This is a genomic window from Mixta sp. (assembly GCF_024610815.1).
GTDB lineage: Bacteria > Pseudomonadota > Gammaproteobacteria > Enterobacterales > Enterobacteriaceae > Mixta > Mixta calida.
Map to the genome: position 1 here is coordinate 1 of NZ_JANION010000226.1, position 41,442 is coordinate 41,442.

At 57.3% G+C, this 41,442-nt stretch carries 38 protein-coding genes; 28 read left to right on the forward strand and 10 right to left on the reverse strand.

Annotated elements, in window-relative coordinates:
* The first annotated feature begins 348 nt into the window (after nucleotides 1-348).
* The 22 genes from mraZ to mutT all read left to right on the forward strand — a co-directional run bounded on the left by mraZ (nucleotide 349) and on the right by mutT (nucleotide 24,421).
* A complete protein-coding gene (mraZ, locus tag MYY08_RS17340) occupies nucleotides 349-807 on the forward strand; it encodes a division/cell wall cluster transcriptional repressor MraZ (protein WP_038628276.1) in 459 nt (152 codons plus the stop codon).
* A 2-nt stretch (nucleotides 808-809) separates the two neighbouring features.
* A complete protein-coding gene (gene rsmH / locus MYY08_RS17345) occupies nucleotides 810-1,751 on the forward strand; it encodes a 16S rRNA (cytosine(1402)-N(4))-methyltransferase RsmH (protein ID WP_038628274.1) in 942 nt (313 codons plus the stop codon).
* The gene (gene ftsL / locus MYY08_RS17350) at nucleotides 1,748-2,068 is read left to right on the forward strand and encodes a cell division protein FtsL (RefSeq protein ID WP_038628271.1); all 321 of its coding nucleotides are present in this window, start codon (nucleotides 1,748-1,750) and stop codon (nucleotides 2,066-2,068) included. The genes rsmH and ftsL overlap by 4 nt, the downstream gene beginning before the upstream one ends.
* Before the next feature lie 15 nt (nucleotides 2,069-2,083).
* Nucleotides 2,084-3,850: a peptidoglycan DD-transpeptidase PBP3 gene (gene ftsI, locus MYY08_RS17355; protein WP_038628269.1), complete on the forward strand. Its 1,767-nt coding sequence runs from the start codon at nucleotides 2,084-2,086 to the stop codon at nucleotides 3,848-3,850.
* Nucleotides 3,837-5,324: a UDP-N-acetylmuramoyl-L-alanyl-D-glutamate--2,6-diaminopimelate ligase gene (murE, locus tag MYY08_RS17360; RefSeq protein WP_288015122.1), complete on the forward strand. Its 1,488-nt coding sequence runs from the start codon at nucleotides 3,837-3,839 to the stop codon at nucleotides 5,322-5,324. The genes ftsI and murE overlap by 14 nt, the downstream gene beginning before the upstream one ends.
* A complete protein-coding gene (murF, locus tag MYY08_RS17365; protein ID WP_084969995.1) occupies nucleotides 5,321-6,685 on the forward strand; it encodes a UDP-N-acetylmuramoyl-tripeptide--D-alanyl-D-alanine ligase in 1,365 nt (454 codons plus the stop codon). The genes murE and murF overlap by 4 nt, the downstream gene beginning before the upstream one ends.
* Entirely contained in the window at nucleotides 6,679-7,761 is a 1,083-nt protein-coding gene (gene mraY / locus MYY08_RS17370; protein WP_038628263.1) for a phospho-N-acetylmuramoyl-pentapeptide-transferase, read from the forward strand. The genes murF and mraY overlap by 7 nt, the downstream gene beginning before the upstream one ends.
* A gap of 2 nt (nucleotides 7,762-7,763) precedes the next feature.
* On the forward strand, nucleotides 7,764-9,080 hold the full coding sequence (gene murD, locus MYY08_RS17375) for a UDP-N-acetylmuramoyl-L-alanine--D-glutamate ligase (protein ID WP_038628261.1): 1,317 nt from the start codon (nucleotides 7,764-7,766) through the stop codon (nucleotides 9,078-9,080).
* Nucleotides 9,080-10,297 (forward strand): cell division protein FtsW, encoded by a 1,218-nt coding sequence (gene ftsW, locus MYY08_RS17380; protein WP_038628258.1) that lies wholly within the window; start codon nucleotides 9,080-9,082, stop codon nucleotides 10,295-10,297. The genes murD and ftsW overlap by 1 nt, the downstream gene beginning before the upstream one ends.
* Entirely contained in the window at nucleotides 10,294-11,352 is a 1,059-nt protein-coding gene (murG, locus tag MYY08_RS17385) for an undecaprenyldiphospho-muramoylpentapeptide beta-N-acetylglucosaminyltransferase (RefSeq protein ID WP_038628256.1), read from the forward strand. Before ftsW ends, murG begins: the two co-directional genes overlap by 4 nt.
* Before the next feature lie 46 nt (nucleotides 11,353-11,398).
* Nucleotides 11,399-12,874: a UDP-N-acetylmuramate--L-alanine ligase gene (murC, locus tag MYY08_RS17390; protein WP_038628254.1), complete on the forward strand. Its 1,476-nt coding sequence runs from the start codon at nucleotides 11,399-11,401 to the stop codon at nucleotides 12,872-12,874.
* Nucleotides 12,867-13,787 (forward strand): D-alanine--D-alanine ligase, encoded by a 921-nt coding sequence (locus tag MYY08_RS17395; RefSeq protein WP_038628252.1) that lies wholly within the window; start codon nucleotides 12,867-12,869, stop codon nucleotides 13,785-13,787. Before murC ends, MYY08_RS17395 begins: the two co-directional genes overlap by 8 nt.
* Before the next feature lies 1 nt (nucleotide 13,788).
* Nucleotides 13,789-14,625, forward strand: a complete 837-nt coding sequence (gene ftsQ, locus MYY08_RS17400) for a cell division protein FtsQ (RefSeq protein WP_038628249.1) — start codon at nucleotides 13,789-13,791, stop codon at nucleotides 14,623-14,625.
* Nucleotides 14,622-15,878 (forward strand): cell division protein FtsA, encoded by a 1,257-nt coding sequence (gene ftsA, locus MYY08_RS17405; protein ID WP_038628246.1) that lies wholly within the window; start codon nucleotides 14,622-14,624, stop codon nucleotides 15,876-15,878. The genes ftsQ and ftsA overlap by 4 nt, the downstream gene beginning before the upstream one ends.
* 72 nt (nucleotides 15,879-15,950) lie before the next feature.
* Nucleotides 15,951-17,111, forward strand: a complete 1,161-nt coding sequence (ftsZ, locus tag MYY08_RS17410) for a cell division protein FtsZ (RefSeq protein WP_038628243.1) — start codon at nucleotides 15,951-15,953, stop codon at nucleotides 17,109-17,111.
* A gap of 99 nt (nucleotides 17,112-17,210) precedes the next feature.
* Nucleotides 17,211-18,128, forward strand: a complete 918-nt coding sequence (gene lpxC, locus MYY08_RS17415; protein WP_038628240.1) for a UDP-3-O-acyl-N-acetylglucosamine deacetylase — start codon at nucleotides 17,211-17,213, stop codon at nucleotides 18,126-18,128.
* Nucleotides 18,129-18,412: 284 nt separating this feature from the next.
* A complete protein-coding gene (gene secM / locus MYY08_RS17420) occupies nucleotides 18,413-18,922 on the forward strand; it encodes a secA translation cis-regulator SecM (RefSeq protein ID WP_038628237.1) in 510 nt (169 codons plus the stop codon).
* A gap of 81 nt (nucleotides 18,923-19,003) precedes the next feature.
* Nucleotides 19,004-21,709 (forward strand): preprotein translocase subunit SecA, encoded by a 2,706-nt coding sequence (gene secA, locus MYY08_RS17425; RefSeq protein WP_038628235.1) that lies wholly within the window; start codon nucleotides 19,004-19,006, stop codon nucleotides 21,707-21,709.
* Between the two features lie 359 nt (nucleotides 21,710-22,068).
* The gene (locus MYY08_RS17430; protein WP_144380569.1) at nucleotides 22,069-22,260 is read left to right on the forward strand and encodes a hypothetical protein; all 192 of its coding nucleotides are present in this window, start codon (nucleotides 22,069-22,071) and stop codon (nucleotides 22,258-22,260) included.
* 242 nt (nucleotides 22,261-22,502) lie between these two features.
* On the forward strand, nucleotides 22,503-23,615 hold the full coding sequence (locus tag MYY08_RS17435) for a DUF8093 domain-containing protein (RefSeq protein ID WP_190296513.1): 1,113 nt from the start codon (nucleotides 22,503-22,505) through the stop codon (nucleotides 23,613-23,615).
* Nucleotides 23,612-23,812, forward strand: coding sequence for a DUF4926 domain-containing protein (locus MYY08_RS17440; protein WP_038628233.1), 201 nt, complete (start codon nucleotides 23,612-23,614; stop codon nucleotides 23,810-23,812). Before MYY08_RS17435 ends, MYY08_RS17440 begins: the two co-directional genes overlap by 4 nt.
* A gap of 210 nt (nucleotides 23,813-24,022) precedes the next feature.
* Nucleotides 24,023-24,421: an 8-oxo-dGTP diphosphatase MutT gene (gene mutT / locus MYY08_RS17445; protein WP_038628230.1), complete on the forward strand. Its 399-nt coding sequence runs from the start codon at nucleotides 24,023-24,025 to the stop codon at nucleotides 24,419-24,421.
* Between the two features lie 26 nt (nucleotides 24,422-24,447).
* On the opposite strand, the gene yacG is transcribed toward mutT, so the two are convergent.
* The 3 genes from yacG to coaE are packed head-to-tail and all read right to left on the reverse strand — an operon-like array spanning nucleotide 24,448 to nucleotide 26,023.
* Nucleotides 24,448-24,654, reverse strand: coding sequence for a DNA gyrase inhibitor YacG (yacG, locus tag MYY08_RS17450; RefSeq protein WP_038628227.1), 207 nt, complete (start codon nucleotides 24,652-24,654; stop codon nucleotides 24,448-24,450).
* A 9-nt stretch (nucleotides 24,655-24,663) separates the two neighbouring features.
* Complete coding sequence (zapD, locus tag MYY08_RS17455; protein ID WP_038628225.1) at nucleotides 24,664-25,407, reverse strand: cell division protein ZapD; 744 nt, start codon at nucleotides 25,405-25,407, stop codon at nucleotides 24,664-24,666.
* A gap of 4 nt (nucleotides 25,408-25,411) precedes the next feature.
* Complete coding sequence (gene coaE, locus MYY08_RS17460; RefSeq protein ID WP_190296515.1) at nucleotides 25,412-26,023, reverse strand: dephospho-CoA kinase; 612 nt, start codon at nucleotides 26,021-26,023, stop codon at nucleotides 25,412-25,414.
* Nucleotides 26,024-26,263: 240 nt separating this feature from the next.
* Here coaE and MYY08_RS17465 point away from each other — a divergent pair, with 240 nt between their 5' ends.
* On the forward strand, nucleotides 26,264-27,304 hold the full coding sequence (locus MYY08_RS17465) for a GMP reductase (protein ID WP_038628222.1): 1,041 nt from the start codon (nucleotides 26,264-26,266) through the stop codon (nucleotides 27,302-27,304).
* Here the strand turns inward: MYY08_RS17465 and hofC are convergent.
* From hofC to nadC, 4 genes are all read right to left on the reverse strand, one after another.
* Complete coding sequence (hofC, locus tag MYY08_RS17470) at nucleotides 27,301-28,500, reverse strand: protein transport protein HofC (protein WP_038628221.1); 1,200 nt, start codon at nucleotides 28,498-28,500, stop codon at nucleotides 27,301-27,303. The genes MYY08_RS17465 and hofC overlap by 4 nt on opposite strands.
* Nucleotides 28,493-29,875: a type II secretion system protein GspE gene (gene gspE, locus MYY08_RS17475; RefSeq protein WP_038628218.1), complete on the reverse strand. Its 1,383-nt coding sequence runs from the start codon at nucleotides 29,873-29,875 to the stop codon at nucleotides 28,493-28,495. The genes hofC and gspE overlap by 8 nt, the downstream gene beginning before the upstream one ends.
* Nucleotides 29,872-30,315, reverse strand: coding sequence for a prepilin peptidase-dependent pilin (gene ppdD / locus MYY08_RS17480; protein WP_038628216.1), 444 nt, complete (start codon nucleotides 30,313-30,315; stop codon nucleotides 29,872-29,874). The genes gspE and ppdD overlap by 4 nt, the downstream gene beginning before the upstream one ends.
* Nucleotides 30,316-30,564: 249 nt before the next feature.
* On the reverse strand, nucleotides 30,565-31,455 hold the full coding sequence (gene nadC, locus MYY08_RS17485) for a carboxylating nicotinate-nucleotide diphosphorylase (protein WP_288015133.1): 891 nt from the start codon (nucleotides 31,453-31,455) through the stop codon (nucleotides 30,565-30,567).
* 269 nt (nucleotides 31,456-31,724) lie between these two features.
* Between nadC and ampD the strand changes: the two genes are divergently transcribed.
* Complete coding sequence (gene ampD / locus MYY08_RS17490) at nucleotides 31,725-32,300, forward strand: 1,6-anhydro-N-acetylmuramyl-L-alanine amidase AmpD (RefSeq protein WP_038628211.1); 576 nt, start codon at nucleotides 31,725-31,727, stop codon at nucleotides 32,298-32,300.
* Nucleotides 32,297-33,151, forward strand: coding sequence for a beta-lactamase regulator AmpE (ampE, locus tag MYY08_RS17495; RefSeq protein ID WP_038628207.1), 855 nt, complete (start codon nucleotides 32,297-32,299; stop codon nucleotides 33,149-33,151). Before ampD ends, ampE begins: the two co-directional genes overlap by 4 nt.
* Here ampE and MYY08_RS17500 read toward each other — a convergent pair.
* The 3 genes from MYY08_RS17500 to aroP all read right to left on the reverse strand — a co-directional run bounded on the left by MYY08_RS17500 (nucleotide 33,122) and on the right by aroP (nucleotide 37,032).
* On the reverse strand, nucleotides 33,122-34,099 hold the full coding sequence (locus MYY08_RS17500) for a glycoside hydrolase family 43 protein (RefSeq protein WP_288015136.1): 978 nt from the start codon (nucleotides 34,097-34,099) through the stop codon (nucleotides 33,122-33,124). The two genes, ampE and MYY08_RS17500, sit on opposite strands and share 30 nt — an antisense overlap.
* Entirely contained in the window at nucleotides 34,096-35,511 is a 1,416-nt protein-coding gene (locus MYY08_RS17505; RefSeq protein WP_038628202.1) for a glycoside-pentoside-hexuronide (GPH):cation symporter, read from the reverse strand. Before MYY08_RS17505 ends, MYY08_RS17500 begins: the two co-directional genes overlap by 4 nt.
* A 165-nt stretch (nucleotides 35,512-35,676) precedes the next feature.
* Nucleotides 35,677-37,032, reverse strand: coding sequence for an aromatic amino acid transporter AroP (gene aroP / locus MYY08_RS17510; protein ID WP_038628200.1), 1,356 nt, complete (start codon nucleotides 37,030-37,032; stop codon nucleotides 35,677-35,679).
* 537 nt (nucleotides 37,033-37,569) lie between these two features.
* On the opposite strand from aroP, the gene pdhR reads away from it, so the two are divergent.
* The 3 genes from pdhR to MYY08_RS17525 form a co-directional block, all read left to right on the forward strand.
* A complete protein-coding gene (gene pdhR, locus MYY08_RS17515; RefSeq protein ID WP_038628197.1) occupies nucleotides 37,570-38,334 on the forward strand; it encodes a pyruvate dehydrogenase complex transcriptional repressor PdhR in 765 nt (254 codons plus the stop codon).
* 240 nt (nucleotides 38,335-38,574) lie between these two features.
* Nucleotides 38,575-41,238 (forward strand): pyruvate dehydrogenase (acetyl-transferring), homodimeric type, encoded by a 2,664-nt coding sequence (aceE, locus tag MYY08_RS17520; RefSeq protein WP_038628194.1) that lies wholly within the window; start codon nucleotides 38,575-38,577, stop codon nucleotides 41,236-41,238.
* 13 nt (nucleotides 41,239-41,251) lie between these two features.
* The coding region (locus MYY08_RS17525; protein WP_288015139.1) for a biotin/lipoyl-containing protein at nucleotides 41,252-41,442 on the forward strand (191 nt) is incomplete at its 3' end.

The window sequence follows — 41,442 nt, forward strand, 5'->3', positions numbered from 1 at the left end:
ACTGACGCCGCGCGGCGCCTGGCACACAGGCGGCCTTTTTATCGGAATGACCCTAAAATGTCGCCGTTGTCGCAAACTGCAAACCCTTCATCTTCGTGGTAAAAACTGTTTTCTTTTTGCGCAGATTTAATGGCGCCACGATTTTTTTACCACTATTCATCAGTTTATTTTTTCAGACCCGTCAGAATCATCCTCATTTTTAACTTTGCGCCTTTTTATTACGCTGAGAAATAATCCCGCCAGGCCTGTTGCGTAGCTTGACAATGATTTCCTCCGCTCCGTAAACTCCTTTCGTGGGAATTTGTGGGATAAAGTGGCAAAAAAGGGTAACTGAGGGCATTAGCTGAGATGTTTCGTGGCGCAACCTTAGTCAACCTCGATAGCAAAGGGCGGCTGGCCGTGCCAACGCGTTATCGCGAAACGCTGATTGAGGAATCTGAAGGCCAGATGGTTTGCACCATTGACCTCCATCAGCCCTGCCTGCTGCTTTATACCTTACCGCAATGGGAAATCATTGAACAAAAACTCTCTCGCTTATCCAGCATGAATCCCGCAGAGCGCCGCGTACAGCGCCTGCTGTTGGGACATGCGAGCGAATGTCAGATGGACAGCGCTGGCCGTTTACTGATCGCCAGTACGCTGCGTCAGCACGCAAGTCTGACAAAAGAAGTGATGCTGGTTGGACAGTTTAATAAGTTTGAACTGTGGGATGAACAGACCTGGTATCAACAAGTCAGGGAAGATATTGACGCTGAGCAAGCCGCTCAGGAGCCGCTTTCAGAGCGGTTGCAGGATTTGTCACTATAGCTATGCAGGATAACTTTATACATACCACGGTGCTGTTGGATGAAGCCGTCAACGCGCTCAACATTAAAGAAGACGGCGTTTATATCGACGGCACCTTTGGTCGGGGCGGACACTCGCGCCTGATCCTTTCCCAGCTGGGAGAGCAGGGCAGACTGTTCGCCATTGACCGCGACCCGCAGGCTATCGCTGCCGCCGCTGCCATTGACGATCCGCGCTTCACCATTATTCATGGGCCTTTTTCGGCGCTGGCGGATTATGTCGAGGCGCGCGGCCTGACCGGAAAAGTGGACGGCATACTGCTTGATCTGGGCGTATCTTCGCCGCAGCTGGATGACGCCGAGCGCGGCTTCTCCTTTATGCGCGACGGTCCGCTGGATATGCGTATGGACCCGACGCGCGGCCTTTCTGCTGCCGAATGGCTCCTGCAGGCGGAAGAGAACGATATCGCCTTCGTGCTGAAAACCTATGGCGAAGAGCGTTTCGCCAGGCGTATCGCGCGCGCCATTGTGGAGCGTAATCGTCTGCAACCCATGACGCGCACCAAAGAGCTGGCGGAAGTGATCGCCGCCGCCACGCCGATAAAGGATAAGTTCAAGCATCCGGCGACGCGCAGTTTCCAGGCGATCCGCATTTGGGTCAACAGCGAGCTGGAAGAGATTGAACAGGCTTTGAAGGGCGCGTTAACGGCACTGGCGCCCGGCGGACGGCTTTCCATTATCAGTTTCCATTCGCTGGAAGACAGGTTGGTAAAGCGCTTTATGCGTGAGCAGAGCCGCGGCCCGCAGGTGCCGGCCGGGCTGCCGATGACTGAAGCGCAGCTGCAGAAGCTCGGCGGCCGTCATTTGAAAGCGCTCGGCAAAATGATGCCGGGCGAAGCGGAAGTGGCGGAGAACCCACGCGCGCGCAGTTCGGTGCTGCGTATAGCGGAGAGAACGACATCATGATCGGAAATGAGCGGCACAGCCTGCCAGGCGTTATCGGCGGCGACCTGCTGCGTCATGGCAAAATTCCGCTGCTGCTGTTGATTGCCGTGTTGGTGTCGGCTGTGCTGGTCGTGACGACGGCGCACAAAACGCGCCTGCTGACGGCGCAGCGCGAGCAGCTGGTGCTGGAGCGCGACGCGCTCGATATTGAGTGGCGCAACCTGATTTTGGAAGAGAACGCGCTGGGCGACCACAGCCGCGTTGAGCGCACGGCGACGGAAAAACTGCAGATGCAGCATGTCGACCCGGCACAGGAAAATATTGTGGTACATCAATAAGGAATCCCGGACTCCATGAGATCCGCTACCAAAGCGCTTAAGTTGAAAAAACAGGAAGATCAGGCCAGCTTTGTCAGCTGGCGTTTTGCGTTGCTGTGCGGCGGCATCTTCCTGGCGCTGGTGGGATTGATGATGCGGGTCGCCTGGCTGCAGGTGATTAACCCCGAACGCCTGGTGCGGGAAGGGGATATGCGCTCGCTGCGCGTACAGGCGATACCCACCGCGCGCGGCATGATTACCGATCGCGCCGGTCGTCCGCTGGCGGTGAGTGTGCCGGTAAACGCTATCTGGGCCGATCCTAAAGAGCTGCATGACCACGGCGGCATTACGCTCGACAGCCGCTGGAAAGCGCTGGCCGACGCGCTTTCCGTGCCGCTCGATCAGCTGGCCAACCGCGTCAACGCCAACCCGAAAGGCCGCTTTGTCTATCTGGCGCGCCAGGTTAACCCGGCGATCGGTGATTACATCAAGAAACTGAAGCTGCCGGGCATCCATCTGCGCGAAGAGTCGCGCCGCTACTATCCCGCCGGGCAGGTCACTTCTCATCTTATCGGCTTTACCAATATCGACGGTCAGGGCATCGAAGGGGTGGAAAAAAGCTTCGATCGCTGGCTGACCGGTCAGCCGGGCGAGCGGACGGTGCGTAAAGACCGCTACGGCCGCGTGATTGAAGATATCTCCACCGTCGACAGCCAGGCGGCGCATAACCTGGCGCTCAGCATCGACGAGCGTTTGCAGGCGCTGGTTTACCGCGAGCTAAATAACGCCGTCGCCTTCAACAAGGCGGAATCCGGCACGGCGGTGCTGGTCGACGTCAATACCGGCGAAGTGCTGGCGATGGCCAACAGCCCGGCCTACAACCCGAACAACCTCAGCAACACGCCGAAAGATGTGATGCGCAACCGCGCCATCACCGACATCTTCGAGCCGGGTTCCACCGTCAAGCCGATGGTGGTGATGACCGCGCTGCAACGCGGCGTGGTGCGGGAAAACAGCGTGCTGAACACTATTCCTTACCGCGTCAACGGCCATGAAATCAAGGACGTCGCGCGCTATAACGAACTAACCCTCACCGGGGTTTTGCAGAAGTCGAGTAACGTCGGAGTATCAAAACTGGCGTTAGCGATGCCCTCCTCAGCGCTAGTGGAAACATATTCACGCTTTGGGCTGGGCAAACCAACCAATTTGGGGTTGGTCGGGGAAAGCAGTGGCCTGTATCCCCAAAAACAAAGGTGGTCCGATATTGAAAGGGCCACCTTCTCTTTCGGTTATGGGCTGATGGTGACGCCGCTCCAGCTGGCGCGCGTTTACGCCACCATCGGCAGCTATGGCGTCGCGCGTCCGCTCTCCATTACAAAAGTCGATCCGCCGGTTCCGGGCGAACGCGTCTTTCCTGAGCAGCTGGTGAAAACCGTGGTGCATATGATGGAAAGCGTGGCGCTGCCGGGCGGCGGCGGCGTGAAGGCCGCGATCAAAGGCTATCGCATCGCGATTAAAACCGGCACCGCGAAAAAAGTCGGTCCCGATGGTCGCTACGTCAATAAATATATCGCCTACACTGCCGGCGTGGCGCCCGCCAGCCATCCGCGCTTTGCGCTGGTGGTGGTGATTAACGATCCGCAGGCGGGCAAATATTACGGCGGCGCCGTGTCGGCGCCGGTATTCGGCGCCATCATGGGCGGCGTGTTGCGCACCATGAATATTGAACCGGATGCGCTGCCGGTTGGTGAAAAGAATGAGTTGGTTAACAACAAGAAAGAGGGTTCAAGTGACAGATCGTAACTTGCGCGACCTACTGGCTCCGTGGGTGCCTGGCGCGCCGGAGCGTCCGCTTCGTGAAATGACTCTGGACAGCCGCGTGGCGGCGTCCGGCGATCTGTTTGTGGCTGTCGCAGGCCATAACGTTGATGGGCGACGTTTTATTCCTCAGGCTATCGCGCAGGGCGTTTCGGCGGTCATCGCTGAAGCCGAAGGCGAAGCGGAGGATGGTGACATCCGTGAAATGCACGGCGTGCCGGTGATTTATCTGTCGCAGCTGCCGCAGCGGCTTTCCGCGCTGGCAGGACGCTTTTATCAACAGCCGGCGGAAAAGCTGCGTTTAATCGGCGTGACCGGCACCAACGGTAAAACCACCACCACCCAGCTGCTGGCGCAGTGGGCGAGCCTGCTGGGCGAAACCGGCGCGGTGATGGGGACCGTCGGCAACGGCCTTTATGGTCGTCTGGTGCCGACGGAAAACACCACCGGATCGGCGGTTGATGTGCAGCAGGTGCTCGATGCGCTGGTAGGGCAGGGCGCGACCGTGGCGGCGATGGAGGTTTCCTCTCATGGTCTGGTGCAGCATCGCGTTGCGGCGCTGCCTTTCGCCGCCGCCGTGTTTACCAATCTCAGCCGCGATCATCTTGACTACCACGGCGATATGACGCGCTACGAGTCGGCGAAATGGCTGCTGTTCTCTGAACATCAGATCGGCGAAGCGATTATTAACGCCGATGACGAAACAGGCCGCCGCTGGCTGGCGAAGCTGCCTGACGCCATCGCGGTCACGATGGAAAACAATCTGCTGCCCGACAGCCATAATCGCTGGCTGAAGGCGACGGCGGTGCGCTATCACGATAACGGCGCGACGGTGAGCTTCAGTTCAAGTTGGGGCGACGGCGAGCTGGAAAGCCGCCTGATGGGCGCCTTTAACGTTAGCAATCTGCTGCTGGCGCTGGCGACGCTGCTGGCGCTGGGCTATCCGCTGGCGCAGCTGATCGCCAGCGCGCGTCAGCTACAGCCGGTCTGCGGGCGCATGGAAGTCTTCAGCGCGCCGGACAAGCCGACCGTAGTAGTCGATTACGCTCATACGCCTGACGCACTGGAAAAAGCGTTGGAAGCCGCGCGTTTGCACTGCAAAGGGCAGCTGTGGTGCGTCTTTGGCTGCGGCGGCGATCGTGATAAGGGCAAACGTCCGCTGATGGGTGCGGTTGCTGAGCAGTGCGCAGACGTGGTGGTTATCACCGATGACAACCCGCGCAGCGAAGATCCCGCCGCGATTGTAAACGACATTCTGAGCGGCCTGCTCGATCCGGGCCGTGCCCGCGTAATGGCGGGACGCGCGCAGGCGGTAACCAACGCCATTATGCAGGCGAAGCCGCAGGACATCGTGGTGGTGGCGGGCAAAGGCCATGAGGACTATCAAATTATCGGCAACCGCCGTCTCGACTATTCCGACCGGGTAACCGTCGCGCGTCTGCTGGGGGTGATGGCATGATTACGCTTTCTCTTGAAACGCTGGCGCAGATTACTCACGGCACGTTAGTCGGCCAGGGGGATATCGCGATAAGCGAAGTGACCACCGACACCCGTAAAGTGACGCCGGGCTGTTTGTTCATTGCGTTGCAGGGCGAACGCTTTGACGCACATGATTTTGCCGACCAGGCGATGGCCAGCGGCGCGGCGGCATTATTAGTGAGTAAGCGCTTGCAAATCAACGCGCCGCAGGTGGTGGTCAGCGATACGCGCATCGCCTTAGGAGAGCTGGCGGCCTGGGTGCGTCAGCAGGTGAAAACCCGCGTAGTGGCGCTGACCGGCTCCTCCGGCAAAACTTCGGTAAAAGAGATGACCGCCGCTATTCTGCGTCAGTGTGGCGAAACGCTTTATACCGCCGGCAACCTGAACAACGATATCGGCGTGCCGTTGACGCTGCTGCGCCTGACCGAAGCGCACCAGTATGCGGTCATTGAACTGGGCGCCAACCATCAAGGTGAAATCGCCTGGACCACCCGCTTAACGCGCCCGGAAAGCGCGCTGGTGAATAACCTGGCAGCTGCGCATCTGGAGGGCTTCGGCTCGCTGGCAGGCGTGGCGAAAGCCAAAGGCGAAATTTTCCTCGGCCTGCCGGAAAACGGCACGGCGATTATTAACCTCGACAGCAATGACTGGCCGCGCTGGCAGACGCAGTTGACCCAGCAGCGCATCTGGCGCTTCTCCGGCACCGCGGACGCGCAGGCTGATTTTTACGCGACCGATGTTGCGGTAAATCCGCAGGGCACCACCTTTACGCTGCATACGCCGCAGGGGGCGCTGGCGGTCTCGCTGCCGCTGCCGGGTCGTCATAACATCGCCAACGCGCTGGCCGCCAGCGCTCTGGCGCTCTCTGTCGGCGCGCCGCCGGAAGCGATAGTTCAGGGCCTGGCGACGCTGAAAGCGGTGCCGGGACGTCTGTTCCCGATAACCTTAGCGCCGCAGAAGCTGCTGCTGGACGACAGCTACAACGCGAACGTTGGCTCAATGACCGCCGCCGCGCAGGTGCTGGGCGAGATGCCAGGCTACCGCGTAATGGTTACCGGCGATATGGCGGAGCTGGGTGCGGAAGCGGTCGAATGCCATCGCGAAGTGGGCGAGGCCGCGCGTAAGGCGGGCATAGATAAAGTGCTGAGCGTGGGCGCGCTGAGTCAGCATATCAGCGACGCCAGCGGCGCGGGCGAACACTTCAGCGATAAGGCCGCCTTGATCGCGCGCCTCCAGTCGCTGCTTGCAGAGCATCAGATTATTACCGTTTTAGTTAAAGGGTCTCGTAGTGCCGCCATGGAGCAGGTAGTACAAAACTTACAGGAGAAAGGAACATGCTAGTCTGGCTGGCCGAACATCTGGTCGCTTTTTATTCCGGCTTTAACGTCTTTTCCTATTTGACGTTTCGCGCCATCGTCAGCCTGCTGACCGCGCTGTTTATCTCACTGTGGATGGGGCCGCGCCTGATCGCCTGGCTGCAAAAGCTGCAGATCGGTCAGGTGGTGCGCAGCGAAGGGCCGGAGTCGCACTTCAGCAAGCGCGGCACGCCGACCATGGGCGGCATCATGATCTTGACCTCTATCACCATTTCGGTGCTGATGTGGGCCTATCCCTCCAACCCTTATGTCTGGTGCGTGCTAACGGTGCTGGTCGGTTATGGCATCGTCGGTTTCATCGATGACTACCGCAAAGTGGTGCGCAAAGACACCAAAGGCCTGATCGCCCGCTGGAAATATTTCTGGCAGTCGCTGATTGCGCTGGCGGTAGCTTTTGCGATGTACGCCGTGGGCAAGGACACGCCGGCGACGCAGCTGGTCGTGCCGTTTTTCAAAGATATTATGCCGCAGCTGGGGCTGCTCTATATCCTGCTCGCCTATTTCGTGATCGTCGGCACCAGCAACGCGGTCAACCTGACCGACGGTCTGGACGGCCTGGCGATTATGCCGACGGTATTTGTCGCGGCGGGCTTCGCGCTGGTCGCCTGGGCCACCGGCAACATGAATTTCGCAGGCTACCTGCATATTCCCTATCTGCGCCATGCCGGTGAGCTGGTAATTGTCTGCACCGCCATCGTCGGCGCCGGGCTGGGTTTCTTGTGGTTCAACACCTATCCGGCCCAGGTCTTTATGGGCGACGTCGGCTCGCTGGCGCTGGGCGGCGCGCTGGGCACCATCGCGGTGCTGCTGCGTCAGGAATTTTTGCTGGTGATTATGGGCGGCGTGTTTGTTGTTGAAACGCTCTCCGTCATCCTGCAGGTGGGATCGTTCAAGCTGCGCGGCCAGCGCATTTTCCGTATGGCGCCGATCCATCACCACTATGAACTGAAAGGCTGGCCGGAGCCGCGCGTGATCGTGCGCTTCTGGATCATTTCGCTGATGCTGGTGCTGATTGGCCTGGCAACCCTTAAGGTGCGTTAATTATGGCTGACTATCAGGGTAGAAAAGTGGTCATTATCGGGCTGGGGCTGACCGGCCTCTCCTGTGTTGATTTCTTTTTAGCGCAGGGCGTAACGCCGCGCGTAATGGATACCCGAGTCTCGCCGCCCGGCCTGGATAAACTGCCCGCAAGCGTGGAGCGCCATTTAGGATCGCTCAACGGCGACTGGCTGCTGGCGTCGGATTTGATTATCGCCAGCCCCGGCGTCGCGCTGGCCCATCCGTTGCTGACGGAAGCCGCCGAAGCGGGCATTGAAATCATCGGCGATATTGAGCTTTTCTGCCGTGAAGCGCAGGCGCCTATCGTCGCCATTACCGGTTCCAATGGCAAAAGCACCGTGACCACGCTGGTGGGCGAAATGGCGCGTGCGGCCGGCTGGACGGTGGGCGTGGGCGGCAATATCGGCCTGCCGGCCCTTAGTCTGCTGAAGCAGCCCGCTCAGCTTTACGTGCTGGAGCTCTCCAGTTTTCAGCTGGAGACCACCCACAGCCTGAAGGCGGCGGCAGCGACCATTCTCAACCTCAGCGAAGACCATATGGATCGCTACCCGCTGGGATTGCAGCAGTATCGCGCCGCCAAGCTGCGCATCTATGAAAACGCGGCGATCTGCGTGGTGAATGCCGATGACGCGCTGACAATGCCGGTGCGCGGCGCGGACAAGCGCTGTGTTAGCTTCGGCGTCGACGTCGGCGACTACCACCTCAACCGCCAGCAGGGCAGCATCTGGCTGCGCGCGCACGGCGAAAAAGTATTAAACACCGACGAAATGAAGCTCGTCGGGCTGCACAACTATACCAATGCGCTGGCGGCGCTGGCGCTGGCGGACGCCGCTGGCATCCCGCGCGCCAGCAGTCTGAAAGCGTTAACAACGTTTCAGGGGCTGGCGCACCGTTTCCAGCTGGTGCATGAGCGCAACGGCGTACGCTGGATCAATGATTCGAAAGCGACCAACGTCGGCAGTACCGAAGCGGCGCTGAGCGGCCTGCAGGCGCAGGGCACGCTGTGGCTGCTGCTGGGCGGCGACGGCAAGTCGGCGGATTTCACGCCGCTGGCGCGTTACTTACAGGGCGACGCGATTCGCGTCTGGTGCTATGGCCGCGATGGCGCATCGCTGGCGGCGCTGCGCCCGGAAATCTCCACCCTAACGGATACCCTGGCCGAAGCCGTGGCCGCCATTGCGCCGCAGGTAAGGCCTGGCGATATCGTCCTGCTGTCGCCCGCCTGCGCCAGTCTCGATCAGTTCCGTAATTTTGAGCAGCGCGGCGACTGTTTCGCGCAACTGGCGCGGGAGCTGGGCTGATGCGTATTCCAGGCTTAGGGATGGCGGGCGGCGTGGTGATGCGCCTGCGCGAATGGGTAATGGGCAGCCGGGAAAACAGCGATGCGGCGCCGATGGTGCTCTACGATCGCACGCTGTTGTGGCTGACGTTCGGCCTGGCGATCATCGGCTTTGTGATGGTCACCTCCGCCTCGATGCCGGTTGGGCAGCGTCTGTCGGACGATCCCTTTTTCTTCGCCAAGCGCGACGCATTTTATCTGCTGCTGGCTTTTGGCATGGCGATGGTCACGCTGCGCGTGCCGATGGAAGTATGGCAGCGCTACAGCAATGTGATGCTTCTGGCATCAGTTGTGATGCTGCTGATCGTACTGGTGGTGGGCAGCTCGGTTAACGGCGCATCGCGCTGGATCGCGCTGGGCCCGCTGCGTATTCAGCCGGCCGAGCTTTCCAAGCTGTCGCTGTTTTGCTACCTCGCCAGCTATCTGGTGCGCAAGGTAGAAGAGGTGCGCAACAATTTCTGGGGCTTCTGTAAGCCGATGGGCGTGATGGTAGTGCTGGCGGTACTGCTGCTGGCGCAGCCGGACTTAGGCACCGTGGTGGTGCTGTTCGTCACCACCCTGGCGATGCTGTTCCTCGCGGGCGCCAAGCTGTGGCAGTTCCTGGCGATTATTGGATCCGGCATTTTCGCTGTGATCCTGTTGATCATTGCCGAGCCGTATCGTATGCGCCGCGTGACCTCCTTCTGGGATCCCTGGGAAGATCCGTTCGGCAGCGGCTACCAGTTAACCCAGTCGTTAATGGCATTCGGCCGCGGCGAATTCTGGGGGCAGGGATTAGGCAACTCAGTGCAAAAACTGGAGTATTTGCCGGAGGCGCATACTGACTTCATTTTCTCCATTATCGGAGAAGAACTCGGTTATATCGGTGTGGTTTTAGCGCTGTTAATGGTATTCTTCGTCGCTTTTCGGGCGATGTCGATTGGCCGTCGTGCGCTGGAGCTTGACCAGCGTTTTTCCGGTTTTCTCGCCTGTTCCATTGGCGTCTGGTTTAGCTTCCAGGCGCTGGTTAACGTCGGCGCGGCCGCGGGCATGTTGCCCACCAAAGGCCTGACGTTGCCCTTAATCAGTTACGGTGGCTCCAGTCTGATTATTATGTCGACGGCCATCGTGTTGTTGTTACGCATAGATTATGAAACGCGCCTGAGTAAAGCGCAGGCGTTTACCCGAGGTGCGCGATGAGTGGAAAGCGGTTGATGGTGATGGCTGGCGGTACCGGCGGGCATGTATTCCCCGGTCTGGCTGTCGCGCATCATCTGATGGCGCAGGGCTGGCAGGTGCGCTGGCTGGGCACAGCCGATCGAATGGAAGCCGATCTGGTGCCGAAACACGGCATCGAAATCGATTTTATCCGCATCAGCGGCTTGCGCGGCAAGGGCCTGAAGGCACTGCTGGCGTCGCCGATTCGAATTTTCAACGCCTGGCGTCAGGCGCGCAGCATTATGAAAGCGTGGAAGCCGGACGTGGTGCTGGGTATGGGCGGCTATGTTTCCGGTCCGGGCGGCCTGGCCGCATGGAGCTGCGGCATCCCGGTGGTGCTGCATGAGCAAAACGGCATCGCTGGCCTGACGAACAAATGGCTGGCGAAGCTGGCGACGAAAGTGATGCAGGCGTTTCCCGGCGCCTTTCCCCATGCGGACGTCGTCGGCAATCCGGTGCGCACCGACGTGCTGGCGCTCAGCAGCCCTGAGCAGCGTCTGTCGGGGCGTGAGGGTCCGATTCGCGTGCTGGTGGTGGGCGGCAGCCAGGGCGCGCGCGTACTTAACCAGACGCTGCCGCAGGTGGCGGCGCTGATGGGCGACCGTATTACGCTCTGGCATCAGACCGGCAAAGGCAATCTGCCGCAGGTCATGGCCGATTATGAAAAGGCCGGGCAGACGCAGCATAAAATCAGCGAATTTATTGACGATATGGCGACGGCCTACGCATGGGCCGACGTGGTGGTTTGTCGTTCCGGCGCGCTGACGGTCAGCGAAGTGGCGGCGGCCGGTCTGCCGGCCATTTTCGTACCGTTTCAGCATAAAGATCGTCAGCAGTACTGGAATGCGCTGCCGCTGGAGAAAGCGGGCGCAGCGCGTATTTTCGAACAGCCGCAGTTTACAGCGGATGCGGTAGCGGAAACGTTAACGCAGTGGGATCGACCTACGCTACTGCGCATGGCGCAAAATGCGCGTCAGGTCGCGATTCCGGACGCTACCGAACGTGTAGCGGCAGAAGTCAGCGCCGTCGCGCGTTAACAGAACAGAGATAAGGTACCTGAGGTACCGACAGGCAAAAGAAACGATGAATACTCAACAACTGGCGAAACTGCGTTCTATCGTGCCCGAGATGCGTCGCGTCCGGCACATTCACTTTGTCGGCATCGGTGGCGCCGGCATGGGCGGTATCGCCGAAGTGTTGGCCAATGAAGGTTATCAGATCAGCGGTTCCGATCTCGCACCCAATGCGGTAACGCAGCACCTGACCGCGCTGGGCGCCACAATTTATTTTCATCATCGCCCGGAAAACGTCAGCGACGCCAGCGTGGTAGTGGTCTCCAGCGCGATAACTCAGGATAACCCGGAGATTATCGCTGCGCGCGAAGCGCGTATTCCGGTGATCCGCCGCGCTGAAATGCTGGCGGAGCTGATGCGTTTCCGCCACGGCATCGCCGTGGCCGGCACGCACGGCAAAACCACAACCACGGCGATGGTGACCAGCATCTACGCCGAAGGCGGGCTCGATCCGACTTTCGTCAACGGCGGGCTGGTCAAAGCGGCCGGCACGCACGCACGCCTGGGCAGCAGCCGTTATCTGATCGCCGAAGCAGATGAGAGCGACGCGTCGTTCCTGCATCTGCAACCGATGGTGGCGATCGTGACCAATATTGAAGCCGACCATATGGATACCTACCAGGGCGACTTCGAAAATCTGAAGCAGACATTTATTAACTTTTTGCACAACCTGCCGTTTTACGGCCGCGCAGTGTTGTGCGTCGACGATGCGGTGATTCGCGATCTCATCCCGCGCGTCGGTCGCCAGATCACCACCTACGGCTTCAGCGATGATGCCGACGTGCGTATTGAAGATTATGAGCAGCACGGCGCGCAGGGCCACTTTACGCTGGTGCGTCACGATAAGCCGCTGATGCGCGTCACGCTGAACGCGCCGGGCCGCCATAACGCGCTGAACGCGGCGGCGGCGGTAGCCGTCGCGACGGAGGAGGGGATCGATGATGAAGATATCCTCAGCGCGCTGGAAAGTTTCCAGGGCACCGGCCGTCGCTTCGACTTTTTGGGCGAATTCCCGCTGGATAACGTCAACGGCACTTCCGGCAGCGCCATGCTGGTCGACGATTACGGCCACCATCCGACTGAAGTCGACGCCACTATCAAAGCGGCGCGCGCAGGCTGGCCGGATAAAAAGCTGGTGATGATTTTTCAGCCGCATCGCTATACGCGTACGCGCGATTTGTATGACGACTTCGCCAATGTGCTGTCGCAGGTAGACGTTCTGCTAATGCTGGATGTCTATTCCGCGGGCGAAACGCCGATTCCAGGCGCGGACAGCCGATCGCTCTGCCGCACGATCCGCGGACGCGGCAAGGTGGATCCGATTCTCGTGCCGGATCACGATACGATCCTGGAGATGCTGGCGCCGACGCTGAGCGGCAACGATTTGATTCTGGTACAGGGCGCTGGCAACGTAGGTAAGATTGCCCGCCGTCTGGCTGAACAGAAACTTAAACCGCAGACCAATGAAGAGGAACATCATGGCTGAAAAAGTAGCGGTACTGCTGGGCGGTACCTCCGCTGAGCGCGACGTCTCGCTGATGTCAGGCGCGGCGGTACTTGCCGGGCTGAAAGAAGCTGGCATTGACGCGCACGGCGTCGATACGCGCGATTTTCCGGTGATGCGGTTGAAAGAAGAAGGCTTTGAAAAGGCGTTTATCGCGCTGCACGGGCGCGGCGGCGAGGACGGCACGTTGCAGGGCGTGCTGGATTTCCTGCAGATCCCCTATACCGGCAGCGGCGTGATGGCCTCGGCCATCACCATGGATAAATGGCGTTCCAAGCTGCTGTGGCAGGGCGCGAATTTGCCGGTGGCGCCGTACGTCTGGATTAATCGTCAGCAGATGGATGCCGGACTGGACGACACGCTGGCGCAGCGCATCGCGCAGCTGGGCATGCCGCTGTTCGTTAAGCCAAGCAGTGAAGGCTCCAGCGTCGGCATCTCTCGCGTTAACCAGCCTTCCGAGCTGCCTGCGGCGCTGGAAGAGGCGTTCCGTCACGACGACGATGTGCTGGTAGAAAAATTTCTGAGCGGGCCGGAATACACCGTCGCCATTCTGGGCGAGCAGATTCTGCCTTCGATCCGCATCCAGCCGGCCAGCGACTTCTATGACTATGAAGCGAAATATATTTCTGACGATACTCAATACTTCTGCCCAAGCGGCTTAAGCGCGGAGAAAGAGGCGGAACTGCGCGAGCTGGTGTTGAACGCATGGCGCACGCTGGGCTGCAGCGGCTGGGGACGCGTGGATGTGATGATGGACGGCGACGGCAGCTTTTATCTGCTCGAGGTGAATACCTCGCCGGGCATGACCAGCCACAGCCTGGTACCGATGGCGGCGAAACAGGCGGGGATGAGCTTCTCCCAGCTGGTGGCGCGTATTCTGGAGCTGGCCGACTAAGATGTCGCAGGCGGCTTTGAACGTACGTCGGGAAGCGCAGGAAAAAGCGCGCACCGGACGCAGCAATGGCTCCCGGCTAGCAGGAATTATCTTCCTGCTGCTGGTGATCGGCACCATGCTGGCGGGCGGCGCCGCGGTGCTGAAATGGATGAACGACGCCTCGCGTCTGCCGCTGTCGAGGCTGGTGGTGACGGGAAAAACCCACTACACCACCAATGACGATATCCGTCAGGCCATTTTATCGCTGGGCGCGCCAGGCACTTTTATGTCACAAGATGTAAATGTGATTCAGCAGCAGATTGAACGTCTGCCGTGGATCAAGCAGGTCAGTGTACGCAAGCAGTGGCCGGACGAATTAAAGATTCATCTGGTTGAGTATGTGCCGGTCGCGCGGTGGAATGATTTACATATGGTTGATGCGGAAGGTAAATCTTTTAGCGTCCCGGCTAACCATATCGGCAAAGAGACGCTACCGTTGCTGTATGGCCCCGAAGGTAACGAGCAGGATGTGCTGGATGGCTACCGTCAGATGAGCGCGGTGCTGGCCGCCAGCAAGTTTAGCGTTAAAGCAGCATCCATGACCGCTCGTCATTCCTGGCAGCTGGTCACTGGCGATGATGTACGTATTGAGCTGGGCCGTAGCGATAACATGAAGCGTCTTAAGCGGTTTATTGAACTCTGGCCGGTGATCCAACAGCAGGCCACCGCTGACAATAAGCGCGTCAGTTATGTCGATTTGCGCTATGACTCCGGCGCTGCCGTTGGCTGGGCTCCGGCATTTATTGAGCCTCAGGACAGTAATCAGCAACAGAATCAGGCACAGGCTAAACAACAATGATCAAGGCGACGGACAGAAAACTGGTAGTAGGACTTGAGATAGGCACCGCTAAGGTCGCCGCTTTAGTAGGGGAAATTCTGCCCGATGGCATGGTCAACATTATTGGGGTGGGCAGTTGCCCGTCCCGCGGTATGGATAAAGGCGGCGTAAACGATCTTGAATCGGTGGTGAAATGCGTTCAGCGCGCCATCGATCAGGCGGAACTGATGGCGGATTGTCAGATTTCCTCGGTTTATCTGGCGTTATCCGGCAAACATATCAGCTGTCAGAACGAAATCGGGATGGTTCCGATTTCTGAAGAAGAAGTCACGCAGGAAGATGTGGAAAACGTTGTACATACCGCAAAATCGGTGCGTGTGCGCGATGAACACCGCATTCTCCACGTAATCCCGCAGGAATACGCCATCGACTACCAGGAAGGAATCAAAAACCCGGTCGGGCTGTCGGGCGTGCGCATGCAGGCGAAAGTACATTTAATCACCTGTCACAACGACATGGCGAAAAACATCGTGAAAGCGGTTGAACGTTGCGGCCTGAAAGTTGACCAACTGATTTTCGCCGGTCTGGCTTCGAGCTTCGCAGTGTTGACGGAAGATGAGCGTGAGCTGGGCGTCTGCGTTGTCGATATCGGCGGCGGTACAATGGATATCGCCGTTTATACCGGCGGCGCGCTGCGCCACACCAAAGTGATCCCCTATGCGGGGAACGTGGTGACCAGCGATATCGCCTATGCCTTCGGCACGCCGCCGACCGATGCGGAAGCGATCAAGGTTCGTCATGGTTGCGCGCTGGGATCGATCGTCGGTAAAGATGAGAACGTTGAGGTGCCGAGCGTAGGCGGTCGTCCGCCGCGCAGCCTACAGCGTCAGACGTTGGCTGAAGTCATTGAACCGCGTTACACCGAGCTGCTTAACCTGGTGAACGATGAAATCCTGCAGTTGCAGGAGCAGCTTCGTCAGCAGGGCGTGAAGCATCATCTGGCGGCGGGTATTGTATTGACCGGCGGCGCGGCGCAAATTGAAGGTTTGGCCGCCTGCGCGCAGCGGGTATTCCATACCCAGGTGCGCATCGGGCAGCCGCTGAATATTACCGGATTGACGGATTATGCGCAGGAGCCTTACTACTCAACGGCGGTAGGTCTTCTGCACTATGGAAAAGAGTCTCACCTGAGCGGTGAGGCGGATGTTGAAAAACGTGCGTCAGTTGGCAACTGGTTTAAACGTATCAACAGCTGGCTGAAAAAAGAGTTTTAATTTTTCTAAAAGGGGATCATGCTAGCACTATTTTATGATCTCCAGGCGACAGGCACATAACGGAGAGAAATTATGTTTGAACCAATGGAATTAACCAACGACGCGGTGATTAAAGTCATCGGCGTCGGCGGGGGCGGCGGCAACGCCGTAGAGCATATGGTCCGCGAGCGCATCGAAGGCGTAGAGTTCTTCGCTGTGAACACGGACGCCCAGGCATTGCGCAAAACTGCAGTCGGCCAGACCATCCAAATCGGCACCAACATTACTAAAGGTCTGGGTGCAGGCGCGAACCCTGAAGTGGGTCGTACTTCTGCAGAAGAAGATCGAGAAGCGCTGCGCGCCGCGTTAGACGGCGCGGATATGGTGTTTATCGCAGCCGGTATGGGCGGCGGCACCGGCACCGGCGCGGCGCCGGTCGTTGCGGAAGTGGCGAAGGATTTAGGCATCCTGACCGTTGCGGTCGTCACCAAGCCGTTCAATTTCGAAGGCAAAAAGCGTATGGCGTTTGCCGAGCAGGGCATCGCTGAGCTGTCCAAGCATGTCGACTCGCTGATCACCATCCCGAACGACAAACTGCTGAAAGTGCTGGGCCGCGGCATTTCGCTGCTGGACGCTTTCGGCGCGGCGAACGACGTGCTGAAAGGCGCGGTGCAGGGCATCGCCGAATTGATCACCCGTCCGGGTCTGATGAACGTCGACTTCGCTGACGTGCGCACCGTCATGTCCGAAATGGGTTACGCCATGATGGGATCCGGCGTGGCCTGCGGCGAAGACCGTGCGGAAGAAGCGGCAGAGATGGCGATCTCCAGCCCGCTGCTGGAAGATATCGATCTTTCCGGCGCGCGCGGCGTGCTGGTCAACATCACCGCTGGCTTCGACCTGCGTCTGGATGAGTTCGAGACCGTCGGTAACACTATCCGCGCCTTCGCGTCGGATAACGCCACCGTGGTTATCGGCACCTCTCTGGACCCGGAAATGAACGACGAACTGCGCGTGACTGTCGTTGCGACCGGCATCGGCATGGACAAGCGTCCAGAAATCACTTTGGTGACCAACAAGCAGGCAACCAGCCAGCCGGTAATGGATCATCGCTATCAGCAGCACGGCATGTCGCCGCTGCCGCAGGAGCCGCAGAAACCTGCTGCTAAAGTGGTTAACGATCAAAGCTCGCAGTCTGGCAAAGAGCCCGATTATCTGGATATTCCCGCTTTCCTGCGCAAACAGGCAGATTAGGAATAACCTGAGAATTGGGATTCTCCGCTCTTTGTGCTAAAATCTTCGCCCGTCAGTGATATAGACTGACGGTCGGATGATATTTTGCGAGATAATACGATGATCAAACAACGGACATTAAAACGTATTGTTCAGGCGACTGGCGTCGGTTTGCATACCGGCAAGAAAGTCTCCCTGACGTTACGCCCTGCGCCGGCTAATACCGGGGTCATCTATCGTCGCACTGACTTGAATCCACCGGTTGATTTCCCGGCTGATGCAAAATACGTGCGCGACACCATGCTGAGTACCTGCCTGGTGAATGATGAAGGCGTGCGTATCTCTACCGTAGAACACCTGAACGCTGCGCTGGCAGGTCTCGGCATCGACAACATTATTGTCGAAGTGGACGCGCCGGAAGTGCCGATCATGGACGGCAGCGCCGCGCCATTCGTCTACCTGCTGGTTGACGCGGGCGTGGAAGAGCTGAACAGCCCGAAGAAATTCGTGCGCGTTAAGCAGGCCGTGCGTGTTGAAGATGGCGATAAGTGGGCTGAAATTAAACCGTACAACGGTTTTTCGCTCGACTTTACGATCGATTTCAAACATCCGGCGATCGACTCCAGCTCACAGCGCTATCAGCTGAATTTCTCTACGGAAGCGTTTATGCGCCAGATCAGCCGCGCGCGAACCTTTGGCTTTATGCGTGAAATCGAATACCTGCAGTCCAAAGGCCTGTGCCTGGGCGGTAGTTTAGATTGCGCGATTGGGTTAGACGATTTCCGCGTACTGAACGAAGAAGGTTTACGCTTCGAAGATGAATTCGTTCGTCACAAAATGCTGGATGCTATCGGCGACCTGTTTATGTGCGGCCACAATATTGTCGGCGCGTTTTCCGCCTACAAATCAGGTCATGCGCTGAACAACAAGCTGTTGCAGGCAGTGCTGGCGAAACAGGAAGCCTGGGAATGGGCGACCTTTGAAGACGAAGCTGAACTGCCGGTGGCATTCAGGGCAACAAATCTGGTTCTGGCGTAATTCGCCTTAACCGCTTAAAACGACTGGTAGCGTTGGCTCACTCTCTCCGGCCAGCAAAGCCAGTCGTTTTTATTTCTGCCGCAGGATGCGCATCATTTGTGCCGTTGCGTTCAGAATATCGCTCTTTTCTTTTCCTCCCGCTACGATCTGATGTTTAACGCGCGCAATGATGATAAGATTTGCCCTCGTTAAAAGCAGCAACAGGCGTATTGCGTCAGATGGAATACAGCTGCTAATCATTCATTGAAGAAGGGCAGGCTTCACCCTGCCAGACGGAAACCGTTGTGATCGCTATTTTTCACCGTTGGCGACAATTAGGCAGGCGTTATTTTTGGCCGCATCTCTTGTTCGGCATGGTGGCGGCAAGCCTCGGCCTGCCCGCAGCCCATGCGCAGAATGCTGAGCAAAATAATCGTCCCGAAGCCGCCGCGAAAAATTTGAGCACAAACAGCGTCGTTCGGTTCGATAACCTGGCGCTGCTGCAGGGGAATGCCCGTCGCGCCAGCTTTACGGTGGATTACTGGCATCAGCACGCCATCCGCACCGTTATTCGCCACCTTTCTTTCGCGCTTGCGCCGCAAAATTTGCCCGATGCTGAAACGGCGCTGCCGCTGGCGGTGCAGAAGATCGCATTGCTGGATACGCTTAACGCGCTGCTGACGCATGAGCCGCGCCGCCCGGTCATCATTCGTCATACCCAACACGCCGCGCTTTCCATTACGCCCGATTACCATGCCGGTATCTGGCTCGCTCAGGTGCAGGGTATTCGCGCCGGTCCATACATTCTTAGCTAAAGCCCCAACATGCCTTAAACCATATCACTATAAAAACGAGCCGCAGAGAGACAGCGCGGTGAAGATGAGAATGTATTTATTATGCTGATTAAGTTATTAACCAAAGTTTTTGGTAGCCGCAACGATCGTACGCTGCGTCGCATGCGTAAAGCGGTAGAAATCATCAACAAAATGGAGCCGGATTTTGAAAAGCTCAGCGATGATGAACTGAAAGCGAAGACCCAGGAATTCCGCGCCCGCCTGGAAAAGGGCGAGACGCTAGACAGCCTGATCCCGGAAGCGTTCGCGACCGTGCGTGAAGCCAGTAAACGCGTGTTCGGCATGCGTCACTTTGATGTCCAGCTGATCGGCGGCATGGTGCTGAACGATCGCTGCATCGCTGAAATGCGCACCGGTGAAGGTAAAACCCTGACCGCGACGCTGCCTGCTTATCTGAACGCCCTGACCGGCAAAGGCGTGCACGTCGTTACCGTGAACGACTACCTGGCGCAGCGCGATGCGGAAAACAACCGTCCGCTGTTTGAATTCCTCGGCCTCTCCGTCGGCATCAACCTGCCGGGCATGCCGGCGCCCGCCAAGCGCGAGGCCTATGCCGCCGACATCACCTACGGCACCAACAACGAATATGGCTTCGATTACCTGCGCGACAATATGGCGTTCAGCCCGGAAGAGCGCGTACAGCGTAAGCTGCACTATGCGCTGGTGGATGAGGTCGACTCTATTCTGATCGACGAAGCCCGTACGCCGCTGATCATCTCCGGCCCGGCGGAAGACAGTTCTGAGCTCTATATCAAAGTAAACAAAATCATTCCGCGCCTGATCCGTCAGGAAAAAGAAGATTCCGACACCTTCCAGGGCGAAGGTCACTTCTCTGTGGACGAAAAAGCGCGTCAGGTGCATCTCACCGAGCGCGGCCTGGTCTCTATTGAAGAGCTGCTGGTGCAGGAAGGCATTATGGCGGAGGGCGAGTCGCTCTATTCGCCGAACAACATCATGCTGATGCACCATGTCACCGCCGCGCTGCGCGCCCATGCGCTGTTTACCCGCGACGTAGATTACATCGTTAAAGATGGCGAAGTGATCATTGTCGATGAGCATACCGGGCGCACCATGCAGGGTCGTCGCTGGTCTGATGGCCTGCATCAGGCGGTGGAAGCGAAAGAGGGCGTCGAGATTCAGAACGAAAACCAGACGCTGGCTTCCATTACCTTCCAGAACTACTTCCGTCTCTATGAGAAGCTGGCCGGTATGACCGGTACTGCTGATACTGAAGCTTTTGAATTCAGCTCGATCTACAAGCTGGACACCATCGTTATCCCCACCAACCGTCCAATGGTGCGTAAGGATCTGCCGGATCTGGTCTACATGACCGAGAAGGAGAAGATCGATGCGATCATCGAAGATATTCGCGAGCGTACGGCGAACGGCCAGCCGATCCTGGTGGGCACCATCTCCATCGAAAAATCGGAAGTGGTCTCTAATGAACTGACGCGCGCCGGCATCAAGCACAACGTGCTGAACGCCAAATTCCACGCGCGTGAAGCGGATATCGTCGCGCAGGCGGGTCAGCCTGGCGCGGTCACCATCGCCACCAACATGGCAGGCCGTGGTACCGATATTATGCTGGGCGGCAGCTGGCAGGCCGAAGTCGCAGCGCTGGAAAACCCGACCGAAGATCAAATCGCCGCTATCAAGGCGGACTGGAAAAAACGCCACGACGCGGTGCTGGCGTCCGGCGGTCTGCATATTATCGGCACCGAGCGTCATGAATCGCGCCGTATCGATAACCAGCTGCGCGGCCGTTCCGGTCGTCAGGGCGATCCAGGTTCTTCCCGCTTCTACCTGTCGATGGAAGATGCGCTAATGCGTATTTTCGCCTCCGATCGCGTTACCAATATGATGCGCAAGCTGGGCATGAAGCCGGGCGAAGCGATCGAACATCCGTGGGTAACCAAGGCGATTGCTAACGCGCAGCGTAAAGTTGAAAGCCGTAACTTTGATATTCGTAAGCAGCTGCTGGAATATGATGACGTCGCTAACGATCAGCGTCGCGCCATCTACTCACAGCGTAATGAACTGCTGGACGTTTCCGACGTCAGCGAAACCATCAACAGCATCCGCGAAGATGTCTTCAAGAGCACTATCGACAGCTACATTCCGCCGCAGTCGTTGGAAGAGATGTGGGATGTGGACGGTCTGGAAGAGCGCCTGAAAAACGACTTCGATCTTGAGCTGCCGATTAAACAGTGGCTGGACAAAGAGCCGGAGCTGCATGAAGAGACGCTGCGCGAGCGCATCCTTGAGCAGGCGAAGGAAGTCTATCTGCGTAAAGAAGAAGTGGTCGGCGCCGAGATGATGCGCAACTTCGAAAAAGGCGTGATGCTGCAAACCCTGGATTCCCTGTGGAAAGAGCACCTGGCGGCGATGGACTATCTGCGTCAGGGCATCCATCTGCGTGGCTATGCGCAGAAAGATCCGAAGCAGGAATACAAGCGTGAATCCTTCGCTATGTTCGCCGCTATGCTGGAATCGCTGAAGTATGAAGTGATCAGCACGCTGAGCAAGGTGCAGGTGCGCATGCCGGAAGAAGTGGAGGCGATGGAGGCGCAGCGTCGTGAAGAAGCTGAGCGTCTGGCGCAGCAGCAGCAGCTAAGCCACGTTGATGATGAAACGCAGGCCGCCGCCGCGCTGGCCGCCGAAACCGGCGAACGCAAAGTAGGGCGCAACGACCCGTGCCCGTGCGGTTCCGGCAAAAAGTACAAGCAGTGCCACGGTCGTCTGGCCTGATAAAATCGTAAGTGAGAAGGGAGCTGAAAGGCTCCCTTTTTATTGGGCGAAAGAAAAGGGCGAGTAGTTTTCTGTGTTGATATTTTGTTTTGTGATGAAGTGAAAAGCGCTGGTGGGTATCGGTGACTATTCTTTAAAACGCTTTTAAATCAGGCTAATAGCGTTCTTTAAAATGTGGAATGGATTGGTAGCTTTACGTGCCCTGTTTTTTCTTTTTTAAATCAAGTATATAGATTTAGAGTGCTCCCCGCGCCAGCGGGGATAAACCGCATCCAGAGAGGCTCACCGTAGTAGTACCAGCGTGTTCCCCGCGCCAGCGGGGATAAACCGACTGCTATTTCAGTCAGCGCAACACGCCGATGGCCGATTCAATTACAGATGCGCTGAACGTTGATATTCATATTGCAGTCCGTGACGGTCGGAATGTATTACCCGCAGCTATCCCGCATGGCAGCTTGCAACAGTCTATGAAATCGTATCACTTCTCCGATCCCGTGGTTGGCTGGTTATTTCAAAAGAGGGAGTTGGCGGAAAAATTAATGAGCTTATAAAAGAGTTATTGCAACTTTTCCCAAAACTAATTGAATTCCGGTTTGCTTCGCAAAGCTGTACCGTGAGGCGATTCACAGAACATGAACACAAAGAAAACCCGCCACTGCGCGGGTTTTTTCGTTTCCGGCGATCCGACAGGGGTATTCGCTAAAGGCACTGAGTACCCCTGCCAATCGCCGTATCTTGTCCTTTGAAAAAAATGTGTGTAACTGTATGTTTTTTCATCATAGGGAAGTGAGGTATGAGCTACTGCCTGCCTGCGGATCTTTACTACCTGCCGCGCGATAATCTCGATCCTGAGAAATTTGAGTTAATCATGAGTCCCTCTCATGCCTGGTCGCGCATTGACAGTGAGTACGTTTTTGATGACACCTGGTCATCGGGTTTTCAGCTGATTAATATGCAGCGCCGCGCTTTTAACGGTTATACCAATCAACAACCGCCGCACGGACCGCGGGAGCGGGAGAAGCTGAAAAGCATGGTATACAGTGGCGAGGTGGTGATGCTTGAAAAATTCAGCACGTCACCAGGCAGGTTGTTTTATATAAATGATGATGGCGAACTGATTTGTCGCGATCCGCTGGCCTTCAGCTTTGATGGAGCGCAACGGGTTATTGACGCCTGGAAAAATGCCGTGGCGCGGCGTGACTACAGCTGCACCGGAGGGAAACCTCGTCCGACGCCGGTGCAGCCGACAGCACAGCAGCCAGCCCCGCTCAGCATCATCAACAGCAAAGTGGCAGGCCGCCTGCTGGCCGCTGGTGGTATTTATAACGGCAATGTTGAAGGCTTCCGGCAGACGGCAGAGCAGCTCGGCGGCGATGCGCCAGCAGGTTACGGGCAGGTCATGGATAATAAAGGCCTTTTAATTGCTGGGGCGTCAGTAGTTGCGGGCTTAGGGATGGGTAGGCTAAATGCGATAAGTAACATTAATAATTCATTGAATTACAGTAAGTTTCCAGCTTTAGAATCTCCCTATCTAAAGGGGTTTACAACAGAGTCTGGAACGTTACTGAATGCTGAACATGCAGTGGTAGATTTCAAAAAACTATCAGCGTATGCATTAAATCCAGATCATTCCATTGGTGGCAATAAAGCAAGGCTATTTGAGTCTGCATTAGGTTATAACTTATCGAATATAGATGAGCTGGTTTACAAGGTCAGGCAGGGAATACTAAATAATTCTGCTGCAGTCCTGTTACATGATAATCATGGACAGCGAATGTCTGTAGATATGCCAATTGTTGGGATCAATGGAAAGACGGCAACGATTCGGACAGGGTGGATATATGAGACTGAAGCCCTTGTACCGCGAATGACAACTATTTATGTAAAACCGCAGGATAACAAATGAAATTATCGCCTTTTGATGTTGTATTCCTTAAGGAAAACTTGCCTGAAGCAGGATTAATTAAGGGGCAGTCGGGGGTAATTTTAGATGTATATAATTCGCCCACACTGGCTTATGAAGTAGAGTTTTGTGATAACGATGGCAAAACTCTCTTGTGTCTGGCTTTATCACCGGAGCAGTTAAGTCAGAGCCTGAATTAACAGTTGTGTAATTACAAGTGTTCCCTGCGCCAGCGGGGATAAACCGCAGCGTCAGGTGTTCCTGCCACTTCGTCATGAGTGTTCCCGAAGATAAACCGCTGGCGAGAATCGGTCATATGCGCCTCACCGAGTGTTCCCTGGGTAAGCAGGGATAAACCGGTAACAAAATCAGGCTATACTGCCCTTCACTCCATTAACAAGGATGCGAAAATGAAACATCTTCAGGTCGCTGTTGGCATCATTCGCAATGCACAGCAGGAAATATTTCTGACGCGCCGTCCGGCCGACTCCCATATGGCGAATATGTGGGAGTTTCCGGGCGGGAAAATCGAAGTAGGCGAAACGCCGGAGCAGGCGCTGAAGCGCGAGCTGCTGGAAGAGACCGGCATTGTGGTGATAGCGGCGACCGCATTTGGCAATGCCGATCACACCTATGAAGATCTGCGCGTGACGCTGCACTTTTTTATGGTGGAGCAGTGGCAGGGCGAGCCCTGGGGGAAAGAAGGCCAGCCGCAGCGCTGGGTGCCTCAGCGCGAGCTGGTCGCCGATGAGTTTCCACCGGCGAACCACAAGCTGGTGGCGCGCCTGCTGGCGGAAGCGCGCCCGTAATTCAGGACTGAATTTCCGTCCAGGTGTCAGTGACGCTGGATGTCTTCCTCACTCCAGTCATCGCTGTCGGTGAGATCGTTGCTGCTGGGGATACGTTTTTCCTCAGCGGCCCACTCTCCCAGATCGATTAGCTGGCAGCGCTTACTGCAAAACGGACGAAACGGACTCTCTTCTCCCCAGATGACCGTTCTGCCGCAGGTCGGACAGGCGACTTTCGTGACATCTTTACTCATATAACCCCTCTAACAACAGGCCAGCTCGAAATCGAGACGTGCCGGCACTTCACCACGCTCGCTGTCCAGCGGCAGAAAACGGATCGCGTAACGGGTTTTATGGCCCGATACCTGCGGATAAAGATTGTCCTCCAGCGTCAGTTGCAGACGCAGCAGGTCAGCGCCCTCGGCGTTATCCTGATAAAAACCGTTCAGGCTGGTCTGATGGCGGAAAACGCCGGACTGACGGATCAGTTCCAGAATCATAAACAGCGCCTGACGCAGCGGATCGAGCGAGCCCATCCAGCTGGCGACCTGCGCATCGCGCAGCGGCTGATCGAGATGCAGCCAGACATGCAGCGTCGGCAAATCGAAACTGCAACAGCCGCCGGGAATGCTCAGGCGCTGACGCACCAGCGCAATCAGGCGATCTTCGCGCAGCGACTGGCCAATGCGCGGCGCCGCCATCAGTTCCCCGGCGCGGCTTTTCAGCTGTCGACGCAGCGCTTCCACCCGTTCGGTATCCACGCCGGGCACGTCGCACCAGGCCAGCAGTTTTTGCTGCTGACGCTCCAGCTCTTTCAGCATCTCAGTGCGCAGCTCGCCGCGCTCAAACACATCCAGCAGCTCGCTGATATTGCGGAAAAAGGTCAGGGCGGTCAGGTAATCGGTAATATTGGCACAAGCCTGAAGCTGTTGCAGCAGAAACTCAATCCTCAGCCAGGTGCGCATTTTTTCATTTAACGGATGCTCGAAAAGAACGATTTTGCTCATGCTGTTAATCCTGTTTTGTCGCTCTGGCCAGCGCCAGATAGCGCTGATGCAGTTCGGCGACCAGCGGCGCCACTTCTTCAGGACGCCCGCTGTTTTCAATAATGTCATCCGCCACGGCCAGACGCGCTTCGCGTGTAGCCTGAGCGGCAATAATTTTTTCGGCCTGTTCGCGCGTGACGCGATCGCGGGCGATGGTGCGCGTAATCTGAACCGCAGGAGCGACATCCACCACCAGCACCCGATCGGCCAGTTTTTCCAGACGATTTTCCACCAGCAGCGGCACTACCCATAAGCACCAGGGGGAACGGGCCGCCATAATTTGCCGCCGTGTCTCTGCATGGATCAGCGGATGCAGCAGTTGATTGAGCCAGGTTTTTTCCGCTGGCGCGTTGAATATCGTCTGGCGCAATGCAGCGCGATTCAGCGAGCCGTCCGCCAGAAGAACAGAAGGGCCAAAGTGCGCCGCTATCTCCGCCAACGCGGGTTGTCCAGGCTCCACCACCTGACGCGCAATCACGTCGGCATCAATAATATCCACGCCATGCTGTGCGAAGGCCTGGGCGACGGTGCTTTTTCCACTGCCGATCCCGCCGGTCAGCGCAACGGTGTAAGGCATCTTTATCGGTTCCTGCTTCGCCTGTAAACGCCGGTTAGCCTGAGATTAACGCGCACTGTGATCGGTAAATTTTGCAATAGCGATCACATCGCTTCTCTTCAGGTAAATTTACGGGATTGTAGCGTAAATAAAGGCAATTTCGCAGTCTTGTACGTGCGTTTTTAGCGCGTATGATAGCGTCACTGGAGCTGGCTGCAGCCCCCGATCGTCAGATCGTCGCCATTAACCAGGAAAGCTGTCATGCGTATTGAAGAAGATTTAAAACTGGGTTTCAAAGATGTTTTAATCCGCCCGAAACGTTCTACCTTAAAAAGCCGTTCACAGGTAGAACTGAGCCGTCAGTTTACTTTCAAACACTCCGGCATCGCCTGGTCTGGCGTTCCGATCATCGCCGCCAATATGGATACCGTAGGTACCTTCCGCATGGCTGAAGCGCTGGCCAGCTTCGATATCCTTACTGCGGTGCACAAGCATTACAGCGTTGACGAATGGCGCGCATTTGTCCAGCGCGTGCCGGAGCAGGTGCTGCAACATGTGATGGTCTCCACCGGCACTTCCGACGCCGACTTCGACAAGCTAAAAGCGGTGCTGGCGCTGTCGCCTGCGCTGAATTTTATCTGTATCGACGTAGCGAACGGCTACTCCGAGCATTTCGTTGAATTCCTGCAGCGGGCGCGTGAAGCCTGCCCGGATAAAACGATCTGTGCGGGCAACGTCGTGACCGGCGAGATGGTCGAAGAGCTGATCCTCTCCGGCGCGGATATCGTCAAGGTGGGTATCGGTCCCGGTTCGGTTTGCACCACGCGCGTAAAGACCGGGGTAGGTTATCCGCAGCTTTCCGCCGTGATTGAGTGCGCCGATGCCGCGCATGGTCTGGGCGGGCAGATCGTTAGCGACGGCGGTTGTTCGGTGCCGGGCGACGTCGCCAAAGCGTTCGGCGGCGGCGCGGATTTCGTTATGCTCGGCGGTATGCTGGCTGCGCACGATGAATGCGAAGGGCATATTGTTGAAGAGAACGGCGAAAAATTCATGCTGTTTTACGGCATGAGTTCCGAATCCGCCATGAAACGTCACGTGGGCGGCGTTGCGGAATACCGTGCGGCCGAAGGCAAAACGGTTAAGCTGCCGCTGCGCGGCCCGGTTGACGCAACGGCGCGCGATATTCTCGGCGGCCTGCGTTCCGCCTGTACCTATGTCGGCGCGGAACGCCTGAAGGAACTGACCAAGCGCACTACCTTTATTCGCGTAGCGGAGCAGGAAAACCGCGTTTTTAACCGCTAATTCATTACCTCGCCCAGGCTGAAGATGGGCAGATACATGGCGACCACCAGCGTACCGACAATGGCGCCGGTAATCAGCATCATTACCGGTTCCAGCGTGGTCGCCAGCGTATCAGCCAGCTCATGCGTCTGGCTTTCATGCCACTGCGCCAGACGGGCCAGCAAATCATCCAGCGCGCCTGCTTCTTCCCCTACTTTTATCAGCTGCCGACAGAGCGAAGTGAACAGGGCGCTGTCAGCGATCGCCTGATGCAGCGGCGTTCCTTCCGCAATCTGCGTCTGCAGCTGCCGTATCGCGTCGCGCCACAGCCGGGGCGTCAGCGTTTGCTCTACCGCCTGGAGCCCCTGCAGCAGCGGCAATCCTGCCTGCTGGGTAAGGGTCAGGATGGCGAATATCTGGCTGAGCAAGCTGCCGCGCCACAGTTTCGAAAGCAACGGTAGCCGCAGCAGGCAACGCTGTTCGTTTCGCTGCCATTCAGGCCGTCGTTTACGCTGATAGCGCCAGAAACCAAGCAGGCCGGCCATGATGAGCGCCAACGGCGCAAACAGCCGTTGCAGTCCCGCCGAGAGCGTCAGTACGGCGGCGGTAAAGGCAGGCAGCGGCGCGTTGAATGCCTGATAGATGGCGACGAACTCCGGCAGCACCAGCAACAGCATACCGCCAGCTACCGTCAGCGCGATCAATAAAATGAACAGCGGATAGCGCAGCGCGGTAACTACCTTTTTCTGTAACCGCATCTGCCGTTCCTGCTGACTGGCCAGTTGAGCGCAGCAGCGATCTAACTGGCCGGTCAACTCGCCGACCTTCATCAGCGCGGCGTAAAGAGGAGGGAAAATACCAGGCCATTTCGCCAGCGCTATGGAAAAAGGTGTTCCCTGTTCAACCTCTTCCTGCAACGCTGCCAGCAGGGCACGCCAGCCGGGATGAGGTTCGCCTTCGCTCAGCAGATGTAACCCGGTAGAGAGCGTCAGGCCAGCCTTCAGCAGCGTCGCCAGCTGATGCATCAGGGCGACTTTCTGACGCGTCTTCCAGTCACGGGCGCGGAAATATTTGCCCGCCTTGCAGGAAAGCGGCATAAGTTGCAGCGCCGCCATTTTCGTCATGACGGCCTGCTCGTTTTCCCCCAGCCAGCATCCTTCCACCAGCTCACCCTGTTGATTCATCGCCTGCCAGCGCCAGAGGCGACAGTTAGCCATGTTCCACGCCTATCACGCGATACACTTCCGCCAGCGATGTATCGCCGCGATCGACCGCATGCAGCCCTTCTACCAGCAGGCTGTTTAGATCCTGCCGCTGCGCCAGCGCATTCAACGTCTCGCTACCGGCGTCCGCGGCGATAGCCGTTTGCAGTTCACTGTTAATCGCCAGCAGCTCAAACAGCGCCAGCCGGCCGTAGTAGCCGGAAAAGCAGTGATCGCAGCCGGTAGCCTGCCAGTTTTGCAGGCTGCCGGACCAGAGATGCGCAGGCAGGTCATCAATTTTTTCCGCCGGCGAGCGGCAGTGCGGGCAAAGGCGACGCACCAACCGTTGCGCAATCACCAGCCGCAGCGCGGAAGCCAGCAGATAACCCGGAATGCCCATCTGTCCGAGGCGCGTTAGCGTCTCGACAGGGGAGTTGGTATGCAGCGTAGAAAGCACCAGATGACCGGTTTGCGCCGCCTTTACCGCGATCTCCGCACTTTCGCTATCGCGAATTTCGCCCAGCATAATCACATCCGGGTCCTGGCGTAGCAGGGCGCGCAGCACGCGTTGAAAATCAAGCCCGGCGCGTGGATTGATCTGCGTTTGATTAACGCCCGCCAGCGGAATTTCCACCGGGTCTTCAACGCTGCACAAATTTTTTCCCGGCTGGTTAAGGTGGCTAAGACCGCTATAGAGCGTATGGGTTTTGCCGCTGCCGGTCGGGCCGGTCACCAGAATCAGCCCCTGCGGCTGGGCCAGCGCGCGGCAAAAACAGGCGAGCGCGGCGGGCTGCATCCCCAGTTGCGCCAGCGTCAACGCCTGCGATGCGCTCTGCAGCAAACGGATCACCGCTTTTTCGCCGTTGTGAACCGGCAGGGTGGCGAGACGGAACGCAATCGCTTCATCCTGCACGCTGACGCTGAATTGCCCATCCTGGGGCAGACGGCGCTCGGCGATATCCAGGTTAGCGAGGATCTTAAGGCGCGCAAGCAGCGGCGCCTGCTGCGTATCGCTGATGCTCTGTAATGGCTGCATTACGCCGTCAATACGCAGCCGCACCCGCATGCCATCCGCGCCGGGTTCAATATGGATATCGGAGGCGCGGCGTTGAAACGCCTGCAGCAGCAGTTGGTCAACCAGCGCCGTAACGGAGGCTGACGGTATCTGCGCTTCTTCTGCCTTCGCTGGCATGCCGCGCAGCTGCTCAAGCCGCGCCTGCGGCCAACGTTCTACCGATATCTGACGCTGACCGGTAAACTGCAACGCCTCCAGCATCAAGGGCGATGGCGCGCCGGCAACCGCCACCGTAATCGTCGCCGCATCTTCTTTGATCAGCAATGCCTGATACTGGCGGCAAATCTCCTGTAGGCGAAGGTTAGCGCTGTTCATGGCTTAACCTCATCGTCATCGAAGCGGAACACCGCACGGCATGCATCCTGCAAGCCAGCGTTAGTGCTGTCACAGCTGCGCTGCCAGTTCATCTGGCCTTCATTGCTTTGCCATTGTGGGGTAAGGGTGACCTTCAGGCCATTCAGACTCTCCTGGCCGGTAAGCGCGATCGCGCCCGCCGTTACGCTGACGGAAGCCACATAGCGCGAACGCTTCGCCGCCGGCACGCCGTTGCTACCTGCGCTACAGTTTGTCGTTGCGCCATGTTCAACCGCACAGAGCTCAACCGCCGTTTTATAAGGCAGCATCGTTTGCAGCATATCGGTCAGGGCGGCCTTCTGCAGGTAGTTCTGGTAAGCGGGTATGCCGATAGCGCTGAGTATCGCCACGATGCCAATCACAATCATCAATTCAATCAGCGTAAAACCTTGTTGTCTCATTTGCACTTCTCCATGTGGGTTACAGACCCGACGTTAGCTAACGGAGCGCAAAGGGACGAGGGGAAGCAAGAGGAACTGGAAAAGCGGCCGTAAAATATTCACCGTGTTGCCGCAGGCGGCAGAAAAGCTGGAAGCGACCTCGCAAAGTTATCTGGCGATATGCAAGAAAACTAAGGGGCGGAGAGAAGGCGGCGAGTCAACGTGCAGTGAGGCAGGCGTGGCGCTCAGGGAGCGCCACCCGTAACCGGCTTAGCGGAAGCGCATGGAGAGATCCAGCGCCCGCACATGCTTGGTCAGCGCCCCTACCGAAATGTAATCAACGCCGGTTTCTGCGAAGCTACGCAGCGTCTGGTCGGTGACGTTGCCGGAGACTTCCAACAGCGCCCGACCCTGGTTGATGCTGACCGCTTCGCGCATCTGTTCAACGGAGAAGTTATCGAGCATAACGATATCGGCGCCAGCCGCCAGCGCCTGCTCCAGCTCATTCAGCGTTTCGACTTCCACTTCGACCGGCACATCGGGATGCAGCCAGAGCGCCTTTTCCACCGCCAGCTGAATGGAGCCGCTGGCGATAATATGGTTCTCCTTAATGAGAAAGGCGTCCGAGAGTCCGAGGCGATGGTTTTCCCCGCCGCCGCACAGCACGGCGTATTTCAGAGCGGTACGCAGCCCCGGCAGCGTTTTACGCGTATCCAGCAGGCGGGCCTGCGTGCCTTCCAGCAGACTGACGTAGCGGCTGACTTCGCTGGCGACGCCGGAAAGCGTCTGCACGAAGTTGAGCGCGGTGCGTTCAGCGGTGAGCAGCAGACGCGCCGGACCGGAAACTTCAAACAGCGTTTGTCCCGCCTCGATCGCATCGCCATCCGCAACGCGCCAGGTGAGCTGCGCCTGATTCCCCAGCTGAATAAAGACTTCCTCCACCCAGCGTTTACCACAGAAAACACCGGCTTCGCGTGTAATCACTGTCGCCTGCGCCTGCTTATCAGCAGGAAGCAGGCTGGCGGTAATATCGTTTTCAGCGTTGGCCTCGCCGCCGAGATCTTCTCGCAAAGCCAGCGCCACGGCGCCAGGAATATCATCTTTAATGCGTGAAAGCAGAGCCGCGCGTCGGTTTTCAGGGTTGTAACGTCGCTGTGTCATAAAGTTCCCGTCATGGTTTTTTGCGATGCGCTTACTCTATCCTGGCGCGCCGTCAGGCGCCAGTTCAGGGTATAAAGTTTAGTGCGCTAAACAAATTCCGCGTTTTTTCACTGGATAATGCGTGTCGGGAGGGGCTCAGAAGGCGCTATTTAGGCCTGGGAAAGACCCAGTCAGAACGTTTTTGATCCTGAAAAGGGTCGCACAAGGAATGTAAATAGGTCGACTAATTCATGTTAGGCTGTGTAAAAAAATGAACAGGAGATCCCGGCATGGAGTTAAAAGAGGGCTGGCTGACGGACGTGCGCCAGGTGCCTTCACCGCATTTCAATATCCGCCCGGATGAGGAGACGCCCAGCCTGCTGGTGGTGCATAACATCAGCCTGCCGCCCGGCGAGTTCGGCGGCCCCTGGATCGATGCGCTGTTTACCGGCACACTTGATCCGGCCGCCCATCCTTATTTCGCCGATATCGCTCACCTGCGCGTCGCTGCGCACTGTCTGATCCGACGCGACGGCGAAATCGTGCAGTACGTGCCTTTCGATAAGCGCGCCTGGCACGCCGGCCTTTCCTGCTGGCAGGGGAGGGAAAACTGCAATGATTTTTCTATCGGCATTGAGCTGGAAGGCACCGATACGCTCGCCTACACCGATGCGCAGTATCAGGCGTTGCAGGAGATAACGCGCCTGCTGATGCAGCATTATCCGATTACGCCCGCGCGTATAACCGGGCACAGTGATATCGCGCCGGAACGCAAGACCGATCCGGGTCCCGCGTTTGACTGGACGCGCTTTCTGCGCGGTCTGCCGGAGACCGCCAGCTTACATTTACCGGAGCGGAATGCATGACGCTTTTTTCTTTGTTACTGGTTTTAGGTTGGGAACGCCTGTTTAAAATGGGCGAACGCTGGCAGCTCGATCATCGTCTTGAGCCCTTTTTCCGTCAGCGCCGCCATTTTTCCCTCTGGCGCACCGTCGGCATGACGCTGGTGGCAATGCTGCTGGTGCTGGTGATTATCCTCTCGCTGCGCGGTCTGTTCTTCGGCGTGCCTCAACTACTGTTCTGGATCGTTACGGGGCTGCTTTGTATAGGCGCGGGTTCAATGCGTCTGCATTATCACGCTTATCTGAAGGCTGCCAGCCACGGCGACGCCAACGCCTGCGGCGCAATGGCGGAGGAGCTGACGCTGATCCACGGCATGCCGGTTGAATGCAATCAGCAGGAGACGCTGAAAGAACTGCAAAACGCGCTGTTGTGGATCAACTACCGCTTCTATCTGGCGCCGCTGTTCTGGTTTGTTGTCGGCGGCGCCTGGGGGCCGGTGCTGCTGACCGGCTACGCCTTCCTGCGCGCCTGGCAAAGCTGGCTGGCGAAACACCAGACGCCGCTTGAGCGCGCCCGTTCCGGCATCGACCGCCTCCTGCACTGGGTGGACTGGATTCCGGTTCGTCTGGCAGGCGCGGCTTACGCATTGTTAGGACACGGCGAACGCGCGCTGCCCGCTTGGTTTGCAGCGCTGGGCGATCTGCGCCGCCCGCAGTATCAGGTGCTGACGCAGCTGGCGCAATATTCGCTGGAACGCGATGAGCGTAACGACAGCGTGGAAACGCCACGGATTGCCGTGGCGCTGGCCAAAAAGGTCTCGCTGGTGATTGTGGTGGTGGTGGCGCTACTCACCATTTACGGCACGCTGGTGTAACGTGGTGTCGGCTGGCGGCACGCCGAAGTCCGGCATGCCGTTGGTGTCCCAGACAATGTTTTTTATGCGCGTATGGCGATTCGGGTCCCACAGCGGATCGCCTTCAATTTCGGTGTAGTTGCGCGCGTGATAGACCAGCAGATCGTTGCCTTCTTCATCGACGGTAAAGCTGTTATGCCCCGGCCCGTACTGGCGGTTTTCCCAGCTGGTGGTGAAGACCGGCCGGGCGGATTTATTCCAGTGGGCGGGCTGCATCGGATCGTCATCCACATCGATCCACAGCAGGCCCAGGCAGTAATTTTCATCCGTCGCGCTGGCGGAATAGCTGACAAACAGGCGGTTGCCGTGACGAATAACGGCCGGGCCTTCGTTAACACTGAATCCTGCGCACTCCCACTCGTATTCAGGACGGCTCAGCATCACCGGCCTGCCTTTCAGCGTCCAGGGATTCTCCAGTTCCGCCAGATAAAGATTGGAGTTGCCGGGGATAGCCGGATCTTTTTGCGCCCACAGATACCACCGCTTGCCCTGATGCTGGAAGGTGGTCGCATCGAGCGAAAAACTGTCGATCGGCGTCTGAATGCGGCCGCGATCCTGCCATTCTCCCGCCAGCGGATCGGCGTCGTCGCAGGTCAGGGCGTACATGCGGTGCTGAAACAGCCCTTCTTTAATCTCCCGGCTCGGCGCCGCCGCAAAGTAGATCACCCATTGACCGTTCACATGGTGGATTTCCGGCGCCCAGATCAGCGCGCTCATCGGGCCGACGTCGGGTTTGCGCCACACCACCACCGTCTCCGCTTCCGCCAGACCGAGAAGAGTGTCGGCGCAGCGCAGCTCCAGGCGGTCATATTCGGGCACCGAGGCGATAAAGTAGTAGCGATCCTGATGGCGTAAAATAAACGGGTCCGCCCGCTGTTCGATAAATGGATTAGGCCACTGGGTAGTCATGGTGCCGTTCCTTCTGGTTTGATAGCAAAAGTATTGCCGTCGCGCAGCGCGCTCAGCTCACGATAGTTTTCCCGCCGTTTCGCCAGATCCTGCTGGATGGTCTGCATCAGTTGACGGTCGACTTTTAACAGGCGCACCACGCCTGCGGTAATCAGGTAGCCGATGCCGGGGATCACGGTAAACAGCAGCATAATGCCGTTGATGGCGCTGGCGTCCTGCTGTTTCGCGCCGGCATCGTAGCCGTAGAAAGAGAGCAGAAAGCCGACCATCGCCCCGGCCACCGCCAGGCCGACCTTCAGGAAGAACAGGTTGCCGGAGAAGCTGATGCCGGTGATACGCTTGCCGGTCTTCCATTCGCCGTAATCATCCACGTCCGCCATCAGCGACCAGTGCAGCGGGGAGGGGATCTGATGCAGGATATTCAGCAGGAAATACATGACCGCCACCAGCACCGTCGCCTGCGGATTCAGGAAGTAAAAGCCGCAGGAGAAGATCGCCAACGCGATATTGGTCCAAAAGAAAACCTTCAGCTTGCACCAGCGATCTGTCAGCACTTTCGCCAGCGTGCTGCCGATCATCATGCCCACCACGCCAAGGCTGATAAACAGCGTGGCGAAATGGGTGGATTGCCCCATGACCCAGGTGACGTAATACATCGTCGCCGCCATGCGGATAAAACCGGGGCAGACGTTGCAAAAGGTCAGCAGCAGAATGCGCACCCACTGATCGTTTTTCCACACGTCGCGCAGATCGTTTTTCAGATCGTCGTTAGTGGGAACGGCGGGGCGGATACGTTCGCGTACCGTAGCGAAGCAGTAAAGGAACATCAGCAGCCCGATAACCGCCATCACGCCCATCGCCATTTGATAGCCGCGCGCCTTGTCGCCGCCACCGAACCATTCGGTCATCGGCAGCAGCGTCAGGGAGAGAATCAGCGTGGCGATGCCGACCATGACAAAACGATAGGACTGGCAGGAGACGCGCTCATGGGGATCGTTGGTAATGACGCCGCCCAGCGAGCAGTAAGGAATATTGATGGCGGTATAGGCCAGCGACATCAGGAAATAGGTGACGAAAGCGTACATCACTTTGTATTCATAGCTCCAGTCCGGCGTGGTAAACATCAGCACGCTGAACAGAACGTAAGGCACCGACACCCACAACAGCCACGGACGAAATCGCCCCCAGCGGCTCTGGGTACGATCGGCGATGGCGCCCATTATAGGATCGGTCACCGCATCCAGCACGCGCACGGAAAGGAGCAATACGCCCACCAGCGCAGGCGCCAGGCCAAATACATCGGTATAGAAATAGTTAAGAAATAGCATAATCGCGCCGCCAATCATATTGCAGCCAGCGTCGCCCATGCCGTAACCCAGCTTTTCTCGAAAAGAAAGCGCAGATCCGTTCATTATATTTTCTCCCACAGAGCCGTGGAATGATTATTGCGGCTTAACGATTGGTGGGCTAATACAGGTTGGTCATGAAGATGGACAAAATAACTGCGACGGAAAAAATGTGAAGGGCGTAACGATTAGTCAGGAAGGAGAGCCGGGCGCGGGGCGCCCGGCGGAGGATTACGCACGCTGTGTTTTATTCTTAATCGCGTAGCCGATCGCCAGCACGATCAGCCAGACCGGAATCAACCAAACCGAGATCGCCATGCCCGGCGTCATCAGCATAATCACCAGAATCGCCGCCAAAAAGATCAGGCAGATCCAGTTGCCTGCCGGATAGAGAATGGCGCGGAAGCGCGTCTGTACACCCTGACGATCTTTAGCCTTGCGGAATTTCAGGTGCGCCAGACTGATCATCGCCCAGTTAATCACCAGTGCGGAGACCACCAGCGCCATCAGCAGGCCGAACGCTTCGCCAGGCATCAGGTAGTTGATCAGCACGCAGATGGCGGTCGCCAGCGCCGATACGCCCAGAGCGATATAGGGCACGCCGCGGCGGTCGACTTTCAGCAGCGCCTGCGGGCCGCTGCCCTGTTTAGCCAGGCCGTAAAGCATACGGCTGTTGCTGTATACGCAGCTGTTATAGACCGACAGCGCCGCCGTCAGGAATACGACGTTTAAGACATTGGCTACCAGCGTTTCGCCGAGATCGTGGAAAATCATCACGAATGGGCTGCTTTCGCCGACGACTTTTACCCACGGATAGAGAGACAGCAGCACCGCCAGCGAGCCGATATAGAAGATCAGGATGCGGTAGATAACCTGGTTGGTGGCGCGTGGGATGCTTTTCGTCGGATCGTCCGCTTCGGCGGCGGTAATACCGACCAGTTCCAGGCCGCCGAAGGAGAACATGATGACCGCCATCGCCATTACCAGCCCGCTAATGCCGTGAGGGAAGAAACCGCCCTGAGACCAGATATTGGTGACCGACGCTTCCGGGCCGCCTTGTCCGCTCAGCAGCAGCCAGCCGCCGAACAGGATCATCCCGACCACGGCGACCACTTTAATAATGGCGAACCAGAACTCCATCTCGCCGTAGACTTTGACGTTGGTCAGGTTAATGCCGTTAATCAGAACGAAGAAAATCGCGGCGGTCGCCCAGGAGGGGAACTCCGGCCACCAGACCTGCACATATTTGCCGACGGCGGTCAGCTCCGCCATCGCCACCAGCACATAGAGCACCCAGTAGTTCCAGCCGGAGGCGAAGCCGGCAAAGTTGCCCCAGTATTTATAGGCGAAGTGGCTGAAGGAACCGGCAACCGGTTCTTCCACCACCATTTCGCCCAGCTGGCGCATAATCAAAAATGCGATAAAACCGCCAATGGCATAGCCCAGCAAGACTGACGGCCCGGCCATTTGGATAGTTTGCCCAATTCCCAGAAACAGGCCGGTGCCGACGGCGCCGCCTAATGCAATCAGCTGAATATGACGGTTCTTTAATCCGCGCTTCAGCGTCTCGCCCTGCTGTTGTTCCATAAAAATCCTCATGCTTGTTCTTTCGCCTTCCCTGAAGAGTTGGCGTTTTGACGCCTGCGGGCAGGCGCCTGGCTTTGTAATAATATCGTTACGTTTTCTGTATTGTTAGTTTTACATAGGCGGTTATCACAATTTGTTTCCAGTGCTATCGCGAGGCTCAGAATAGTGGTAGGCGAGAAATATTGCACCTGCTTTCTTTTTCATGGCACGGGATTGTCAGAAAAGCGTTGCGCCGGTCACGTCAAAATTATTTTTTGCCATAAAATTCGAATAAAGACGAATAGGGTTCTTTTATGACGTAAAATGAGATCCGGGTCTAACTTCGTGTAAGGTTTGGTAAAATCGCGCCAGGGAGATTGTCCATTCGCGGAGAAATAGCGTCTTTTCCGTGCTGTTTTCGGGCATTTCAACACCCGACAGACAGCACAATTCGGGCTGAAGCCATATAGACAGAAGGTGAATACTTTGTTACTTTAACGTCACTTTTTTCTAATTGGTATTACCAATTTACTTCGGCGCCTGGCAGAAGAAGGGACTATGGCCTACAGTAAGATTCGCCAACCAAAGCTCTCCGATGCAATAGAGCAACAGCTTGAGTCCCTGATTATGGAAGGGACGCTGCGTCCGGGCGAAAAGCTTCTCCCTGAACGTGAACTCGCCAGGCAGTTCGATGTTTCACGTCCCTCTTTGCGTGAAGCGATACAACGCCTGGAAGCAAAAGGATTACTGCTGCGTCGTCAGGGCGGGGGCACCTTCGTACAAAAGAATCTGTGGCAGAGCCTGAGCGATCCGCTGGTAGGGCTGCTCGCCGATCATCCTGAATCCCAGTTTGACCTGCTCGAAACCCGCCACGCTCTCGAAGGTATCGCCGCTTACTACGCCGCCCTGCGTGGCACCGAGGAAGATTTACAGCGCATTCGCGACTGCCATCTGGCGATTCAGCACGCTCAGCAGAGCGGCGATCTGGATGCTGAAGCGGATGCAGTCATGCAGTATCAAATCGCCGTTACGGAAGCGGCCCATAATGTCGTGCTGCTGCATTTGCTGCGCTCAATGGGGCCGATGCTGGAAAAAAACGTAAGACAGAATTTTGAATTGCTTTACTCACGCCGGGAAATGCTGGCACAGGTGAGCAACCATCGCGCCAGTATTTTTGAGGCGATTGTGGCCCGCGAGCCGGAAAAGGCGCGCGAAGCCTCACACCGTCATCTGGCGTTTATCGAGGAGATATTGCTGGACAGAAGTCGGGAGCAGACGCGTCGTGAACGCTCCCTGCGTCGTTTACAGCAACGTAAGGAATAACGCGTAATTTTAAAAACCAGGATTTTGCATGAGGGCATTCAGGTTCCCGGCAGCGGCTCAGGCGTTCAGAAAAGAGGACGGCGGCTACGAACGGGCGGGCTTGTCGCCAACAGGTAAAAGATAAGGGAATACGCGGCAACTAACGACGGGCCTGTCTCCTTGCATTTTGGAATGAAGCAGAATGCAGGGAGACAGGCTCCAGACAATTCAACGTATTAGACACAGATAAGGAATACCCCCATGTCAGAACGTTTACATAATGACGTGGATCCGATCGAAACCCGCGACTGGCTACAGGCGATCGAATCGGTCATCCGTGAAGAAGGTGTTGAGCGTGCGCAGTTCCTGATTGACCAGGTGCTGAATGAAGCGCGTAAGGGCGGCGTGAAGGTCGCTGCAGGTACTGCTGTCAGCAACTATATCAACTCTATCGCCGTTGAAGATGAACCGGACTATCCGGGCAACGCCTCTCTGGAGCGTCGTATCCGTTCCGCAATTCGCTGGAACGCCATGATGGCGGTACTGCGTGCGTCGAAAAAAGATCTGGAGCTGGGCGGTCACCTCTCATCTTTCCAGTCTTCCGCAACGATCTATGAAGTCTGCTTCAACCATTTCTTCCGCGCGCGCAACGATAAAGACGGCGGCGATCTGGTTTACTTCCAGGGGCATATCTCTCCGGGCGTCTACGCACGCGCGTTCCTTGAAGGCCGTCTGACCGAAGAGCAGATGAACAACTTCCGTCAGGAAGTGCATGGCAATGGTCTCTCTTCCTATCCGCACCCGAAACTGATGCCGGAATTCTGGCAGTTCCCGACCGTCTCCATGGGGTTGGGTCCGCTGTCCGCCATCTATCAGGCGAAGTTCCTGAAATATCTGGAACACCGCGGCCTGAAAGACACCTCCGCGCAGACCGTATACGCGTTCCTGGGCGACGGCGAGATGGACGAGCCGGAATCTAAAGGCGCTATCACCATCGCGACCCGCGAGAAGCTGGACAACCTGGTGTTCATCATCAACTGTAACCTGCAGCGTCTGGATGGCCCGGTCACCGGCAACGGCAAGATCATCAACGAGCTGGAAGGCATCTTCGGCGGCGCCGGCTGGGAAGTGATCAAGGTTATCTGGGGCAGCCGTTGGGATGAACTGCTGCGTAAAGATACCAGCGGCAAGTTGATTCAGCTGATGAATGAAACCGTCGACGGCGACTATCAGACCTTCAAATCGCGCAACGGCGCCTACGTGCGCGAGCACTTCTTCGGTAAATATCCAGAAACCGCCGAGCTGGTGAAAGATATGACCGACGACGAGATCTTCGCGCTGAACCGCGGCGGTCACGATCCGAAGAAAATCTACGCGGCACTGAAAAAAGCGCAGGAAACCAAAGGCAAGCCGGTCGTAATCCTGGCGCATACCATTAAAGGCTATGGTATGGGCGACACCGCAGAAGGCAAAAACATCGCGCACCAGGTGAAGAAGATGAACATGGACGGCGTACGTTACGTCCGCGATCGCTTCAACGTGCCGGTTGCTGACGAAGCGCTGGAAAAACTGCCGTACGTCACCTTCGAAAAAGATTCCGAAGAGTACAACTACCTGCACGGCCAGCGTCAGAAGCTGGGCGGCTATCTGCCGAGCCGTCAGCCAAACTTCACCGAGAAGCTTGAGCTGCCAACGCTAGCAGATTTCGCGCCGCTGCTGGAAGAGCAGAACAAAGAGATCTCCACTACCATCGCTTTCGTTCGCGCCCTGAACGTGATGCTGAAGAACAAGTCGATCAAAGATCGTCTGGTGCCGATCATCGCTGACGAAGCGCGTACCTTCGGTATGGAAGGCCTGTTCCGTCAGATCGGCATCTACAGTCCGAACGGCCAGCAGTACACGCCGCAGGACCGTGAGCAGGTTGCTTACTATAAAGAAGACGAAAAAGGTCAGATCCTGCAGGAAGGGATCAACGAACTGGGCGCCGGTGCGTCTTGGCTGGCGGCTGCGACTTCTTACAGCACCAACAACCTGCCGATGATCCCGTTCTACATCTACTACTCTATGTTCGGCTTCCAGCGCATCGGCGATCTCTGCTGGGCGGCGGGCGACCAACAGGCCCGCGGCTTCCTGATCGGCGGTACCTCCGGCCGCACCACGCTGAACGGCGAAGGTCTGCAGCATGAAGATGGCCACAGCCATATTCAGGCGCTGACCATTCCGAACTGTATCTCTTATGATCCGGCTTTCGCCTATGAAGTTGCGGTGATCATGCAGGATGGCCTGACGCGCATGTATGGCGACGCGCAGGAAAACATCTACTACTACATCACCACGCTGAACGAAAACTACCATATGCCAGCGATGCCGCAGGGCGCGGAAGAGGGTATCCGTAAGGGTATCTACAAGCTGGAAACCGTAGAAGGCAGCAAAGGCAAAGTGCAGCTGCTGGGCTCCGGCGCCATCCTGCGTCACGTACGCGACGCGGCGCAGATTCTGGCGAAGGATTACGGCATCGGCTCCGACGTTTACAGCGTTACCTCGTTCACCGAGCTGGCGCGCGACGGTCAGGATTGCGAGCGCTGGAACATGCTGCACCCGACGGAAGAAGCGCGCGTGCCTTACATCGCTCAGGTGATGAACGACGCGCCTGCCGTTGCCTCAACCGACTACATGAAACTGTTCGCTGAACAGGTTCGCAGCTACATTCCGGCCAGCGACTATCGCGTACTGGGCACCGACGGCTTCGGCCGCTCTGACAGCCGTGAGAACCTGCGTCACCACTTCGAAGTAGATGCTTCCTACGTGGTGGTGGCAGCGCTGGGCGAACTGGCCAAACGCGGCGAAATCGATAAGAAAGTGGTGGCGGACGCCATTGCCAAATTCAGCATCGATGCAGATAAAGTCAACCCGCGTCTGGCATAAGAGGTAAAGATTAATGGCTATCGAAATCAAGGTACCGGACATCGGTGCAGATGAAGTTGAAGTGACCGAGATCCTGGTCAAGGTTGGCGACAAGGTGGAAGCCGAGCAGTCGCTGATCGTCGTCGAAGGCGACAAAGCGTCGATGGAAGTCCCGTCGCCGCAGGCAGGCGTGGTGAAAGAGATCAAAGTCAGCACCGGCGACAA

Bases quoted from the DNA above. Each gene is read 5' to 3' on its own strand.
- mraZ (WP_038628276.1), top strand. From the start codon at position 349: ATGTTTCGTGGCGCAACCTTAGTCAACCTCGATAGCAAAGGGCGGCTG.
- rsmH (WP_038628274.1), top strand. From the start codon at position 810: ATGCAGGATAACTTTATACATACCACGGTGCTGTTGGATGAAGCCGTC.
- ftsL (WP_038628271.1), top strand. From the start codon at position 1,748: ATGATCGGAAATGAGCGGCACAGCCTGCCAGGCGTTATCGGCGGCGAC.
- ftsI (WP_038628269.1), top strand. From the start codon at position 2,084: ATGAGATCCGCTACCAAAGCGCTTAAGTTGAAAAAACAGGAAGATCAG.
- murF (WP_084969995.1), top strand. From the start codon at position 5,321: ATGATTACGCTTTCTCTTGAAACGCTGGCGCAGATTACTCACGGCACG.
- mraY (WP_038628263.1), top strand. From the start codon at position 6,679: ATGCTAGTCTGGCTGGCCGAACATCTGGTCGCTTTTTATTCCGGCTTT.
- murD (WP_038628261.1), top strand. From the start codon at position 7,764: ATGGCTGACTATCAGGGTAGAAAAGTGGTCATTATCGGGCTGGGGCTG.
- ftsW (WP_038628258.1), top strand. From the start codon at position 9,080: ATGCGTATTCCAGGCTTAGGGATGGCGGGCGGCGTGGTGATGCGCCTG.
- murG (WP_038628256.1), top strand. From the start codon at position 10,294: ATGAGTGGAAAGCGGTTGATGGTGATGGCTGGCGGTACCGGCGGGCAT.
- murC (WP_038628254.1), top strand. From the start codon at position 11,399: ATGAATACTCAACAACTGGCGAAACTGCGTTCTATCGTGCCCGAGATG.
- MYY08_RS17395 (WP_038628252.1), top strand. From the start codon at position 12,867: ATGGCTGAAAAAGTAGCGGTACTGCTGGGCGGTACCTCCGCTGAGCGC.
- ftsQ (WP_038628249.1), top strand. From the start codon at position 13,789: ATGTCGCAGGCGGCTTTGAACGTACGTCGGGAAGCGCAGGAAAAAGCG.
- ftsA (WP_038628246.1), top strand. From the start codon at position 14,622: ATGATCAAGGCGACGGACAGAAAACTGGTAGTAGGACTTGAGATAGGC.
- ftsZ (WP_038628243.1), top strand. From the start codon at position 15,951: ATGTTTGAACCAATGGAATTAACCAACGACGCGGTGATTAAAGTCATC.
- lpxC (WP_038628240.1), top strand. From the start codon at position 17,211: ATGATCAAACAACGGACATTAAAACGTATTGTTCAGGCGACTGGCGTC.
- secA (WP_038628235.1), top strand. From the start codon at position 19,004: ATGCTGATTAAGTTATTAACCAAAGTTTTTGGTAGCCGCAACGATCGT.
- MYY08_RS17430 (WP_144380569.1), top strand. From the start codon at position 22,069: ATGGCCGATTCAATTACAGATGCGCTGAACGTTGATATTCATATTGCA.
- MYY08_RS17435 (WP_190296513.1), top strand. From the start codon at position 22,503: ATGAGCTACTGCCTGCCTGCGGATCTTTACTACCTGCCGCGCGATAAT.
- MYY08_RS17440 (WP_038628233.1), top strand. From the start codon at position 23,612: ATGAAATTATCGCCTTTTGATGTTGTATTCCTTAAGGAAAACTTGCCT.
- mutT (WP_038628230.1), top strand. From the start codon at position 24,023: ATGAAACATCTTCAGGTCGCTGTTGGCATCATTCGCAATGCACAGCAG.
- yacG (WP_038628227.1), bottom strand. From the start codon at position 24,654: ATGAGTAAAGATGTCACGAAAGTCGCCTGTCCGACCTGCGGCAGAACG.
- zapD (WP_038628225.1), bottom strand. From the start codon at position 25,407: ATGAGCAAAATCGTTCTTTTCGAGCATCCGTTAAATGAAAAAATGCGC.
- coaE (WP_190296515.1), bottom strand. From the start codon at position 26,023: ATGCCTTACACCGTTGCGCTGACCGGCGGGATCGGCAGTGGAAAAAGC.
- MYY08_RS17465 (WP_038628222.1), top strand. From the start codon at position 26,264: ATGCGTATTGAAGAAGATTTAAAACTGGGTTTCAAAGATGTTTTAATC.
- hofC (WP_038628221.1), bottom strand. From the start codon at position 28,500: ATGGCTAACTGTCGCCTCTGGCGCTGGCAGGCGATGAATCAACAGGGT.
- gspE (WP_038628218.1), bottom strand. From the start codon at position 29,875: ATGAACAGCGCTAACCTTCGCCTACAGGAGATTTGCCGCCAGTATCAG.
- ppdD (WP_038628216.1), bottom strand. From the start codon at position 30,315: ATGAGACAACAAGGTTTTACGCTGATTGAATTGATGATTGTGATTGGC.
- nadC (WP_288015133.1), bottom strand. From the start codon at position 31,455: ATGACACAGCGACGTTACAACCCTGAAAACCGACGCGCGGCTCTGCTT.
- ampD (WP_038628211.1), top strand. From the start codon at position 31,725: ATGGAGTTAAAAGAGGGCTGGCTGACGGACGTGCGCCAGGTGCCTTCA.
- ampE (WP_038628207.1), top strand. From the start codon at position 32,297: ATGACGCTTTTTTCTTTGTTACTGGTTTTAGGTTGGGAACGCCTGTTT.
- MYY08_RS17500 (WP_288015136.1), bottom strand. From the start codon at position 34,099: ATGACTACCCAGTGGCCTAATCCATTTATCGAACAGCGGGCGGACCCG.
- MYY08_RS17505 (WP_038628202.1), bottom strand. From the start codon at position 35,511: ATGAACGGATCTGCGCTTTCTTTTCGAGAAAAGCTGGGTTACGGCATG.
- aroP (WP_038628200.1), bottom strand. From the start codon at position 37,032: ATGGAACAACAGCAGGGCGAGACGCTGAAGCGCGGATTAAAGAACCGT.
- pdhR (WP_038628197.1), top strand. From the start codon at position 37,570: ATGGCCTACAGTAAGATTCGCCAACCAAAGCTCTCCGATGCAATAGAG.
- aceE (WP_038628194.1), top strand. From the start codon at position 38,575: ATGTCAGAACGTTTACATAATGACGTGGATCCGATCGAAACCCGCGAC.